The organism is Psychrobacter lutiphocae DSM 21542, assembly GCF_000382145.1.
Classification (GTDB): domain Bacteria; phylum Pseudomonadota; class Gammaproteobacteria; order Pseudomonadales; family Moraxellaceae; genus Psychrobacter; species Psychrobacter lutiphocae.
In genome coordinates, this window is sequence record NZ_KB907640.1 from 1 (window position 1) to 57,671 (window position 57,671).

Consider the following 57,671-nt stretch of genomic DNA (forward strand, 5'->3'; position numbering starts at 1 on the left):
TCATGCTGTGGTTGTTATGGATGGTGCTCTATGGCATCAACCAAGTTTAAACCTACATAATGTGACGATGCTTAAATTACCCCCTTATTCACCTGAGTTAAATCCATCTGAACAGGTGTGGTCGTATTTGAAACAACATTGGTTATCCAATAGGTGTTTTGATGGTTATGAGGCTATTGTTGATGCTGCTTGCAAGGCTTGGAATAGACTTTGTTCCAAGCCCGAGCTCATTCAGTCTATAACTTCTCGTGATTGGATTGGTTTATAGGTTTATTTATGGAATTGGTATTATTTCAGGACGGAAAAGAAGACACAAAAAAGCCGCCCCAATTTGGGAGCGGCTTTTAGTAGCTATCAGCCTTTACTCATACTAATTAGCGATTAGCGGGTTTAACACCCAAACTAATTAGTCTAAGAACGAGAAGCTTTCAATTGGCATATCCGTCATAGAAGAGCTTGGTGCGACCATGCTCTCAGCGTGACCTGATGTGCGTGGTAAGATCTTATCAAAGAAGAACTCAGCGGTGTGAATCTTCGCTTGATAGAACTCAGGCGCTTCAGTGCCACCATTTTCTAGCTTGTCATAAGCAACCGCTGCCATACGTGCCCAATGGTATGCCATCATCACATAGCCTGAGTACATTAGGTAATCAACAGAAGCGGCAGAGATGATTTCACGGTCTTTACGCGCGCTTAGCATTAAGCGGACAGTTAACGTGTTCCACTCGGCACATAGCTTAGTTAATGCCCATACGAATTTACGCATGTTTTTGTCTAGTGCGTATTCACCACACCACTTCATGATGCTGGCAGTGTAGTCACGGATGATCTTACCTTTTGACTGTAAAATTACTTTACGGCCTAGTAGGTCAAGTGCTTGTACGCCAGTGGTACCTTCGTATAAGGTTGAGATGCGTGCATCACGGGCGATAAGCTCCATACCCCATTCTTTGATATAGCCATGACCGCCATAGATTTGCTGACCTTCTTTGGCCGCTTCAATCGCAAGCTCAGTTAAGAAGCCTTTTAGGATTGGCGTGTAGAAGCCTAGCTTGTCATCCCACTTTTCAAACTCTTCGTTGTTATCTTCAGCAACGCCTTGAGACATCTTGTCTGCATAACGAGCAGCATGATAAATCATTGAGCGGCCGCCTTCAGCGAACGACTTCATGGTCAATAGCATACGGCGTACGTCAGCATGGTTGATAATCGCATCTGCTACTTTTTCTGGCTCTTTAGTACCAGATAGAGTACGCATTGAACGACGCTCTTTGGCATAAGGTAGCGCATTTTGGAACGCAAGCTCACAATGGGCTAAGCCTTGGATACCGGTACCGATACGCGCTGTGTTCATAAAGGTGAACATGGCTTTTAGACCACGGTTTGGCTCACCAATTAGGTAGCCGGTTGCACCATCGAAGTTTAGAACACAGGTTGCTGATGAGGCGATACCCATTTTGTGTTCAATCGAACCACAAGTTACGCCGTTGCGATCGCCAGCTTCGCCTTCGTTGTTTGGAATAAACTTAGGTACGATAAATAGAGAGATACCACGTGTGCCTTCTGGCGCATCTGGTAGACGAGCAAGTACAATGTGAATGATGTTGTCAGTTAGGTCATGCTCACCACTTGAGATGAAGATTTTGGTACCGTTAATTTTGTAAGTACCGTCTTCTTGTGGTTCCGCTTTGGTTTTTACTTGACCTAAGTCTGTACCAGCTTGTGGCTCAGTTAAGCACATGGTGCCAGACCAAGTACCTTCAACAAGTTTTGGTAAATAGGTGTCTTTTTGCTCTTCAGTACCGTACTGCATTAGGGTGTTGATACAGCCAGTGGTTAAGCCTGGGTACATAGCCCATGGCCAGTTTGCAGTACCAATCATTTCTGCTTTGATTAGGTTAAGTGACATAGGTAAGTTCATACCGCCGTATTCTTCTGGGTACGAAATACCTTGCCAGCCGCCTTCGACAAATTGATCATATGCTTCTTTAAAGCCTTTAGGGGTGGTTACCACGCCATTTTCAAAGTGGCAGCCTTCAGCATCTGCTGGCTGATACAGTGGGCTAATCACGTTTTCGGCAAAGTCAGCCATGCCTTGTAGGATCATATCAACCGTTTCAGGGTCTGCGTTTTCGCCGTTACTTAAATCTTTGTAATGCGTTTGATAATCAAAAACGTCATTTAACAAAAATTTCATATCACGAAGGGGAGCTTTATAACTTAACATAATGGAGTCTCTTTCATATTAGAAGTGTCGCAGTAAAACATTATCTGTCCATGATAATGTCAGTATCATCATTGATTTTAGTATAAGCGCAATTGATATAAAAACCTATGACTTATAACGATTATTCATAAGTGAATAAGTGTACCATAACCATAAGCTGTCTGTTATAGATAAACTGAAGTTTAATGAAAGCTTTAGGTTATAGGATTTATAGCAGGGCTGCTACATTTTGATGTTGTTAAAATGTCAGTTTAGGTTTTTAATTTGTACTGTTGCATTTTTTTAGTACATTGTTCACTTTCTTATTGCATTGTTGGGAGGTGTTGCTATGCACTCAACTTGGTTAAGACAGCCGCTGATGAGCTTTGAAACAAAGTTTTTTGAGCGCTATATTGCTTCCTCAAAGTAGCGCTTACAGTCTCTTGTTGGAGTACAATGTCCACTGTGGCTTTGATGCCTCAAGATATCCAAAGTGATCAAACATAAAGCTAACTATAACAGCAGGTGGGTATCAACAGCCACACCAGTCCAGCGCTGAAAGCTTAAAGCGGCTTGCCCAATCAACATCCCATAGCCTTCAGCTACTTGCGCCCCTTGCTGCTGAAAATGGGTTAAAAATGGCAAATCTCTGCCATACATCATGTCATAGGCATAGTCACAGCTTAGCGTCTCATCTAAGGGTAAGGTTTGTGTTGACAATCCGATGGAGGTGGCATTAATGATAATATCAAATCGACCTGTCAATGCCTCAAGCGCACAACTTTGAGGCTGACTTTTGGCAATAATATTGCTGGCTGAACACAGTTCATCTAGCATAGCCTCTGCCTTGCTTAGGGTGCGATTGGCAATGGTAATATGAGCCACGCCAGCTTCTATTAATGGCAATATCACGCCACGAGAAGCACCGCCAGCGCCCAAGATAGCAATTTTAGCCTCTTGGAGAGGCCAGTCTAACTGTAATAGATGATTGACCAAACCTTGTCCATCTGTATTGTCACCATAAAGCTTGCCATCTTTGAGCAGTAAGGTATTAACGGCACCAGCGACTTTGGCGTGTTCTGATAAGTCACCATCTTTGGCACAAAGGGTATAAGCTTCCTGTTTAAAAGGTACCGTCACGTTAGCCCCAGTTCCACCACCGTTAAAAAATGCCTCGACTACGGCATGGAAGCTTTCGGGATGATCTGGGCAGTATTGACGGTGGTATCGAATATCTAGTTTGGCTTGTTTGGCAAAGGCTTGGTGAATTTTAGGAGACTTGCTGTGTGCAATCGGATTACCAATGACGATAAAGTGTTGGGTTGTGGTCTGTGTCATAAGAATGCTCATGATTGTTAAATACTAATGCAGATATTAACATATTTGTCACTTAAACAGAGTGCATAACAAAGCTGCTAAGCAAGTGACAGAGATGGGCAATGTTTTTACCAAGCTTCATGCTTTTTCCACTATGCAATAACCAGGCTTTTGGATACACTAGGCTATTGTTTCCTCAGCAACAGGTTAAACACTCATAAAATAAGTAAAAGGTGGTAAGTGAATGGTTTTTAGCAAGGTAGTAACGGTCAGCCAACTGCGTTTTGTCGGGTCAGCGATTACCCGTTTGGGGGCAATTGGTCTGGCTGCTTGTCTATTAATGACAGGATGTGGTAAGACTGAGCAGGTGACAACTGCCGTTGATACAAGTGCTGAAGGTAAGTCATCAGAGCAGGTGATTGCAGAGACAGAGGTGGCCAACAATGAGTTGTTAGCCGAGCAAGGTGAAGGTGAAATTGAGGTTGCACCTGAACAAACAACGCCTGGGAGTCCTCGTACACCGGTCAGCTATGATGTCAGAAACTGGCAAGCAGATAACAAAGAAGATTTGTCTTTAGACGATTTAAATCAAATCAAAAACAAATTTGGCAAGGTTATTGTTACCGATGAGAACAGCCTAGATTATGCTAGTAACAGCGCAGTGAAATATCGCTTTGCTAGAGGTGATCAGCCTTATTTGGATATTATAGATTCAGATGCGTACCTAGAGATCGGCTGGTACTATGCCAATCCAGATGACTCAGACAGTGAAAAACAAATAAGTGTGGATCATGCTAAAAAAGCCTATCAGGTCGCAACTGCCTTAATGGGTGATGAAGGTGGGCGCTTAGTTGCCAATATGTTGGCCGGACAAGTGGTCAAACACAAAACCATTGAAGAAATGCAAGTTGAGTTGGCCAAATGTGAATTTTACAGCTGTATGTTGGTGTTTAACAAAAACAGTTAGTCGTACAAATAGGTGATGCGACAGATAAGTTAAGCGAATGCGACAAATAAGCGAATGGGGCAAATAACAGATGCAGGTGGACACAACACAGCGGACTGACGCATCATGATCTGGTATCAACTTAGTGCGACAGGCTTGCTGCCCTTCTCAGATAAGCAGCCAGATGGGAAATCAGCAGCGCCTATCAAAGCTTCTTTACTAGCGCAATCTAACACCTCGTTAACAGAGCACGCCAACCACCCATCAACCCTTATAGCGCCAATGTTACGGGGCTTGGCGTATGGGGATGGTTTTTTTACCACCATCGGCGTGGATCAGGGTCAGCTATTATGGCAGTCCTATCACCAGCAGCGGGTGCAGCAGCACTGTCAGGCGCTACAACTATGCTATCCTTCTGCCATCGAGCAACAGCTTTGGTATTATGCCAGTCAATTGGCGCAACAGGCAGTGCATGGCATTGTCAAAATCATCATCTCTCGGCAAACGCAAACTCTGCGAGGCTATGCCTATGATCCAGAGCTAAGCCACAATACGTGTTTGATTTGGTTGGGGGTGACGGCCACTGCGCCGTTGGCTGACGCTCATGCACCCTTTTTATCGCCTCAGTCAGGACAGGTAATCTTGCAACAGCCGCCCGTTATGGCCACTTGCTTGAGCGCTCGTCTTGCCAGTATGCCTGCGCCTTTAGCCGGGCTAAAAAGCTTAAATCGCCTTGATGGGGTGATGATCGCTGGTGAGTTACAACGTCACAAGTTGACCTATCCTGATCTGGCAGAGGGTTTGGTTGCAGACTTGGTGGGCAACTGGACAGAAGGGGTAATGAGTAATGTGTTCTACCAATTGCATTCAGATGAGACGGTTTGGTACACGCCACCGCTTGATGCAGCCGGAGTTAAAGGGGTGATGCGGCAGGTCATTATGGATCAGATGAAGGCACAAGGCCGGCCAGTGATTGAGCGTACATTGCAAAACGGGGATTTACTTGATGTCAGTACCATGTTTTTTTGTAATGCGGTGCGTGGAGTGATGCCGGTACATACTTTATTGCTGGGTGATCAGAGGTTGGCGTTGTCGGTGTCAGGGTTTGAAACTCGTTAATACTTATAACTTGCGATAGCGACCATTACCCAAAAATTCAATCAGACCTTTATCTCGTAATATCTGTAATTGCTGTCTTATTTTATCCTTAATGTGGTTGTTGTTTGGATAGCGCAATTGCAGATAGTCGGCAAAGCGATACGCATCTTGTAAGTTGAAATGAGTCGGTAGCTTATCAACACAACGCATCATATCTAGTGTCCAGCCACGACTGAGGCTTTTTTGGTTACGTAAAAATAACGTCTTTTGGAACTGTTCCGTAACTTGTTCATTGGGCATTGGTTGTTGATTTTTTACCAAAAACACTTTGCCAAGCTCAGGTACTTTTTTAAGATTAATATTACACCCAACCCATCCTGCTCGTCTGGCAGTCGCTGGTAATGGTGGACGTTCGATAATCATATCCGCTGTAAAAAAGTGTTTAGGAATGATTAAAAAGTTATTAACGATGAATTCAGGTGAATAGGTTAAAAAGAAAAAGTTAGGATTATTATCACTGTGAATACGTGCCATCATGGTTGCATAAGCACCATCATTGATAATATAACTCAATTTAGCTTTCTTACTTTTTAACTCATATTGTTCGGCACAGCTTTGGCAATAAAAATCGGCAACTGGCTGGTTGTTAGCAAACTCAGATAACGGTTGATTGCCACAGTTCGGGCAATAGCCTTCTCGACTGACCCAATCCTCACTTAACACTCTTATAATTTGACTGGCTGATTTGTAGCTTTTAGCCAAGCTTTGGTTAAACTGTAAGTTCATACCTACCTCCTTCAAACAGCGTTTTTTTGACAAATATCTTGTTTATACACAAAGTTTATCTGCCAAACCACCCACAAGATAACTCAGATGCCGAATCACCATTGAATAACTAGCGTATCAGTGCTAAATTCTAGCAAACATTTACCTCGTGAGTGGCTATGAGTGATTCTAATCCAAAAAAAATCGATGGGCAATTGACAACGAGTGCTACTGAAAACACAGTGCAACCTGATAGTCAGATGCAACAAGCTGATAAAGACCTAGCAGAGTCTGACACTGTACCCCCCAGTGTAGCAGCGCCAACAGAGCAGACGGATAGCACGCTGACCGATATGACTTCTGCTGATTTTGACCAGCAGCAAGACAGCGTATCTGCCAAACCTGAGACACAGTCTGAGTCTAATAGTCAGCTAGAACCTGAAAAGCAGACTGAAGCTGAAAAGCAGACTGAGCTAGACAGCAAGACAGTCGCCAAAACTGATGTATCTTTAGTCTGTGATGACCACCTTGTCCACAAAGAACCACCGCCAGCAGTGACATCTAGATTTGGATATCAGTTACGACTGGTGTTAGGGCTGATGCTGGCTTTTGTATTGGCGATGGGTTATCAAACTTTTTTTGGTCATTCCAAGCAGCCAGCAGGTGAGCTAACAGTGGCTGAAGGGCAAAGTTATTACGGCTTTTTACCACAATTTCAACGTGATGTACCTATGTTCTCTGCAAGCTTAGCCAAATTATATATTCGATTTGCAGTGACTGATCCGTTACATGCAGGCACTTATGACGTGCCAGAAAACGCCAGTTTGGTACAGTTAATTAAGTCATTTCAGCAAGGTCAAAAAATACAGATGCTCACTGTCCAGATTATCGAGGGTAAGCGGGCTGCTGACTTGTATCAAGTATTGGCAAATATCGAAGGTATTAGCTTACAAGTGCTTAGCCCTAAAGGCGTGCCACAAGAGAACTTAAAGCAGGCATTAGGTATTGATGCCTTCACACCCGAAGGTGAGTTTGTAGACAATCTGGAAGGTTGGTTTGCGCCGAACACCTATCATTATGCACCAGGAACGACGGACAAGCAGATTTTAACGGATCTTTATCGTAGGCAGCAAAAAACCCTAGACGAAGCTTGGGAAAATCGAGATCCTGACCTGCCTTATAAGACACCTTATGAAGCCTTGATTATGGCGTCTATTATCGAAAAAGAAACCAGCGTTCCCAGTGAGCGCAATTTGGTCTCTGCGGTGTTTGTGAATCGCATCAATCAAGGGATGCGCCTGCAAACAGATCCGACCATTATTTATGGTATGGGTGATCGCTATGATGGCAATATCCGCCGTAAAGATATCAATGAAAAAACTGCCTATAATACCTATCAAATAGACGGCCTACCGCCAACCCCAATTGCGTTGCCGTCACAGGCTTCTATTGAAGCGGCGATGCACCCAGCAGATAGTGATGCGTTATACTTTGTGGCCACAGGTACAGGTGGTCACAAATTTAGTAAAACGCTGGCTGAACATAATCGAGCGGTACAAGAGTATCTTAGGGTAATGCGTGAAAAAAAGCGCAATGAGCAAGTTACTCAACCTACGCAAGATGCCAGTTTACAAGAGATGAGTACGCACAACACGCAAAGTGAGCCAGCATCAAATACACCATAACAATACATCGTAGAAAAAGAGAGTTATTTATGTCAGAGGCAAAACAAGCCGCTAGGTTTATTAGCTTTGAGGGTACTGAAGGCGTGGGAAAAAGTACGGCTATTGCTAACTTGTGTGCTCAATTAGACTCGGTAGGCATTCGTTATATTAAAACCCGTGAGCCAGGTGGTAGTACCTTTGCAGAGCAGTTACGTGCGCTGCTACTGGATGTAAATACTCAAATTGATGATGATACTGAGCTGCTGTTGATGTTTGCCGCTCGTAGTGATCATGTACAGCGGGTTATCTTGCCAGCATTGACTGCTGGGCAGTGGGTGATTTGTGATCGTTTTGTTGATTCAAGTGTTGCTTACCAAGGCTATGGGCGTGGGCAGGGTGAGATACAGATGCTGGATAAGATTGACAGCTTGATTGCTAACTTTGTACCCAGATTGCCAGATTTGACCTTGTGGCTTGATATGCCAGTGCAAGAAGGCATACAGCGGGCGTATCAGCGCAGTGCCGCAGATCGCTTTGAGCAAGAGCAGTTAGATTTTTTTGAGCGGGTATATGAGGGCTTCTATCAGCAACAACAAGCCCATTCACAGCGAATTAAACGGGTAGATGCCAGTGGTGATGCCAAGCAGGTATCAAGGCGTGTGTGGGACTTGGTGCAACCGCTTTTATCATAAGCAGTAACAGCTGTCTTTGGCTGTGATTATCTTTGATTAACAAATGCAAAAAATAAGCCAGATTAATCTGGCTTATTTTTTTATAACTGATTTTTTCAAGTACTTATTTTGGTCTGTCTTTTTGCAGGTCACTACCTTTAAGTCATAGATTTTAGATACCTTGTTATTGATACCTACCATGAGCTATGACTCATCTGACTTATTGCTTTTAGCTTTTAACTGAGTGTCGGGTAGGCGCTCAGGATCTAGTGAGCCATCAGCCTGTCTGGGCGCTTGTGAGTTACCATTATCTTGTGACTGAATTAACTTTACGGAGCCTGCCCCCTGCTTTTGTATTGATTGCTCAAGCTTATTTGCTAGATCTGTTTCAAGTGCCGTTGTTGGTACAGTGGTCGATTTTTTCTCAGTAGCCTTAGCTTGGCTTGAGTCAGTCTCAGCTGTAATAGCCATTGTAGCAATTGTTGCTGTTGCTACGGCGCCAGAGGGCTTATTTTTAGATTGAGCATCAGCATTTGTTTCATCCGAGTCTTTTTCATAGCTAGGGTCACGTACATCCTCAGAAGAGGGCTCTTTACGTTTTTCAGGGGCTTTTGAAGTTGAGGAAAACTGAGTGTTTGCACGCTCACGAGCCTGTTTTTGCTTTTCTGTCACATCCACATCTTTTGGTTGTATTTCATCCTCTATTACTAACGCCACAAGTTTGTGATCTTTGGTAATTTGGTTTTCTGAGCTGTCAGTAATGACGTTCAGATGGCCTTCTTTATCAATGGTGAATAACGGTACATACTGTTTGTTGTCAGCCTGATATTGGGTGTAGCTATAACTGTCGGTGATATTGGTGATTTTTACACGAGCTTTTTTCGATAGCATGCTTGCCATCTTGGTGTAAGTAACATCTTTACCGAACAACCAGCGTGATTTGAAGTTTGTGCGGCGTGACTCCCGATCTGCTTTGGTTTTATCTTCGGTAAATTTAAGACGATAAATTTTTTGTTCTCCAAATTCATGACGGTAGTGCAATTCAGACAGAGTGTTCATTTCTTTGTCAGTACTCATTGCAAACAAATGACCGATACCAATTAAATCTAAATGACGATCTGCATGATCTGAGATAGGGTTACCAAAGTAGGTACGTAGTCCTGCCATACGTGCTTTGGCTATATTGGTATAATTATTATGTGCAACAAGGACATCCAAGCCTTGATCCTGTAAGGCCTCAGCGACTTTTAATGCCACAGGATTAGAGCCGACAATGAGCACTCCATTACTGGCAGGCTCGCGCACGCCAAGTAGGTTGCCGACCATTTTTGCGCCCAGACCCTGAATCAGTACGGTACCCATAATGACGATAAATACTAAGGGAACTAATAGCTCAACCCCTTGAATATCATATTCTTTTAGACGAATTGCAAATAATGAGGAGATGGCAGCCGCCACAATACCGCGGGGGCCAATCCAACTGATCATCATTTTTTCAGAAGACTTTAAGTTAGATCCCATCGAAGACGCCCACACTGATAATGGACGAGCGACAAACATCACAATTGCCAATAGTATCAAGCCTTGAAAGCCAACACTAAATAAGCTGTTTAGCTCAACACGGGCAGCCAATACGATAAATAGCACCGAGATTAATAAAACAGTCAGCGACTCGTTAAACTCAAGAATTTGCTCACGTGGGAAGCCTTTCCAGTTGGCTAAAGCAACCCCCATTACCGTCACTGTCAATAAGCCAGACTCATGCTCTAAATGGTTAGAGATAGAGAAAAGTAACAGTACAAATGCAAGTGTAAAGACATTGTGTAAAAACTCTGGCAGCATATGGCGTTTGATAAGATTGGCTAGCACAAAGGCACCAAACATACCAATGATAGAGGCGATAATGACAATCTGAGCGAAGAGGAAGATACTGTTAGCTTCACCGCCTGAGATGATATATTCATAGACCAAGACCACAGCAATAGCGCCGACTGGATCAATAATGATACCTTCCCATTTTAAGATGTTAGAGATGGTTTTATTGGGTCGCACACTACGTAGCAAAGGCATGATAACTGTTGGCCCGGTGACACAGACTAAGGAGCCAAAGAGCAAGGCAATTAACGGGTCAACATCAAACAATAGGTAGGTGGAGAGGGCGACAATGGCAATGGTAATAACGACACCGACTGAGACCAGCATTTGTACCACTTTGCCGTGTTGCTTAATCTCTTCAAACTCTAAGGTAAGTGAACCTTCAAATAAAATAATAGCCACGCCTAGCGAGATAAAGGGAAATAGCAAGTCTCCAAGCACAACATCTGGATCAAAGTAGTGCATGATGGGACCGACAAAGATGCCAATCAGTAATAAAAATAAAATAGATGGCTGTTTTAAATACCAAGCGAGCCATTGTGCTGCAATGCCAAGCCCAACCACGCCAGATAATAATAAGGCGGTATCCATGAAAAATTCCTTGTGTTTGCAAGACATCATTACGATGTCGTTTTGTATCAGCTATGGTGCAGGCTTGTTTTAGGGGGTATCTTCAGTTTGTATCACTATCTTTTCAAAATAAAGGCACGTCCCAAGCCTGTTGTTTAAAAACCAGCTGCAAAATAAACACTGTCAAAAAAAGCCTAGTGAGTGAGGATACGCCTAGGCTCTGCTGATAATCAGTTATGTATTCAACATCTTGTATTTATTTAACGTCTTAATTGTTCTAGGTTGTGCAAAAATGACCTACCACTGTTAATATTTATCATTAATTGCATCTTAAAGCTTAATTCACAGAGCGTATTAACCAGGCTAAAGTTATGGTAGTTGCTAAGTGGTTGTTGTTAAGTTTACAGGATAATTATGATAATTAACGAGGGGTTAGTAAAAAAAACGGTCAAAAATAAGAGAGTCTGCGTGTTATGATATCATGAAATACCAAGATAAAGTGACCCCTAAAAAGTGACTGTTAAATGAGTCTCACCTTATGCTTAGAGCAAGGTTTAAGTTGGTATTGAAAGTCAGCTATCAAGCAGTGTCGCTTACACAGTGTTTACTAAACTAAAAAGCAACCGTAATCAGGGTGTGTGAAAGCTGTGCTATAAAGGATAGTCAAATTAGAGAAATCGCTTAAAATTAGGTTAAATGAGAGATGCGGTTTCAACCAAAGAAATGATTTAAATAAAAAAGTTACTTTATAAAGCACCTGATATATTATTTTTATTCGGAGAATAACGACAATGCAACAGATAAAAAAAGGGATGTTACGCCAAATAGGTGATAAGCAGTCCTCAAAACAGTTGGCTTTTCAAAAAAAGCCACTTCAATCTTTACTAATGGGCTCAGCGTTGACGCTTAGTAGTCTTGGCTTGAGTATGGGAGGGTTAGCAACAGGCTTAACACTAGCTGCTACCAGCATCTTGCCAACCACAGCACAAGCAGCAGTAGTTGCATCAGACTTTTCAGATTTAGTAGAGCAGGTAACACCTGGTGTTGCTCGTGTTAATGTGGTCAAACAGGTCAGTGAAGAGGAGCTTGCCAAAGCTCAGACTGCTGAACTGCTACGCCAGTTTTTTGGAGATCGGGTACGTATTCCTGGAGCACAAAGAGCACCAGCTATTGAATACAGCTATGGTACAGCTTTCTTTGTTACTTCAGATGGTTATCTATTGACCAATCATCACGTCATAGCAGATGCAGATAAGATTACAATCACTTTAAAAGATCGTACTGAGCTTGATGCAACCTTGGTTGGGAGTGATGAACGTTCAGACGTGGCTGTGTTGAAGGTTGAGCCTGTAAGCGGAAAATCTTATCCAGCATTACCTATGGGTGACTCTAGCAAGATACGGGTAGGAGAGCCTGTGTTGGCTATTGGTTCACCGTTTGGCTTTGACTACTCTGCATCGGCAGGTATTGTCAGTGCCAACTCACGCAACTTCTCTCGCAATACTAGTGTGCCTTTCATTCAGACAGATGTTGCGTTAAATCCAGGTAACTCAGGAGGCCCTTTATTTAATAGAAATGGTGAGGTTATCGGCATTAACTCGCGAATCTTTAGCGGTACAGGCGGATATATGGGATTGTCTTTTTCAATCCCTATTAATGAGGCCGTTAATATTTACCAACAGTTAAAACAGACTGGTGTGGTCTCACGAGCATATCTTGGTGTATTTCCCCAAGATATAGATCGCAACTTAGCGGAAGCTTATGGGCTGAGTAAGCCACAAGGGGCGCTACTGATTAAAATATCTCCAGAGTCACCAGCCGAAAAATCAGGCTTGCAGACAGGGGATATCATTACCCATTATAACGGTAAGCTTATCTTAGAGGCAGCTGATCTGGTGAATGAGGTGGGGCGCACTAAGCCTGGTGATCGCTTTAGTGCGAAAGTGCTACGTAATGGTAAAACCATGACTATTACTGGTCAAGTAGCGTCATATCCAGGTGATGTCGTGTCAGATACCAATGCTAAGGCTAACGATACTAGGTTGCGCTTGGGCATTAGTATTCAAGCTATTCCACGTGCAAGTCAAGCTCAGCTTGGTGCAACAGGAGTATTAATTACTGAGGTAGATCCAACTGGTCTGGCAGCACGTGCAGGCTTACGTCCTGGTGATGTAATTACCAACTTGCATCAAAAGCCGATTGCTAGCATTGAAGACTTCCAAAGAGCCTTAGCACAGCTTCCTAGAGAAGGGGTGGTGACCATTGAGGTCATTCGTCAAGGTATTCCAGCGATTATAGGTCTGCGCTTGAGCTAACAGCTGATCCGCATTTAAGCGAGATTAAGGATACGCCTTAGCAGGTGATGTATTAGGTGTTCATTAAGCCAATACTATTAAAACGGTTAGGCTAACTCCCCTTCCTTTTGTAAAGCAAGGGTCGGGGATCGACTTTTGGTAAGAATACCCCTAAATCTCTGAGGAGGAATAAAGCAAAGCACTGCTTTGCCTCGGTGTAAGAGAAAATCTATGATTTCCTATACTGAAAAAGGGGGAGTTGCCATCTTTTTAAAAACTTTGCAATAGGTGAGCTAAAGATGCAGCCAATAAAGCGTGTTAGCTGCTCTTATTAGCAAGACAAAAACAAAGCAACGCAAAATAAACAGGCATAAAAAAACCCTCAATCACTTCGATTGAGGGTTTAGTTGCTTAACGCTTAATCTTGATTGACTAAGAGTCAGTCAATTAATTAAGGATAAGCTCGAATAGGTGGTATCCCGTAGGGGATTCGAACCCCTGTTACCGCCGTGAAAGGGCGGGGTCCTAGGCCTCTAGACGAACGGGACACAATATCATGTAAACATGAGATGGTTTTACAACGTAAGGTGCTATATTTATAAAAATAAACAAGCTTTGCCTAGGTGCTTACGTTGGTGCCGTTGACACTCACTTATTATAACGAAAATTAAGAGAATATCAACTTTTCTTAGAATTGGTGGAGCTAAACGGAGTCGAACCGTTGACCCCTTGCATGCCATGCAAGTGCTCTACCAACTGAGCTATAGCCCCTCTCTAAGAGTGGGCGTATTTTAGGAAACTTGAGGTAGACTGTCAACCCCTTTTTTTAAATAAATGTAAATAAGTATGAATGAATAGCTTTGTTTATTGTTATTTAGGGAGTATAAGTCTCAAATAGGCACTGTTGTGACCTTCTTAAGTGAAGTACTTACTAATTATTTACCCCACTCTCAACTTATTACAATCCATGGCTGGTGCTTTTAGCCTAGCGAAACGTATTTTTAACCAAGCATGCTGGGCTAAAGCCACAGCCTACGCAAAGAGTTGAGAGTGAGGAAGTTGATTATAAATTGGGCGTTATGCTCCCTCACCGAAGCGACCTTCTTGATAGTCAGTGACCGCTTGCAAGATTTCTGAGCGTGAGTTCATCACAAAAGGTCCGTACTGAACGATAGGCTCATTGAGTGGGCGACCAGTGATTAAGATCACTTTGGTTTCCTCATCGGCAGAGCCTTCAATCACGACACCGTCAGCATCGGCATCATTAGCTAAGATGGCCATGTTTTTTAACGGCGCATCTTCTCCTGCGATTTTTGCTGAGCCACGATAGACGAAGGCAAACGCGTTGTGTTCGGCAGGAATCTTGTGGCTAAAGCTGGCGCCTGCAGGTAAATGGATATCCAAGTAGGTTGGTTCAGTTACTTCACGAGTAACGGCACCCTCTATACCATGAGATTCACCAGCCAAGACGGTTACTTTAGTACCGTTATCGGTTTCAAATTTTGGCAAATCATCATTTTGGAAGTCTTTATACCAAGGCTTGTTCATTTTGTCTTTGGCTGCTAAGTTTAACCAAAGCTGGAAGCCTTCCATCTCGCCATCTTCTTGCTCAGGGATTTCTGAGTGAATCACGCCACTGGCTGCGGTCATCCACTGGACGCCACCATTTTCCAACAAGCCTTCGTTACCCGCACTGTCTTTGTGGCGCATACGACCAGTGATCATATAAGTGACGGTCTCAAAACCACGGTGTGGGTGATCTGGGAAACCTGCGATATAGTCATCTGGGTTGTCACTTTTGAAGTTGTCTAGCATTAAGTAAGGGTCTAGACGATGTTGGAATTGATGGGTTAAGACACGGGTGAGTTTGACACCAGCACCATCTTGGGTATCAACACCTTTCCAAAGAAGTTCAATGTTACGTGATTGGTTTACTACGACGCTATTTTTTATTGTATTAGTCATGATCGTCTCCTATGTTTGTTATGCTATCTAACTGGGTGCTAATGGTATGACTTTCAAGGATTTTGAGTGTTGTGACTGTGTTACAAACCTTGGTTTAACTGTTAAGTATGGGTTTATTTATAATAATTAGGTTTATCTATGCTAATTAATACTATTTTTTATTATTTCAGGTTATTGTTGTTTATGACAAGGGTTTCTGACTCTAGGCAAGCGCTTAATATGATGTTAAGCTAAAGAATATAGAAAGTTCTATTTAATACTATTTCTATTAAACCGTTTTTTGTGTAAAACAAAGCTATTTAACATCAACTAAAGCTATTTAACATCAACTAAAGGAGAGATATCATGGGAAGAGAAACCACCTTATTTAAAAGTAAAGAAAGAAGAAGCAAACAGGAAGTGGTTGCCTTTTTACGTCAATTGGCGGACAAGATTGAAGCTGGTAGCTTGGTGCTGAGTAAGGGTAAGGAAGAGCTGGAGGTTGGGTTTCCTGAAAACTTTACCTTAGAAGTTGAAGTCGAGGATGAAGTTAAGCGTAAAGGTGTGCAGCACAGCCTAGAAGTCGAGTTGAAGTGGTATGATGGTGACAATCAGAAGGCATCTGGTCTGGTACTTAAATAAACTTTATTAAGATATGAGCATTTGACAGTTTGTTTTCAGGTCAAAAGCTTTTTAGAACAAAAGCCGAGCAGTCGCTCGGCTTTTGTTATTTGTTGTCTAAGAGAAGTTAATTATTCAGAAGAAGTTAGCTCTCCAGAACTAGCTATCCAGAAGCTATTTACTGGCTGAAGGTATCACAATATCTTCATAGCGCTTATCTGTTAAGGTCATCATAAATGCGACTAGAGCGTCTATTTCTTGATCGGAGAGTGCCCGTCCCATGAGATCAACATTAGCAATGTTCTTATCTATCTCAGGCGCTGACCAAGGTTGCCCCGTCTCAGGATTAAGCTTGCGATTGGGGTTGTTAAAATGATCAAAAAATTCTACAACCGTTCTTAATTCTCGAAACACGCCATTGTGCATATAAGGAGGCGTAACAGCGATATTACGTAAAGTTGGTGTCTTAAATTTGCCTTGAAACGCTTCGGTGTTGCTTCTGGTATTGTCCATCATGCCATTGTCTCTAAAGTCAGGTGATTTACCAGGCAAAGCGAGTAGTAATGGGTTGCGTGGTACGCCGACATTACGAAAGCGGTAGTTGCTAAACGGCTCTTTGGTAGCGCTTGCCGATTTCATCATGTGACAATTACGACAGGAGACATCTGGGTCCTCAAAAAATAGCCTTCGCCCTTGATCCTCGATAGCGCTTAGAGTGTACTCACCTGCTAGGTAACGATCATACTTGCTGTCATAAGGGGAGAAGAAATCTGTCTTTTCAAAAGCTGATATAAAATTCCCCATTGCCGTAAAGGCTTGTGGCTGCTCACGTGGATCACCAAGCTTGCGATACTTAGAGTATTGAGTCTGAATAAAGAAGATATCTTTGCCATAGACAGATTTAAAGGCATCAGCGTATATGGGGTTGTTTTGTAGGCGCTTGACCAACTCAACAGCAGACGGCATTGCCATTTCATTTTTATCCAGAGGTGGGCCAAGTGCTTGCTGGGCATGAGTGGCACTGCGCCCGTCCCAAAACTGGCCACCGACAAACTCTTGTAGCTGTTGATCAAAGTGGAAGGTTGGGCTGGCATTGGTATAGCTGATGGTTGGTGTATTGCGAACACCAAAAGACTTACCATCTGCTCCTCGTGATACGATGCCATTAGCGATGGTTTTGCGCTGATCAGTAAAGGCATTGGTGGGATCATGGCAAGTGGCACAAGACATGGTACGGTTAAACGATAAATCAGTATCAAAAAACAGTAACCTACCGACTTCGGCATCTGTTAATTCAGTTGCAAATACTGCTTGTGATCCAAGAAGTAGCATAGAGGCTGACATAGCACTGGAGAGTGCAAATTTCCAGAGCCTGCTGGCATGTTTCATAGTATCCTACCTTTTTTGATTATCCTACCTTTTTGATATAAGTAGTCTGTGACGCATGATTTTTTTGATATAGCAGTAGGCCAATAACTACTGACCAGTATAGTGCTAATATGACGATATCAAAGCCAATTGGTCGTGAGCGATAAGCAAATAATGAGGCGAGCAAGTTACCGAAGAGTCCGCTATCGTCAAGGATTGCGCCAGTATCCCAGACGGATGAGTAAAGCCAGCTTGGTAGATCAAGCGTCGCCATAGGCCCACCCATTAGCTTCTCGGCAGCGGTCAAAATTAGTGATGCACCTAAGAACAATAATAGTATTTCGGTCACACTAAAAAAGATTCGCCATGAAATAAAGCGTTCGCCAACTTGTAGCAGATAAAATAAAATAAAAGCCAGAATCAGACCAATGCTGACAGAGGCACCAAAAGACAGGTAGTCAGTCACACTTTGTAGGCTTAAAAAACTACCATAGAGGAACATCACTGTTTCGGATCCTTCACGGCCGACAGCAATCATAGCGAGAAAGAATACACCCCACCAGTTTGCTTTTTTAGCATTTTGAGCCAGTTCATTTTCTAAGTCAGACTTCAGGCTTTTGCCATGCTGACGCATCCAGTACACCATTTGGACGATTAATACACTGGCAAAGGTAAGCATAATAATTTCAAACCACTGCTGTGCCATTGCGCCCAAAAAGGTAGTGATACCGACCAAAGCAAGCGCTAATAGCACAGCCAAGCCAATACCAGCAACAATTCCACCAAGTAGCCACTTTTTCCCTTGTTGTGTGTGTTTATCTTGGCTCATCCATGCCCATAAGATACCAATAACCAGTAATGCCTCGACACATTCTCTAGCAACGACAAAGATAACTTGACCCATTGTAATACCCCTTATTTTGCAATAATTTTGCCCTGTGCACCTGGAGTAAATTCATCAAAATAATCATATTCGCCTTTATCCAGAGGCATGATGACCACCACTGACTCCGTACCCATATATAGCACTTTTTCTTGTCGTAGCTTATTGCTCTCAAATTCTGCTGGTCGAGTGCCTATATTGCGTACAACGATACGAAACTTGGTCTTTGCGGGCACAACCAGCTTGGGGGGAAGTAACTTGCCATTATTGATTTCGACTAAGTAGGCGGGTAGGTCATCATAGCGAGGGTGATGGACTTGCTTGCTATACCCATTTTTATCAAGAGTGGTACTTTTGCCGATATTCGGCATCTTTGCCGCCATAGCACTGGTTGAGAGTAGGGCTGTGGTTGAGAGTAGGGCCACCATGATGACTGTCAGTAGGCGTAGGCTCCAGTGTTTTTGGGTGGTAGTGTGTTGATTTTTGCGCATGGTTCTTATCCTTAAGTACTGTACGTAGTAAGACATACTAGATACAGGGTAAGTGGTATAGCCTAAGAACTTTTATCTTCGAGATAGTCGTGTTGTTGTTATTATGCCGTCCTATATTATTTTTATTGTTATGGCTGGCTTGCGGTTATTATTATTTTTGATGATCTGCCGATAATAAGTAGCGCTCGGACAACAATGGCTCATAGGCTATATTTTTAATATGTTAGCGATAAGCCATTAATAGCTGCCTTTTTCACCTGGGCCTGCCCAAGGGAACTCCCATTCAACTTGGAACGGCTGAAACCACTCAGGCGCAAAAGTCTCTTTATCAATATGACGCCCAAAATCAATTTTTTTATTCATATTTGGTGGGAAAACTTGATATTTAATACGATACAACCCTTCACCCTGTAACTTGGCATTTACACCGTAGTGAGGCCCATCACTGGCGACCATTGGCATAAGCTCGCCACTTTGCACAGACTGCACTTCTTTGGTTCGTCTATCCAGTTTTTCTACTTGATATTTTACTGTTAGATAAGGAATCCACCATCCCTCGGCAAAGGTGTTTTGGTTGTCTTTGGTAGCGTGGATATCAAGCTCAAGGTGGACATCTGACTCTTCAGCTGGCAGACCCATTTGAATGTCCATTGTAATTGGTTGCAAATAGACAGAAGCTATCTCCATACCAAATACTTCTTGCGCTGGACCCATAGGCACTTCAGCGGTAAATCCAAGGGTTGAAACAGATGCAACCATCGTACCCAATAAGCATTTCTTAAGTAGTGTCATAGAACTTTCCTCAATAGGTTAAGTAAAAAATTAAATCCCGTAACAGCAGGTTTACTGTGTCAATGTCAAAGTTACTATTGACATTACTATTATCTCACAATAAGAATGATTATCAATAACTTTATTAAAATAATTTATAATAACTATTGAAAAAACTTGATGTTTTATTTAAAACCAAAAAACGTGAACCTTGTTTAATCAAGGTTCACGTTTTTTCTTGCTGCCATATTAGCAGTAGTTTTAGCCATGCTATTGGCCACCGATTATGCTAACTATGCTAACTATGCTAACTATGCTAACTGCGCTAACTGCGCTAACTGCGCTAACTGCGCTAACTGCGCTAACTGCCGATGATACCGCCATCATTTTTACTAATCATAATAACCGATGAGCGGGGTGTCTGACCTAGATGTGGGAATGTTGAGTCGTTTTTCTCACCTGGATGTTGCACATTGACAAACATGGTGCGCTCATTATTTGCCCAAGTTAGCCCTGTGATTTCACATGAGTTAGGTCCTGTTAAGAAGCGGCGAATCTCACCAGTGATAGGGTCACCACATAGCATCGAGTTATGCCCTTGACCAGCATAGTCACCTTCATTGCTGTACTTACCGTCTGTTTGAATCCAGATACGACCACTTGAGTCAAATCCGATACCATCAGGGCTGTTAAAGGTGTTTTCTGCGGTGACATTATTGCTACCAGAGCGGAGGTCATCTTTGGGATAGACATTTGGATTACCTGCCATGACATACATATCCCATTCAAAGGTTTGTGCAGTATGATCATCATTTGTTTCACGCCAGCGGATAATTTGGCCATAAATGTTATTACTGCGTGGGTTAGCTGCATTGGGTGCAAAAGTATCGCCACGCTTACTGTTATTAGTCAGCGTACAAAATACCATGCCGTTTAAGGGGTTGACTGCAATCCACTCTGGTCTATCCATCTGAGTACCACCAACCAGATCAGCCGCTTGACGTGTATGAATCGCAATATCCGCTTGCGACTCAAACCCATTAGCCTTGGTTAAGCCATTTTTGCCATGCTCAAGCGCAACCCAGCGTCCGACCCCTTTTAGTGGCTCATCACTTCCCTCAAAGATGGCTACATACAAAGTACCTTCATCTAGTAAATCTTTGTTATGCGCAATATCTCCTTCTTTGTAGGCATGCTTACTGACAAATTTATAGATACGCTCACCGCGTTCATCATCACCCATATAAGCGACCACTTTGCCGTTTTTGGCGACTTGCAATGCGACATTTTCATGCTTAAAGCGTCCTAGTGCTGTGCGCTTAATCGGAGTGCTCATTGGATTTAAAGGATCTATTTCAACTACCCAGCCAAAACGGTTAATTTCATTAGGGTTTTTGCTTAAATCAAAGCGATCATCAAACTTTTCCCAGCCATAACTAGATTCAGCTTTTACCCCATAGCGTTTCATGTTTTTATTGATAATCGTGGCATTTGATGCACCAAACATATCATCAAAGTTCTCTTCACAAGTCACATAAGTCTGCCAAGGCGTTTTGCCACTAGAGCAGTTACCAAATGTACCAAGTACATGTTTACCTTGAGGGTCTGCTTGTGTTTTTAGCAGGTCGTGTCCCGCTGCAGGGCCTGATACGAGCATAGGTGTATGAGCTGTGACACGCCGATTAAAAGGTGAATGAATGTCAATGTACATTTTGTTTCGCCCATCAGCTTTTAAGCCCAACAGACTAAGACCCACCACGTTTTGGCTCTTTAATACTTCGTCAGCACTTCTTGGCATGTCTTGCTTATGTGGAAATAAGGTATTGTGGTTTGGATATTCATTATTAACCGCTAATACACCACCAGCTTGGTTTATCTCAAAAAACTGCATACCATCATTATTCTCACCAAACATCTTGGCGTAATCTTGCCCTGTGTTGGTTCTATCATCTTTAAAACTAGGAGAGTCGGGAAAAATTTTGTCACCAAACGAAATCAGTATATCAGCTTTATAACCCTCAGCAATGCGTACGCTATCTGTGGTAGCTGCTGTTAATGGCTCAAAGTTTAATAGGCGTGATGATTTTGTGATATTGGCAAAGGCAGAAGCGCTATAACCCCCTAAAAATGTAGCACCTGAGATAAGACTACCTGTTTTTAAAAAACCACGGCGAGATAAGCTAATAGTCATTTTAAAACCTATAAGTAAATTGATATTTATGGTTGGTGTAAGTAAATCGAGTTGGTTGTCAAAGAGGTACTATAACCATTGAATATTGCAATAATATGTCATTTTTAATTCGGCAAGCTTGGCAGGTAGTCTTTCAACTTTCAACTTTCAACTTCAGGGAATAGCCAATATCAAAGGAATAGCCAATATTGTGATAATGCCTAATAGCGGTAAGCATTAAAAATTCCAAATAAAAAAACGCAAGCTTTGCATCTGCAAAATTTGCGTTTTTTCTTGGCAAACTGGACTAAAGTAAAAAGAAAATGTTGAGCTAGAGCCTACTTAACTTCCGTCAAAAAGTCAGGCATATCAGCAGCAGTTTTTTCAAGTTTTTTCAGTTTTTTCTTGCCCAGACCGCCTAATACATCAATGGCGTGACGTAAACGGTTTAAGGTCATATCTGCACCGATAATAGACATAGAGTTCATCACAGGTGTTGATGAGGTGCTACCAGCAATGGCAATAAAGAAAGGTGCCATCATGTCACGCAGCTTGATATCTAGCGCACCACTTAAACCCTTCAAGGTGGCAAAGATGTTTTCTTCTGTCCACTCAGGCAAGCTTTCTAGTTTCCAAGTTGCTATTTGTAAAATCTCAATGATTTGCTCAGTGCTCAATGACTTATGCTCAAAGTCTTCGGCCTTAATCTCAGGCAAGTTCTGGAAGTAGAAGCCACCCCAATTTACTGCATCTGACAATAGATGAATGCGAGGCTGAATAGCGGCAGCAATGGCTGTGAGCTTATCTGAGTCATTGGCCCACGCCAAGATTTTGTCTCTTAATTGCTCAGGAGATAAGGCTCGTAGCCACTCACCATTGAGCCAGTATAGCTTTTCGATATCAAAGATAGGGCCACCTAATGAGACACGAGTGATGTCAAAGCTGGCAATCATTTCATCTAAGGTGAATTTTTCTTGCTCATCTGGCATCGAGTAGCCCATGCGACCTAAGTAGTTTAGTAGGGCTTCGGGTAACACACCAGCATCACGATAGTAAGTGATAGAGGTTGGGTTTTTACGTTTTGACAGTTTTGACTTGTCAGGGTTACGCAGTAAAGGCATGTGGCACAGTACTGGCATCTCCCAACCAAAGTAGTCGTATAACAGCTTGTGCTTAGGTGCTGAGCTGATCCACTCTTCACCGCGGATGACGTGGGTAATTTGCATCAAATGATCATCAACCACGTTGGCTAAGTGATAAGTGGGCAGACCGTCGGTTTTGAGTAGTACCTGCATATCGACTTGCTCCCAAGGGATCTCAATCTCACCACGCAGCATATCTTCAATCTTACAGGTGCCTTCGGTTGGAATCTTCATGCGAATTACAAAAGGCTTGCCTTCAGCGGCCAGTTTGTCAGACTCTTCACGGGGCAGATCAGCATAGCGACCATCATAATGCGGATTTTCACCACGAGCGATTTGCTCTTTACGCATTTGATCCAGCTCTTCAGCAGTGGCAAAGCAGCGAAAGGCATGGCCTTTATCTAGCAGTTCTTCAGCGTATTTTTTATAAATATCACTACGTTCGCTTTGGCGATAAGGGGCATGAGGGCCGCCAACATCAGGGCCTTCGCTCCAATCAAGACCGACCCAATGTAGGGCATCAAGTATCATTTGTTCTGATTGCTCGGTTGAACGAGTTTGATCTGTATCTTCAATGCGCAAGATAAACTCGCCACCATTGGCCTTAGCAAAAGCTAAATTAAATAGGGCAATGTAGGCAGTGCCGACATGTGGGAAGCCCGTTGGTGAAGGTGCAATACGAGTGCGTACAGGACGGTTGGTTGTGGTTTGAGTCATAATACTTCTCTTTTATTAGACAGTGAATAAGCGGTATATGGGGGGTATTATAGCAGGTTTGATTTAAGGCTTATAAATCTAGGGTGTGTTGGGTAAGTAAAAAGACTATTTGATGAGTTAGGTGATTTATTGGTCATTAAAATGAGTTAATTAAATACAAAAAATAGTATTATCTTGACAAGTGGCTGTGGCTTGCGATAATGAGGGCTAACACTGGTCTATTGTGCCCGCTGCCAGATGATTTTTTATCGTTTTTTGCGTTAATTTTTGTTGTAACAGCTGTTGTTCTTGCCAGTCGTATTTTTGCTATTTTTAAAAGAGAGTCTATAGATTGTGACTGATGTCCAAACCTCCGAACAAAAAAACCTTTCAAAATCAGAGTTTAGCCATGACACCGTTTTATTATATGAAACGGTGGCTGCTGTGCTGGGTGAAAAGTCTTTAGATGCAGATACTGAAAAAAAAGGCGGTATCTTTGTTGACGCTACTTTTGGTCGAGGTGGGCACAGCAAGCTATTGCTTGAGTATTTAAGTGATGAAGCGACTTTGTTTGTATTCGACAAAGACCCAGAGGCGATCGCTGTGGCAAATGCACTGACAGCTAGCGATAAGCGAGTGCAGGTAATACATGACAGCTTTGCTAATATTACCGCTTGTTTGAATGCTAAGGGCGTTAGTCAAGTCGATGGCATTATGGCGGATTTGGGCGTGTCATCACCGCAGCTGGATGATGGTAGCCGTGGCTTTAGCTTTATGCGAGACGGTGCGATAGATATGCGGATGGATACCAGTCGTGGTCAGTCAGTCGGTGAGTGGCTAGAGACAGTGGATGAAGAAACCTTGGCCAATGTTTTGTATGACTTTGGTGAAGAGCGTCACAGTCGCCGCATTGCCCGTGCGATCAAGCAGATGGAGCGCTATACTTCTACTTTAGAGTTGGCAGAGGTAATCAAGCAGGCACACCCTAAATGGCAAAAAGGCAAGCACCCCGCCACACAGAGTTTCCAAGCCATGCGTATTTTTATTAATAATGAGTTGGGAGATATTGACAGCTTTTTACAGCAAAGCCTGCCATTATTAGCACCTAAAGCAAACTTAGCTGTGATTAGCTTTCACTCGCTAGAAGATAGGCGCATTAAGCAATTTTTACAGCGTCACAGCCGAGGTCAATATCCAGAAGATGAGCACCTGCCGATGCCACCTGTTAGGCCTCGCTATTTTAGTAAGCCAAAACGTATAGCACCCTCTAAAGCTGAAGTAGCGGTGAATAATCGCTCAAGAAGTGCTTGGTTAAGAGTAGCAACCCGTACAGATACACCCTATAATACTGACACTATTTAACCGTGTCATCATTTTAATCACACCGTTAATCAATACAGCAACCTTTTAGTTGTTCGCAGACTATATTTAGGCATAGCAACAGTCACCTTATGGCAAATAAAAAACCTCAAGTCTCAAACCCAATGGACAGCCTCACGCATGAAGTCAGTGAGATGCTGAGTAAGCGTTATAATGTTGATCGTTTGTATGCGGCAGTAATGTTGTTGCTAGCCGCTGGCATTATCTGGTCAGCAGTACTGACAGCAGAGCAGGTACAGCAGTATCATGAAGATTATATGGCGCTACAAAAATTAAAAGTTGAGCATAGAAACCTGCAAATAGAAAATCAACGCTTAGTGATCGAGCAACAGACCTTTAGTGCTACGCCGCAAATAGCCAGTCGTGCAGTGACTCAGTTGGGCATGTACTCGCCATCAACACAGGATAAGTTGATATTACAACCAATGGCGGCACATGCTGGCGATCACCTTAATGTTGATATGAATCCGTCAGAGCAGGCCAGCACACAGACTGAAAACTCCTTAGAGCACATCACTCAAACTAGTCAAGCCAATCAAGGAGGCGAGCATGAGTAAACAGCCTTCTGATGCGAGCAATAAAAAACGCAATAGCAAACCATCAGCCAGTAACAAACCACTTCATGGCAAAGTTACTGAACCTTTGGTGCCATCAAAGAAACGAACGTCTAAAGCCTCTACGTCAAAAGAAAGTGCGAAAACCAATACAAAAAGTACGACCAAATCAAACCAGAATAAAAAGCAAAACTCTAGTAAAAATAAGAGTCAAGGTTTAGCTAAGCTTATGTTCTGGAAAAAACCGAATAACAATCAAGTCTATACTAGTGTTAAACACCGTACTGGCAAACGCTTTAAGCTACTAAAGCCTACCAGTGTGGGTGCTTATAGTCGTGGTAGCGCTGAAAGTGATCTGGCTCGATTTAAGATGCTTTGGTTTGCCGCCGGCGTGTTGTTTGTATGTTTAATTGGTCGTGCCTTTCATTTGCAGGTGATTAAGGCGGATGAGCTAATCGCTAAAGGTAACGAGATTATTACCAGTGAGCGGGTACAACGCTCATATCGCGGTATGATTACAGATCGTAATCATCAACCTTTAGCGATAAGTGCACCGCTGGCAAGCGTTAGCTTCAGCCCTTATGATTATGCATTGGCGTATTATGAGCTACAAAAGAAGCTTAGAAAAAATAATGGTGATTTGGAAGCAACTCAGCGCTTGCAAGACAGTCTGGATGAGATAGATTTGGCAATATTATCTAGTGTCTCTGGTGTGTCGCTTGAGCGATTGCAGCAAGCGGTTGCTATTGATCATAGCGTTGATGTGACGGATGAAGAGGCGGTAAAAGCGGTATTGCCAAAAGGCTCTGGCTCGCATTATTTACCATTATTAAATAAGGTAACCCCTGAGATTGCGGATGCAGTCATGGCGCTAAATTTCCCTGGTGTACACGAAAAACAAGAGTTTCGCCGCTATTATCCACAGCCACAACCGAGTGCTCAGCTCCTTGGGTTTATGGGCTATAACGCCAACGATCCCAATAGTGGTTATGAAGGGCGTGCTGGTATTGAGCGTCAGTTTGAAGCTCGGCTTGCTGGAGAAGATGGTAAGGTGCGCGTGCTCAAAGATCGTAACCAACATAGTATTGAGGAACTAGAGCAGATCAAAGAGGTAGTGCCTGGTGAGGATGTGGTGCTATCTATTGACTCTCGCTTACAATACCTTCTGTATAAAGAGCTTGAGCGAGTTGGTCGGGTGCAAGAAGCACGTTGGTCAACAGGTATGGTCGTTGATGTGCATACGGGTGAGGTGTTGGCACTGTCAACTTGGCCAGCTTTTAATAATAATAACCTAAATGAAATGACTGGTAATAACCAGCGTAACCGTGCTGTATTGGACGTGTTTGAGCCTGGGTCAGTGATGAAGCCGTTTACGGTAGCAGCAGCGCTCGAATCAGGTAAATATACCGAAAACTCTTTAATTGATACCAGCCCAGGCTCAATTCGTGTTAAAGGCTATACCATTCGTGATCATGGTAATCTAGGCGCTATTAATATGAGCAAGCTGATTCAAAAATCAAGTAACGTAGCCTCGACCAAAATTGCCTTGTCACTGCCACCAGATGCCATTACCAATATGCAAAAAGAGTTTGGTTTTGGCTCAAAAACAGCATTGCAGTTCCCTGGGGAGCAAGCCGGTATTGTACCGACACCAAAAGAAAACGAGACCTCGCGCCGTGCCACAGTCAGCTATGGCTATGGTTTACAAGTGACGCTTGCTCAAGTAGCACAGGCCTATGCGGCGCTTGGATCAGGCGGTGTGTTGCACCCATTGACCTTGATCAAACAAGACAAAAAAGTAGATGGCAGACGTGTTATTGATGAAAAAAATGCAATGTCAGTGGTTAAGATGATGGAAACGGTGACCCAGCCGGGTGGTACAGGAACAGCAGCTGCGATAGATGGCTATCGCATTGCGGGTAAAACAGGTACCTCACGTCGTGTTAATCCAAATGGTGGTTACTATACCGATCAGTATCGCACCGTCTTTGCGGGTATTGCGCCAGCCTCCAACCCTCGTTTGGCAGCAGTAATCTTAGTAGAAGATCCACGTAAAGCACACTATGCTGGTATCGTTGCAGCACCAGTCTTTAAAAGCGTGATGCAAGAAGCCTTGCGTCTGTATAATGTGCCGCTAGATAAGCCGTTATCGAGTAGTGGTAATTAGGCTTGCACCAAATGATTCATATAAAAAAGACCAGCTGTCCCTATCTGAAGCTGGTCTGAATACCTCTAAAGTCAGCTAATAATAAGGTCAGTGACATGACAACGTCCACGTCTCACACAGATTCAACTCAGTCACCACTTATGTTAAAGCAGCTGCTCACAGTTGCCGAAAAAGTACTGCCAAACCAGCAACATACCCTACAAAAGATAAGACAAGATGCCAGTGCCGCCACTGCTGATGCGAACAATCTATTAGATAAGCCCTTGGCTCAGTTTGTGCTAGACAGCCGTCAACTCACGCCAGACACAGTGGCTAAAGACGTCTTTGTATTGCTAAAAAGCCACACCCAGCCAGTTGAAAAAAGTCAACAATATGCACAAGCAGCAGCCAAGCAAGCAGCCTGTATTATCAGTGAAATCGATCCAGAATCCTTGTCCTATTCAGCAGTAGAGCAGGGCTGTCCCATGCTATATGTTCCCAATATCCGTGATGTGTTGGGTACACTTATCCAGCTTAGCCTACTGCCTACTTCTGTATTAAATCAGATTGAAAACACTCAAGATTTATTACTGCAATTACCACAAGTGATTGCGGTGACGGGCACCAATGGTAAAACCACTATTAGCCAACTTATTGCGCAACTCTGCCAGTTCTCTGCGTTGCCAAATTTGCAGCACAGTGCGGTGATGGGTACAGCGGGTAATGGGCGTTTGGGCAGTCTGGTGCAAGCCAGTCACACCACGGGTGATGCGCTTGCGGTGCAACGTTTTTTACGACAGATGCAGCAAGAGGGTATTGATGTATTGGCGTTAGAGGCCAGCTCGCATGGTTTAGACCAGCAGCGTTTGCAAGGCGTGCCAGTAACGGTGGCTGTTTATAGCAATCTGAGCCGAGATCACCTGGATTATCATCCAGATATGGAAGATTATGCGCGTGCTAAGGCTCGTTTGTTTGATAAGACTTATTTTCCACAATTGACCCATGCCATTATTAATATCGACGATGACTTTGCGCCAATGATGGCGAAGACAGCCATGGATTCAGGCGTCAAAGTTTGGCTTTATAGCCTGAATCCAGAAGTATCAGTCAATATTGATGGTATTGATGCACTGTTTGTGGCATCACAGGTCATACCAAGTCTTGCTGGGGTTGAGATTGAGCTAAGCGTCGATTCAAACTCCATTGCCGCTGACAGCATCAAACTACACAGCCCCTTATTAGGACGCTTTAATGTGGCCAATGTGTTGGCGGCTGTGGCTGGCGCAGTGGCGTTAGGCATACCTTTGGACGCAATGCCAGGTCTGGTTAAGCAGTTGCAAGGCGCAAGTGGGCGCATGCAGCGTGCTGAGTCTGCAAATGATGATCAAGGGGTATTTATTGTCGATTATGCTCACACTCCAGATGCACTGACTCAAGTATTGACCAGCTTAAAGTCACATTGTGACGGCAAGCTGTGGGCGGTATTTGGCTGTGGTGGTGATCGTGATAAGGGCAAGCGTCCGTTGATGGCACAAGCTGGATTGAGCGTCGCTGATCAAGTGGTATTAACTTCTGACAATCCACGTAGCGAAGATCCTGAAGCCATATTAGAAGATATGCAGCAAGGCATGAGCGAGGCGCAATATGCCAAAACTAAAGTGATTGCTGATCGCAAACAGGCGATTCATTATGTGGTGCAGCACGCAGGCAGTGAAGACATTGTCGTGATTGCGGGTAAAGGCCATGAGACCTATCAGGAAATTAAAGGCGTACGTTATGACTTCGATGATCGCTTAATACTGCAACAGGCGTTGATTGAAGCGCATCAGAAATAACAAAAGCATCAGAGATAACAAAAGAGAGCAGAAGAAAAGATGGCAATAGCGGACACCCAAAGTGGCTTATACACATGGCAAGCAGATAACTTGGTCGCAGCAACGCAGGCAGTTAAAGGTCAATGGCATCATCTCGCTGATGACAGTCATCACAATCATGATAACCAGATTCAAGCAACTCGTATCATTACCGACACCCGTAAAATTGAAGCGGGCGATATTTTCTTAGCCATTGTTGGTGAAAAGTTTGATGGTCATCACTTTGTAGAAGCCGCGGTACAGAAGGGCGCAGTTGCGGCTATTGTCAGCAGCGTTAACGACAAGGTTACTGTGCCGCAATTACAAGTTGCTGATACCCGCTTAGCGTTCGGTCAAATTGCCGCCTATCGCCGTCAGCAGCACAGTGATTTAAAAGTGATAGCCATTACCGGATCTAGTGGTAAAACCACAGTGAAAGAGATGCTGCGCAGTATTTTTATCGCTGTCGAGTCCGAAGCCAGTCAAGACAACACAAACCAAGCGGAAGGTCATTCAACCCTAGTCACCCGTGGTAACTTAAACAACGACTTTGGCGTGCCCATGATGCTGCTGGAATTAGAAAATCAGCATCAATATGCGGTACTTGAGCTGGGCGCCAATCATGTCGGTGAGATTGAATATACCGCAGATATGGTGAAGCCAGATGTCGCCTGTATTTTAAACATAGGTACTGCGCATTTGGGTGAGTTTGGCGGTCGAGACAATATCGCTAAGACTAAGGCCGAGATTTATCAGTCATTAAGCGCATCAGGTACAGCAGTGGTGCCTGCCGATGATGATTATAGCGAGCAATTAACTCAGGTGGCCAAGCAATATACTCAGCATATTTTGCACTTTGGTTGGCAACAGCTAGAGCCAGAGACACAGGCTGAAGCGGGCAGCTTACCGGAAGTGTACGCAACTGAAGTAACAACGGGGGCACTGCAAAGTGAGTTTGTTTTAAACTTTGCCGCCACAGCGACAACCGAAGCAGTGGCTTTACCCGTTAAGTTACCGATGGCAGGACAGCATAATGTCAGCAATGCTTTGGCTGCGGCAGCTTGTGCGTATGCGGTCGGGATTGTGCCAGAGCAGATAATCAAAGGCTTGGCGCAAGTCACTTCTAGTAAAGGGCGACTGGGTAGGCAACAGTTCGGTCAACATCAGATTATTGATGATACTTATAATGCCAACCCGAACTCGATGCGAGCCGCCGCCGATGTATTGGCAGCGCAAACGGGCGTTAAGATGTTAGTGCTGGGCGATATTGGTGAGCTTGGTGATGCTGCTGCTAATGAGCATCGCGAATTAGGCGCAACCATCGCTGGTAAGCATATTGATGTCTTATTGTGTGTGGGCGAGTTTGCACCCCATACCATTGCAGGCGCTCAAAGTGCTGGCATGACTCAAGATCAGGCACAGGCCTTTGCCACCAAAGCCGAATTATTAGCCACGCTAAAGGCTTTGATAGAAGCGTATGAACAGCAGCAACAGGCGTGCACCCTATTATTTAAAGGATCTCGCAGTACTACAATGGAGACCTTGATTGATGATTTGCTAGGAGCCAGTTAGCCGTTGGTTATCATCAGTTAGCAAATAATAGGGCAGGTAAGTAAATAATAGGGCAGACATAAGCCATTAAGTGTGCATTTTTAGTGAAAATACGTTGTAAACCTGATTTTTTGTTCATTTTTTGCGATAATTTGCCCGATTTTAAGTTTTAACCGATTCAACCTAAGTTGATAAAAGATTTATAGACAATAAATAAATGAGGAGTAAGCGGTGTTATATTGGTTATTTGACAGCGTCTTAAGTCAATTCTATTCACCGTTTTCGGCGGTATCATCACTAACCTTGAGGGTGCTACTGACGGTTATTACCTCGCTTACCTTTAGCCTGTTACTAGGGCCACGTACGATTGCCTACTTACGTAGTATCAAATACGGTCAAGCTGTTCGTGACGATGGCCCAAAAACCCATTTAGCAAAAACTGGCACCCCAACCATGGGTGGCGTGCTCATCTTAACTTCCATAGGATTTGCAACCTTGTGCTGGGCCAATCTAACCAATCCTTATGTTTGGATTTTAATGGTAGTGATGGTGATTTTTGGTGGTGTGGGTTGGGCAGATGACTGGCTAAAGATTAAATACAAAAATCCCAAAGGCCTTATCGCCCGCAAAAAGTACTTTTGGCTATCGCTTGGCGCCTTATTTGTCGGTGTTTCTTTGTACTATATTGCCAGCCAACACCCCAATCCAGCCACCTCACAATCTATGATTGACTTGTTAATTCCAGTGTTTAAAAACCTATCTATCCCATTATCAATAGTACCTTTTGGCTTGGCGTTTATTATTTTTACCTATTTTGTCATCAATGGTGCATCCAATGCGGTGAACCTAACCGATGGGCTTGACGGCCTAGCCATTTTGCCCGTGGTATTTGTGGCAGCAGGGCTTGGCGTGTTTTCTTACGTGTCTGGCGATGTCATTTTTTCAAACTATTTGCACGTACCCTATATCACTTATAACTCAGAAGTAACTATTGTCTGTGCTGCTATCATAGGCGCAGGATTGGGGTTTTTATGGTTCAATGCTCATCCAGCGCAAGTCTTTATGGGCGATGTGGGCGCGTTGGCCTTGGGCGCTATGCTCGGTACAATCGCAGTGATGACCCGCCAAGAAATTGCCTTTGCGATTATGGGGGGTCTGTTTGTGGCAGAAGCGGTGTCGGTTATTTTGCAAGTGGGTTCTTATAAGTTACGCAAAAAGCGGATATTTTTAATGGCGCCTTTGCATCACCATTTTGAAGAAAAAGGGTGGAAAGAGACTCAGGTGGTGGTTCGTTTTTGGATTGTCGCTATCTTGCTGGTAGTCTTAGGTTTGATGACCTTAAAGTTAAGATAATACCGTATTCTGAAAAATAACCTATCTTTGTCAAACTCGCTAAACCTACTACTTGTAGTGTTTGCATTCGTTTTCCTCGATATCTTAATTCTCAGATTTGGTATAATATATGCTAACCTTTGTCTGCCCCCACTGCTCATCATCACTCACACCCCACGCCAAAACTTGGCAGTGTGATGCCAGCTTAAATGCCAAAGGCACGCATCATCCATTTGATGTGGCACGTCAAGGCTACGTCAACCTATTGCCAGTACAAAATAAAAAATCAAAAGATCCCGGTGACAGTCAAGAGTCGATTGAAGCACGCCACCGTTTTTTAAGCCAAGATTTTTATCAGCCATTACAGCAGTTGATTGCTCATTTGGCTAACGGTGAGCCAGAAGCATCCGCTCAATTAAATCAGCAGACTTGGCTTGATGTCGGCTGTGGTGAAGGGTATTACACCGAGGCGATTGCACAAGCATTAATGTCGCCGTCGCCCTTATCAGTTAATAATTTGATAGCCTTAGATATTAGTAAGCCTGCTGTCACGCAGCTTGCGAAAGTGTTCAAGCTGCATAGAGCACTCTGGTATCAAATCGAGGAAGTCAAATTAAATATCAAGCAGATGCAAGCCCAAGGGGCGATGATAGATTTCTTACCCTCAATGCCAGCGATTTATCCAATGGTGGCCAGTGCCTCGAAGCTACCATTAGCAGATAATAGTTTGGATGCTATCAGTAGTATTTTTAGTCCTATATTGCCTGACGAGTTTGCACGAGTGTTGAGGGTAGGCGGGCGATTGATTATTGCTAAGCCAGATGCAGGTCATTTGCAAAGTATGCGTGAGGCGTTGTTTGATGAGGTGCGTCCGCATGATTCGGATAAGTTTTTGGGTGAGCTAGCCCCATTATTTAAGCTGATCAATACCCATCAAATACAAGCACCGCTGTCATTAGATAAGCAGGCATTATCTGATTTATTGACTATGACTCCGTATTCGTATCGTGCCAAAGCAGAGAAGCGTGAGGCCTTGTTGGCGTCAACCGAGCGTCAATACTTTGAGACCACAGCGAGGTTTGTGGTGTATGAGTTGGTGAGGTTGTAGTCAAATTTGGTTTGCTTGCCATTGGTAGGTCGTGTTTTATTGTCTAGATATAGTTAGGAAAGGAAAAGTCGTTAGGGGGTTGACCTGGTTAAGCCTGCTGTTGTCGTGCTTGTACTGGGTTGGTTTGTAATTGCTTTGGTTCTTTTTGACTGGAGTTAACTATTTTTGGTTATAGCTTTGGTCTTGACCTTGGTACTGCTTAAAAAACCCTTTTTTTTGGTTGCTTGAATAAAGTTAATAAAATCAATGTGTTATATTCTAGCAAAAAATAAAGGGTAAAAGTGGGTTTATCAGCCTTGAAGCACTGTTGTTACTGGCTTTTTTAAGCTATAATTCTAGTTAACCACCGCATAGGTGGCTTAGAAATTGGTGATCAAATAATCCGATTGAACCTTGGTGTTAACCACCGCATAGGTGGCTTAGAAAAACCCCTCAGCGTGGAAGGACAAGCTTATTGGGTTAACCACCGCATAGGTGGCTTAGAAAAATGGACTAAAACAACATGAACAAACAGCTATGTTAACCACCGCATAGGTGGCTTAGAAAATTTGCCAGAAGTAATTAGGGTTATGCTCTGCGTTAACCACCGCATAGGTGGCTTAGAAAAAGAAAAGACCAGCACAAATAAATATGATGGTGTTAACCACCGCATAGGTGGCTTAGAAAAATTAATGTAGAACTGGTCATCGACACGCTTAGTTAACCACCGCATAGGTGGCTTAGAAACTTTGTGCTAGCTGTCTGTACTTTGTCATCTAGTTAACCACCGCATAGGTGGCTTAGAAAAATGATAACTAACTGGAGTAACAGACATGAGTGTTAACCACCGCATAGGTGGCTTAGAAATTTGACTTAAATGATGAATTAAATTGCTAATGGTTAACCACCGCATAGGTGGCTTAGAAAATCATTGGTTTATTAACTCGAATAGTTGTATGGTTAACCACCGCATAGGTGGCTTAGAAATAGTGATATGGATGAAATGTTATTGTTATTCAGTTAACCACCGCATAGGTGGCTTAGAAATTTTAATTAATGGTCTCTGTTGACTATGAGTTGTTAACCACCGCATAGGTGGCTTAGAAAGTAATCAGATGTTACTATATTCATTGCTATTGGTTAACCACCGCATAGGTGGCTTAGAAATTGGGTCATTAATGCGTTTGAGTCTGTAAATAGTTAACCACCGCATAGGTGGCTTAGAAACGTTACTGTTTTATTAAACTCAAACCCTTTTTGTTAACCACCGCATAGGTGGCTTAGAAAAAAGACAAAGCGCAGACAGACTTTAATAACTTGTTAACCACCGCATAGGTGGCTTAGAAAACAGATGCAATAAGTGTAGGTTTGGGTAAGGGGTTAACCACCGCATAGGTGGCTTAGAAAATCGAATTACTACTCACTGAACGTAGTGAATTGTTAACCACCGCATAGGTGGCTTAGAAAATCCATAATCAGACGCTCCATGCTGTCACCACGTTAACCACCGCATAGGTGGCTTAGCTTAATAGGGTGCGATCCATGCACCGACATCAAATAAGTATTGCGTTAATGGTGCGCACTGTAAAATCTTATCAGCGTGTAGTCTTAGCTTTTTTGATGTGAGTGTGGTCTTGGGGTGCGGTTTAGCCTCGATTGAAGCGGATATACTGGCGTAGCTCATGGCGATGCGGACTGTGGCGAGAGGCGGTGTCGTGGTAGCAGTAACGACTCTGGTCACGGTAGTCCGCACGCCATGAGCAAGACAGATAGTAGCGAAAAGCGAGATTGGCTCCGTTAGTTTATAACGGTTTATTGCTAGTTGTTTATTTGCAGTTGCTCACTATCTGGGTCTGTCGTTATCCCCTAGGATGATGCGCTTCATGCAGCTGCTGCAAGCGAGCAGTGGCGACATGGGTGTAAATCTGTGTAGTGGATAAGTCGCTGTGGCCAAGTAACAGCTGTACGCTACGTAAGTCGGCACCATGATTAAGTAAGTGAGTGGCGAAAGCATGGCGTAAGCTGTGTGGCGATAGGCTGTCTTCGATGCCAGCTTGTTTGGCGTATTTTTTGATCATATACCAGAAGTTTTGCCGCGTCATATATCCGCCTTGTGTGGTTAAAAAGACGGCTTGGCAGTTGCCAGTTTTTAAATGTGCGACCAGTTCACCTCGGGCATGGGTTAAGTAGTCTTCCAAAGCCTCACTGGCGTATTCACCCAAGGGTACCAAGCGGGTTTTGTTACCTTTCCCCGTGATTTGTAGCCAGCCAGCATTTAGGTTGACTTGCTCCAGCGATAAGTCCATCAGCTCGCTAACGCGTAGACCACAAGCATATAGCACCTCCAACATCGCCTTGTCACGCAGACCCAGTGCGGTACTGGTATCTGGCGCCGATAGTAGATTTTCGACATCTGCTTCGGATAAGTCTTTGGGTAGAGAGCGGCCAATCTTAGGGGTCTTGATGCGCTCACAGGGGCTGTCTTCTCGGCGCTCATTGCCCACCATCCATAGGTAAAACTGACGCAAACTTGAGAGCATGCGTGCTTGGGTGCGTGGGGTTTTGCCTTGCTGGTTTAGGGTGACCAAGCACTGCATCACGTCCATTTCTGTCCATAAAGTAAGGGCTTTGGTATTGGTGGTTTCGCACAGCTTTAAGTCACGTACATAGGCGTTACGGGTGCGGGTAGAGAGGCCGCGAGCGAGCATGGCTTGTCGAAACTCGGTGATGTAAGCTGGCTCGTCATCGACAGCTAAGGCTTTGGGTTGTCTGGGTTGTATCGCTCTGTCTCGGCTCATGTGTCGCTCTCAAAAATGCTCATCTCGTTCAATGTAATGTGGAATATATCATAAAAGTGGTATTGAGTTATTTTAACTCATCAAAAAGAGGCCAACGATAGTGGCCTCAGTGATAGATTAGGAATAAGTCGTTAAGTTGGATTGATGATGCAAAGTGGATTATAGCCCGTAATCACGAGGCTCGCTTTGGAAAGAGATCCAATGGGTCTTGGTGAACTCTTCTAGGATATATTCGCTGTTAAAGCGACCAATGCCAGAGTTTTTGATCCCACCAAAAGCGACCATGCTTTCATCATTAACGGGCATATCATTAATATGAGTCATGCCAGCTTGTATCCCTTTGGCAAAGCGCATGCCACGTTGCATATCACGGGTAAACACCGCACTAGATAGCCCAAACTGGGTATCATTCGCAAGCTTTAACGCCTCTTCTTCGTCTTTGGCCTTAACGATAGCTACTAAAGGGCCAAAGATTTCATTGCGGAATAAGTCCATGTCAGGGGTAACGTCTGTAAAGATATAAGGGTGTACCAGTTGACCTTCGATGTTACCTTCAAGCGTCAAAGTAGCGCCTTCTTGTTTTGCTGTTTTGATTTTTTGTTTGAGCGAATCAAGTTGGTTTTTATTGATAATAGGACCAATAAATGTATCTTCATCGTTTGGATTACCAACTTTTAGGCTTGCAACTTTTGCTTTAAACTTCTCGACAAAGGTATCATAAACCGCTTCTTCTACGATAATACGGTTGATGGCCATACAAATTTGACCTTGGTGTAAAAATTTGCCAAATACCGCTGCTTTGACTGCTTGATCTAGATCGGCATCTTCGAGCACCACAAAGGGGTTGTTACCGCCTAGCTCCAGTGCAACATCTTTGATATAGTCGCCACTAAAGGCAATCTCACCGATGTGCTTGCCGACAGGCGTAGAGCCAGTAAATGATACTAAGCTGGGGATATCGTTGGTCACTATTGCATCACCAATCTCACTACCTGCACCGATGACAACGTTTAATACGCCTTTGGGTAAGCCAGCTTCTTCAAATAACTTGGCAAGTAATAAGGCACCAGTTACTGGGGTATCACTGGCAGGTTTTAATACCACCGCATTCCCTAGAGCAATAGCAGGCGCAAGTGAGCGCTGAGTTAAATGCAGTGGGAAGTTCCAAGGACTGATTAAGGCAATCACTCCTACGGGGTCACGGAAGATGTAGTTTTCTTTACCAGGAGTGTTGGATGGACGGATTTCTCCGTGCATACGGTTAGGATAGGTGGCGGCCTCCACAGTCACAGCACGAGCGATGGTCAATTCAACTTCTGCTTTGATACGCGTACTTCCAGACTCTTTGATCAGCCAATCGATAATCTCTTCATGACGATCATCCATCAGTTGGATGACTTTGTTGAGGAGGGCGGTGCGTTCAGCTGGGAGGGTCTTTGCCCATTGTTTTTGAGCTTGTTGAGCTGCTTGAAACGCTTGATCTAGTTGTGCCCTTGTTGCTTGTTGAATCTCAACTAAGGTATCCCCGTTGTAGGGGTTGCTGTCTGTATTGATGGTGTCATCTTCGCCTTTTACCCATTCACCAGCGATATACTGTAAATGAAAGTCACTATATGCTGTGTTTGTATTGTCATTATGCGTATTCATAGTAAATCCTTTGATGTTGTTAGGGTGATGCCTATTATTATTTTGCAGCTATTTAGAGGTTGTATAGCTGTATGGCAAAGTTTTGACTTAGTTGGCTTGCTATTGAACCAATAAATTCGACCTATTGAATAAGCACTCTATTAGTGCAATAAGCTCAATAGGCATTCAATAAGTGCTTGGTTTACAAGCTTAATTTGTAAACCAGCACTTAATTTGGCAAGTCAGCTAATCAATAATCCTAATCTAGCATAAGAGATAATGGTAATTTGTACGCAGAGGCTAAACTCTTGTTTGCCAATCGTAACCACCTTGTTTGGGCGTAATGTTTTGTAAGGATATTTTTATAAGTGAGTAACTGGTTAAGATTCTCTTAATGAATTATGGGTGTGATTCGTCAACATTATACGCAGTACTATTTGTTGAGTTGGTTTAACTCAGCAATGCGGTATCTATTTTTACCCTCACTAGATTTACCAGCAAGCTTTTTGATCGTTGTGCCTTGGATAATGATAGAAAACACAACCACAGCGTAAGTCATAATAAGTATGTAGTCTCGGAAGATGCTTTCAGGTAGTGACAGTGCCATGGCGACAGATAGTCCGCCACGCAGTCCACCCCAAGTCAGTATGCGAATGGAGCGAGGGGAGAAGAAATACCATTTTTTTAAAATACTGACAGGAATGGCGACACTTAGCCAGCGTCCAAATAATACAATCGCAATAGCCAACAGACCTAAGAACATATGATTGATGTCTGTTGGCAATAATAAGAGCACTACGCCTAACATGACGAATAGGACAGTGTTTAGTATTTCATCGATCACTTCCCAGAAGGTGTATAAAGACTCTCTACTTTTTACGCCCATATTATTAGAGACCAGATGCCCAAACACCAAACCTGTAATAACCACTGTGATTGCTGCTGAAACGCCAATCCATTCAGCAAACTGAAAGCTACCAAATACCAAGGCTAAACTCAGTAGTATTTCGATATGATAATCTGTGGTACTACGCATTAGTAAGTAAACGATATAACTACTCATGGCACCTAATAAGATTGCGCCACCAACATTTTGCACAAAAAATAAGCCAACCTCTGCGGCACTCATGGTATCTGCATTGATAGCTAACGCAAAGAAAAAGGTAAAGATAACCAGACCGATACCATCATTGAATAAGGACTCACCGCACACATCCATCTCTAGCCCTTTAGAAACCCCAATAGAGCGTAATATTGCCAATACAGCGATAGGGTCAGTTGGAGAAATAAGGGCCGCAAAGGTCAGGCAGTAAAGCAGAGGAATATCCACACCATCAATGATGCTTATGGTGAGATACATCAGATAGCCCACGACCAAAGTAGAAATCAATACGCCACAAATTGCTAATACGGTAATAGGTATCAGTCTAGGCTTTAAGTCTTCAGACTTAATATTAATAGCGCCTGCAAATAGTAGTGCTCCTAACATACCTTGAATGAGAGTCTCACCAAAATGCACTTTGCTAATCATTTCGGTCATGATGTCATTATGAATAATGCCGACCCATTTTGCGAATAAAATAAGTAAAGACATCACAAGGGCAATAAGCATGACCCCAATGGTACGATGTAGTTTGATGTATCGGTCGTTGATAACAGCAAAAATAGCGGTAACGACCAATACTAAGGCAATAATATTAAAGGTACTCATGATCCAGATTCCGATGGTTAGAGTATATTGCTAGTATAGATTTGAACTATCGTCAGTACACTTTAACCCTGCTTTTTTTGTACCACATAGCGATATAGGATATCGGTGTGGTTGTCACTGTCACCTTCTGGATTGTCTTGCTCTGATTTTTCGACCAAGGTGTGCCCCAAATGACGACAAAAGTTTGGGATGTCACGGGTGGTAGCAGGGTCAGTGGCTAGAATTTCGATATGGTCACCCCCATCGGCTTTGCGTATGGCACGGTGCAATAGCATCACCGGCTCAGGGCAAATCAGGCCTTGGGTATCGAGCTGATGTTGAATAGGATGGTCTGTACTGTTACTGCTACTGTTACTGTTACTGTTACTGGCACTGCTATTGGTATGAGCACTGTTATTGGTGTCAGCATGGTCATTAATGTCAGTATTGGTGTTGGTCATAATAATGTCCCCGATAGCTGTATTTTTGTGGTTTCTCTTATCTGTTTTTCTGTGCCTTCTGTGCCTTCTGTGTTTGCTGTGCCTTGTGTATCTTGTCCTAAGTCTAACGGGATGTTGCTTATTCTGTGTCTTGTTGCTGGTCATTAATAAACTTAAAAAAGCGCTTAAATGTTGCCTGAAACCAGTAAGCGACCCCAATCCAAGCTGCCATCGCAAGCCACAGCCAGTCAGACAGCGAAAATAGCAAGCAAATAATTAATAGCAAGCTGGCGCCACCGACACTGGTCACAAGCATAGACGGCTGGCTTAAGCGATAGCGATAGACCAAAAATGCCTGATATAAAGTTACTGGAATAGTGAGGGCGATCAACACATAAGGCAAATAGTGGAATAATAAATATAGTTGATGACTGTCATGGAACATTTCAAGGCTAGCCAGCGTGCCAAATACCACAAAGGCAAAGATAGCCAATACAATGCATAGGATAGACATCCGGTTTAGCTTTTGCGCCTGCCGTAAGATATTGATAGCAACCACAGGAAAGCCAGCAATGCTGTTGGTTGTGGCATTAATCTGAGCCCCAGTGTTGGCATGATTTGCTGCTGTGGAGGTTGGCTGTGACTGTGTTTGCGATTGCGGATTAGTGGGCTGTGTGCTCATGGCTTAAGGCTTGTATGATGTGTGGGTTTGGTGACTGAATAGTTTGAGCGTTAATTTACTAACTGCCCCAAGCTTAATCTTTGATAGTGGCAATGTCTTGAGCGTGCTCAGGATGCCGCAAATAGCTTTGTAATAATAAGCAAGCAGCAATGTCATCAATCGGATCACGCTCGTTATTGATTAAGCCAAGCTCCCACGCCATCTCGCGCGCTTCTCTTGAGGTCAGACGCTCATCATATAGCATTACGGGTACTGGAATGCGCTGCTCCATTAAGCGATGGGCAAGGCGACGGGCAAATTTGTGCGCCCGTTTTGCGAGCATAGAGCGGCTGCCATCCATATTTAGCGGTAGTCCGACAATGACGCTACCGATTTTCCAAGTTTGGATAATGCCCAATAGGTTGTCCCAGTCTGCGGGCTGTCCATTATTCATGGCAAGAATATCAAAGGGGCGGGCGTCATGGGTGAGGGTATTGCCCAATGCCATTCCCATCTTTTTTACCCCATAGTCAAGTCCTAACAGGGTTTGAGGCTGGTTAGAGCTTTCTGCTTTGGATCGAAAAGCTAGGATGTCATTAGGCTGTGTCTGGATCTTTGAATCGCTGTCTATTTGGAGGCTTTGAGGCATAGGGTTGTCGTTGTGCAAGTTGTTGTTATGCATGACCGATATCATCGCTTAAAAAGTTAAAGTCAATACCAAGTTTATTGCCAGCAAGATGCCAGCGCTGCTCAAAAGGCACTTTGAATAATAAGGATAAATCTGCTGGGCAGACCAACCAATCGCCTTGAGCAATCTCTTGTTCTAATTGGCCTTTAAACCAACTGGCATGACCTAAGCATAAGTAGTAATGCTCGACACCTTGCCCAGCGGCAATGCGCTCAAGGATGTCTTTACTGGTTGTGATGCACACATTTTCAGAGATGGCAAAAGAAGAGGCCCAGGTAGGCTGTCCAGTATGCAAGACAAAGCCGACTTCTGGAAAGACAGGCCCACCCTCTAGAGGCATATCTTGCATGATGGTCTCGTTCTCGACTTCGATATCCAAGCCTTCTAGCAAGACACCAACCTTGGTATTTGCTATGGGTTTATTCACCATCAAACCGAGTACCCCTTGTTTGTCGTGGCGACAGATATAAATCAAGCTTTGCGCAAAGCGATCGTCTGGCATACTAGGGGCAGCAATTAAGAAGTGATGGGTTAAGTTATCAAGGCTCATAGACACAGTCAGTTTTTAGATATAAAAGTTAAGTATAGGGATAAGGTATGATTATAGTATGGGGATAAATGCCAGATAAGCAAGCGCTGTCAAATTATGGTACTGCTGTCAGTTTATGGCGCTATGTGGCTTGTTGTGCTATTTAGTCAGTTTATGGCTAGGGGGTTTAGTCTTTAACCATAACTAGTGGCTCTAACCTATGGCTAATGGCATTATTTTGACACATCCGCTAATAAGCTACGTGCATGTTCACGGGTAATCTCTGTGATGTTCACCCCACCAGACATACGTGCCAGCTCATCTACTTGTTCATCGCCGTTGATGATGTCGATTTGGCTACGGGTTTGACCTTCTTCAGTGTCATGGTGTTTTTGTACCAAGATGTGCTGATGCGCTTGGGCAGCAACTTGCGCTTGGTGGGTGATGGCAAGTAGCTGACGGTGACTGCCCAACTGACGCAGCAACTCACCGACCACTTGAGCGGTACCGCCACTGATACCCACATCGACTTCATCAAAGACCAACATTGGCTCAGATGCCTCTGGCTGATCTTGTTGTTCGTTATCTCTGCTGCCGTGAGTGGCAAGCAGCACTTGCATCACTAAAGCCATGCGTGACAGCTCACCGCCAGAGGCAATTTTATATAAGGGCTGCATCGGAACACCGACGTTGGCACTAAACATCAGCTCAATATCGTGTAAGCCTTGGGCGTTATAACTGGCCGACTCTTTTTTATTGAATACAAACTCACAGCGAGCGTTTGGTAGCGCAAGCGGCTGTAACTGTGCCACCAGTTGTTTGCTGATGTCAGGTGCAACCTGCTGACGTGCCTGATCTAACTCTGTGGCAAGGGTAATAAAGTTGCCCCAAGCTTCTTTAATCTGACCTTCGAGCACCTCAGAAGTTGGTTGATTAAGTAGCTCATCGAGCTCTTGTTGCCAAAGATTGGCTTCTTCCACCAAGTGTGAAGCAGGTAACCCGTGTTTTCGCGATAAGCGGTGACCCAGACTGATTAGGGTGTTTAGCTCCTCTAAGCGCTCAGGGTCGGGCAGCTGCTGCTCAGCATAATCGGTCAATAGCCCGGTGGCTTCGCTGACATATTGCTGGGCCAGATGCAGGGCTTCACTGGCTTGACTAAAGGTGGCACTAACCGACGATTGATTGTCACACATGCGAATGGCACGACCTAATAAGTCCATTGCATCTGGCTCATCACTGTCATTGTCCAATAACTGAACCGCATGGCTAGCTTCTAGCATTAAGGCTTCTAAATTAGACAGTTCATCATGCTCGGCTTCTATTTGCTCATAATCAACTGATAATAACGGTGCGATATCAGCCAACTGACTGTTTAATAGCTCAATGCGATCATTGCGGTGCGCTTCTTTGGCGGCAATATCATCCGCTTGACGTTTTAGCTTCTGGTAGGCTTTATACGCCTGCTCTGTTTGTTGTGCCAATGGCTTGAGACCAGCGATACTGTCTAGCCACTGCACCACAAAAGAGGGCTTTAATAAGGCTTGTTGTGCATGCTGACTGTGAATATTGACCAGCAGTGCGCCCAACTCTTTGAGCTCGGTTAAGCTGACCGGCGTACCATTTAGCCAAGCCTTTGAGCGGCCATTGCTGCTGAGCTGTCGGCGAATGAGTATCTCATCTTCTAACTCACGTTCATGACGAGCAAACCAGTCTTGAATCGAGGTCAGACGTTTATTGTTTTTATCGCTATTTTCTGGATAAGCTGGCATGTCAAATTGAGCATAAATATCAGCATGCTCTGTGCCATGACGCACCATACTGGTATCTGCGCGTCCACCGATACATAAGGAGAGGGCATCGAGTAAAAGGGATTTACCGGCACCCGTTTCTCCAGTTATCACATTAAAACCATCGTAAAATGTCAGCTCATGATGAGTAATCAAGGCAAAGTTTTGCAGTGTTAATGAAGTTAGCATCAGCTCTCTCGATGTGATATGTTTGATGGTAAAAAATACAAAAAAAAGGATAAAATATAAGGGTAATAAACGATAAAATAAGTCATTGTATCGTATCGCCATGATAGGTTAAAAGCAAACATTACGTCTCTTTTATAAAAAAAGATGCGTAATCACAATTATTTTAGCAATAATATGGTAGGATTGAATAACAAAAAATTGCATCAAAACGTAGGGCTGTAAGTTTAGCGTTATCTGATTTTCGCCCATGGACATTATAAAAATAGACTAAATTGAGGAAGTCATCATGTCGACGACTTATGATCAGGTTTCTGTTATCAAACTAGCGACTGTTACTTACGATGGTCGTTGTAGTAGCCACACTGTACTCTTTGAAGATGGCAGTAAAAAAATGTTGGGTGTTATTTTGCCCTGTGATGAGACGGTACGGGCCTATGAGTTTGAGACACATACCTCTGAACGAATGGAAATCATCAGCGGTGAGTGTGAGGTAAAAATAAGCGGAGAAGAGGAGTACTCTTATTATCGTGAAGGCCAAGCGTTTTTGGTGGCAGGCGATAGTCGTTTTTCATTACGCACAGATCAAATTGTACAGTATATTTGTCATCTTGAAGGTTAGTGTGCACAATGATTGCTTATGTGCCCATTAGGCGCTCATTAATTTGAAAGCCTCAGTAAAGACGGTGTCAATTATTGAGCGTGGTAAGTTTAATTAAAAGGTTGTTTTATGGCAAAGCCAGTTTATTTTTATGGCACTCATGCTGTTCATGCACTGCTATCGCATCGTCCTATGGATGCGATGGCACTATTTGTGCAACAAGGTCGTCAGACCAAAGCCAACAGTGCTTCTATTATGCAAGATGAGACAGACACCAGCTTTGAAGAGATTTTGCAGCTTGCAGAGCAGATGGGTGTTAGTGTGCAACAAGCCAGCCGTGATAGATTAACGGCCTTGTGTGGCAGTCCTCAGCATCAAGGGGTGGTGTTACATGCACGTCCATTGGCAATGGCGGATGAAGGCGAGCTAAGCGCTTTGGTTCAGGCAGATCAGGCATTATTTTTGATTTTAGATCAGGTAACAGATGCACATAATTTAGGCGCTTGTTTGCGAACCGCAGCAGCCATGGGTGTCGATGCTGTTATTTGCCCAAAACACCATTCGGCAAGCTTAACGCCGACTGTGGCTAAAGTTTCGGTGGGAGCGATGGAGATTATGCCAGTAGTCGCTGTGACCAATTTAGCACGCTGTATTGAGCAGCTAAAACAGGCTGGGGTGTTTGTATATGGTACGGCACTAGAAGTCGATGCCAAGCCCATTAACGAGATTGATTTAACTGGCAAAGTAGCGCTAATTATGGGCTCAGAAGGTGAGGGTATGCGCCGCTTGACGGCAGAGCGTTGCGATGAGTTGGTGTATATCCCAATGACAGGTAACAAGCATGGATCATTGCAAAGTTTAAATGTCAGTGTGGCAACAGGCATGGTGTTGTATGAGGTTAGCCGTCAGCGCCATGGCGATCACTACAAGGCTACTCAGGACTAAAAGCGCCAAATAGCCTCTAGTACTTTTTTAACACCAACTAGTACTTTTTTAACACCAACTAGTACTTTTTTAGCACCAAATAGTTGTTATGCAGCGGCTGTAACTGCGCATACAAGTCTTGTAAATCACCATTATTAGTTACCACATCATCAGCTTGTTCAATACGTGCTTCACGTGATAACTGATTGGCCATAATGGCTTTAATTCTCTCAACACTCTGGTTATCACGGCGGCTAGCACGTTCAATCTGAGTTGCCTCATCAGCATCGACTACCAACACCCGATCACACAAAGATACCAGTCCTGCTTCACTGGCCTCTAATAATAGCGGTGCAGACAAGACGACATAAGGAGACTTAGCTTGTTTTAACCGCTGTTTAATTTCTTGACGGATGGCAGGATGGGTGATGGATTCAAGAACCAGCAAATCTTTATTATTGGCAAATACATGCTCACGCACTGCGTTGCGATCCATTTCTCCTGACTCATCCATAACCCAATCACCCAATGCGTCCGCTAGCTTTTGTAAAGTAGGGCTACCTTTTTGCATGATTTGATGACTCACAATATCGGCATCGATAATATCAATTCCTTGCTCTGCAAACCAATCAGAAACAGCAGTTTTTCCACTACCGATACCGCCAGTCAAACCGATAATGGGTTTGTCAATGTAAAAGCGTTGGAACTTTTGTGGTGGGCTAATGTTATCTAAATGACCAGGATCAGAGCTGTATGCTGAGTGTGAGTGTGTCATATTAATACCTTTTTAAACAAAAATAACCGATACTGCCTAGTTAGTGTAGATAGTAGCTGGTTAAGCGCAAGTTAAGTGCTGTAATTACTCTTATATTATGAATAACAATCTATGAGGAGCAATAACTATCTATGAACTGGGGCGTAGTACCAAGCTATAATACCTTTTCTAAAAAACAACCTATCTTTGCCAAACTTGCTAAACCTACTATTTGTAGAATTTGTACTCGTTTTCCTCGATATCTTAATTTTCAGATTTGGTATAACAAAGGATTACCATACAATAAAGTTAAAATAGCAGCGATGGCAAGATAAGGGCCAAAAGCAAAAGGCCGACTCTCCCCTTGTCGTTGCAGTAATATGATACCAATAATAGAGCCGAGCAGTGAGGATAGCAAGATTATATAGGGTAATACCCAAGGGCCTAGCCATGCACCCAAGGCAGCCAACAATTTAAAGTCCCCTTGTCCCATTCCTTGCTTTTTGGTTAGTAGATAAAATAGCTGCACTACGCTCCATAGGCTCAAATACCCTAACAGCAGCCCCCAGATTGACTCTGAAGGCGTGACGAACCAGCCTTGAGCGTTAACTGCCAGCCCGAGTCCAGCAAGAGTAAAGGTTAGCTTATCGGGTAACAACTGGCTGTTGATATCTATTAGGGTTAATGCCAGCAACAACCATACAAAAGCCAATGCAGCCATACTCTGCAAACTGACACCAAGCTGATAAATAACCAAAGCTGACAGCAGGGCACAGCCAGCCTCTACTAAGGGATAACGCCAGCCAATAAGGGTCTGGCAGGTCGCACATCTACCCTTTAATATAATCCAACTGATGATAGGTATATTATGATACCAGCTAAGCGTGGATGAACAAGATGGACAGTGCGATGCAGGCTGTGCCAAAGATAGAGGCGCATCTTGGTTGATAATGTCTGCAATTGGGTCGATTAAATTGTGTGGGATGTCTGATTGTGACTGCAACAACTGTGCTGAGCCTGAACGCCACTGTTGCAGCATGATACGTGGGATGCGATAAGCCACTAGATTTAAAAAACTGCCCACGCACAATCCAATCAAACCAAACACAAGTAACGCCAAATAAGAGTGTTGTTGTAGTAGTTGCCAAAAGTGCATGAGTTAGCCTATTTGATTTAATTTAATTTTTTAGTAAAAACAGCATCTAACCAATCACCGAGCCCATTTGAAAAATAGGTAGATACATGGCAATTACCAAACCACCTACGAGTATGCCTAGGATGACCATAATAACTGGCTCCATTAAACCAGTTAGCCCATCTATGCTTTGCTCTACTTGAGCTTCATAGTACTCAGCCACTTTGACCAGCATCTCATCTAAGCTGCCAGACTCCTCTCCTATGTTGACCATCTGTACAGCCAAAGCAGGAAAACGCTGGGTTTGATGCATGGCAGTATGTAGCTGATGACCATTGGCAACTTGTGCTTTAATCTGCTGAGTCGCTTGATAATAGACATGATTATTGGTGGCGGCGGCAGTTGAGTGTAGCGCATCAATCAAAGGTACGCCAGCGGTATAGGTGGTCGCCAATGTACGAGCAAAGCGAGCGATAATAGCTTGGTAACTTAGCCTACCTAATATTGGTAGCCTTAATAACAGTTTGTCTAAATGATTAGCAAATGCTTGATGCTTTTTTTTGCTTATATAAAGTCCCACACCAATTAGGAGAATAACCAAAAATAGTATTAACCACCAGTGTTGCATCCAGTTTGACAGACTAACCACAGCTTGAGTGAATGCTGGCAGTTGTGAGTTAAAGGAGGCAAATAATTCTTCAAAGACTGGCACCACCTTTAACAATAAAATCAAGCTGACCACTAACGCCACACAGATAACGGCTATGGGGTAGATAAGTGCTTTTTTGATCTTTGCTTTTAACATGGCGCTTTTTTCTTTATAGGTTGCAATGCGATCTAGCATGACTTCAAGTGTGCCAGATTGTTCTCCTGATTCGATTAATGCACAGAATAACGCATCAAAATGCTTGGGGTGTTTGGCCAGTGCGCTAGCAAAAGGGGTACCAGACTCTACCTGTGCTTTGATGTGACGTACTAAGGCTTTAGTTTTTGGCTTTTCAACAGTATCGGCAATTAGTGAAAATGATTGTACTAGAGGAACTCCAGCTTTAACTAAAGTCGCTAATTGACGTACAAATAAAGTGATGTCTAGTGTAGTAGTTTTTTTGTGAATGACAAACAGGGGGTTGGTTTTACGGTAAATTTTTTGAGGAGTGATGCCTTGTTTACGCAATAAGGCTTTAGCAACCTGCATGTTTTGACCGCTAAGCTCACCACTGACGGTTGCTCCTGTGTGGTCAATACCAGTATAAAAAAAGCGCTGCCTTTGCTCTGTTACTGTTTTTTTGGTCATGCTGATATCTCTTATCAAGTTATGATCTATAATGACTGATAACTTCTGGCTTAGAGGCTAGTTAGTCGTTACTCGATACATCTCGGCGATACTGATCAGGCCTTGTAGTACCTTTAATATTGCTGCTTGGCGTAAGTCAAAAAAGCCTTGCTCTATCGCTGCTGTCTTGATGTCAATGGCGTTGCCACCTTGCATGATGATTTGTGCCAAGCCCTCATCTATCTTGATGATCTCAAAGATACCAATACGACCTTTATAGCCATTGTGGCAGTGCTCGCAACCTACGGCTTCGTAGATAACTTGTGTTGATTCGGGGTGCGAATTTGCTGTATGTACAGCAGCAACCAACCCCATCTCAATCAGGCTGGTAGCTGGAATAAGGGTAGGTTTTTTGCATAAAGAACATAGCCGTCTGGCTAAGCGCTGAGCAACGACTAAGCTAATGGCAGTGGCAATATTAAAATAAGGTACGCCCATATTATGTAGCCGAGTCAAAGTAGTGGCAGCTGAGTTGGTATGTAATGTTGATAGTACGAGGTGACCGGTTTGAGAGGCTTTAATTACGGTATCGGCGGTTTCTAAATCTCGAATTTCCCCTACCATCACTATGTCTGGATCTTGGCGCAAAAAAGACTTCAAGGCCGTAGCAAATGTTAGCCCTATCTTGTGATTGACATTGACTTGATTGATGCCATGCAAATTAAACTCAACAGGGTCTTCGACACTCGAGATATTAACTTGCTGAGTATTCAGGATATCTAAACCAGTATATAAAGAGACAGTTTTGCCAGAGCCTGTCGGGCCTGTGATTAAGATGACACCTTGTGGCTGCTGCAATGTTTCTATGAGTAATAGCTTTTGTTGAGGTTCAAGGCCTAAGTTATCGATACCAACCATTGAAGATAATGGGTCTATGACACGTAATACAATTTTTTCACCAAATAAAGTGGGCAGTGAGTTGACTCGAAAGTCTATCTGCCTATCTTCTGTCAATGCCAACTTGATACGACCATCTTGTGGTAGTCGCCGTTCAGCAATATCCATTTGTGCCATGACTTTTAAGCGGGCAGCAATGTTTGAATGCAGCGCAATATCAGGAGCTGCAACTTGTTGCATTAGCCCATCAATCCGAAAGCGCACTCGGTATGTGCGTTCGTAAGGCTCAAAGTGTAGGTCTGATGCTTTAAGTTCGACAGCTTTTATTAATAAGTCATCGACTAGTTTGACGATGGGATCTGTGGCGGTCGCTGTTTTGGTGGGAGAGCTAGGTTGCATTGTACTGGTAGATTGTATTGTGTTGGTTGTACTAAAAGCGCTAGTAGTAGCGGTAACAGGTTTTCTTGGTATTGGCTGATGAGGTATTGGCTGATGAGCTTTAGGTTGGTCAATCGCTGATTTGGGCGTTGTTGGGTGGTTGGTTTGCCAAACTCTTTGAGCGGTTAGTTGTGATGACTCAGGATACAGCGGTGAGTTTGGCATAAGGCATCCTTGTCTATGCAGTCAATATGGGTGAAGAGTGGGCAGATATAGTATTAGTAAAGCGTAAATTTAAGTTTTACACAACCTGTATTTTAGGTTAACAAAAAATAAAGGCTGAATGTGTAGGTAAAGACTATGATATAATTTGGAGTCATTGTTTTTATTTTAAAATGATTAAAGTTAAAGCTGTCATTGTTTAAGCTATTGGTTATTGATATTTTTATTTGATTTATTTAAGCATGTGTTCTGAATGAGGGTGTGTTATGAAGTCTTGGGTTATTGGAAACTGGAAATTAAATCCTGCCACTGTCTCAGCGGTGGAGACCTTAGTGGATGACTTATTAGCGCAGACCACAAGCTCTCAAACTGATGTGGCAGCGCAGTGTCAGATGATGGTTGCGCCAAGCTTGCTGCATTTAAGCCCAGTACAGCAAAAAATAAAAGACACTCAAATTCAACTGGCAACTCAAGATGTGACCGCTTTGACCGCAGTGTCAGGTGCTTATACAGGCGATGTGTCAGCGGCACAGCTAAAAGACTTGGGCGTACAATGGAGTATCATCGGGCATTCTGAGCGTCGCCAGTATTATCAGGAAGATAATGAGCTACTACTACAAAAGCTATTGCATTGTGCTAGCCAAGGTTTAGGCGTTATTTTATGTGTCGGTGAGTCAGAGGCTGAGTTTGATGCAGGTGATACCGAGCAGGTACTGGTAGAGCAGCTGGCGGTTGTGAAGACTTTTTTACAACAGCTACTGTCACAGCTAAATACAGAAGAAGTTGACAACTATATTAGTAATCAGTTGATCATTGCCTATGAGCCAGTATGGGCAATTGGTACTGGCAAAGTGCCAAGTGTCGATGAGGTGACAGCAGTGCATGGGTTTATCCGCCAACAGCTACAAGTATTTAATGCTAAATTAGTACAAACACCAATAATCTACGGTGGTAGTGTCAAGCCAGATAATGCAGCCAACTTTGCTGCTTCTGAGCAAATTAATGGGGTGCTAGTTGGTGGTGCAGCTTTACAAGCCCAAAGCTTTATGGAAATAGCACAAGCTTTTGCTGTTAAGTAAGTCAGTAGATTAATTTGGTCATCTGTGTGCTACTTGTCACAGTATATATACCTGCCACAGTATAGAACCAACAAACTTTTATTTTTTTAATTCTCAAAATTTTTTAACTTTCTAGATTATAAGTAAGGCAAAGCATGTTTAACGTTATCCTAGCCATTCATATTATTGTTGCTATTGCCATGATTGGATTAATATTAATCCAGCACGGCAAAGGTGCGGATGCTGGTGCATCTTTTGGTGCAGGTGCATCAGCCACTGTTTTTGGTGCGGCAGGTAGTGCCAATTTTTTAACCCGTGCTACTGCCATTTTAGCGATTATATTTTTTAGTACCAGTTTGACCTTGGCGGTGCATGCACGCAAACAAGCAGAAGGGCAGTATCAGTTAGATATCCCGACAACGCCACCGATCTCAGCGCCAGCACCAACCACTACACCTGAATAAAACCACGTTAAAAATCACTGCATTTGATAATAAGCTGTGTTTGATTACTATTGCTAACACTATATTTTAATACACAAAACCATCGGTAGGCTGTCGTTCCACGCACTAATAAATGTGACTTCAAAGGTAATACAGAGTGTGTGTTTTAATTTGAGTTTAGCTCTATGTTTAATGACAAGGTGGTTGAAAATGGCTTTGAAAATTAAAAATAGTCAAGTTATGCGCAGATAGGTTGCACCCTTGGCAAAAGACGAGTAGAATGTGCTACCTAATTTAGATAGGCTGCTTTGAAAGTCTGTGATGGTTAGGACAAGAGATATGATTTAACTTGTCGCTAACGGTTTAACTTGAATTTCTACAATGTACCTCAATATATAACCGTAGAAAAACAATATCTTGGTGGGTATTGAAAAGCAAAGTGCTAAATTAGATGTAACAATGTAAGCGATTGTGGTGGAATTGGTAGACACGCCATCTTGAGGGGGTGGTAGCGCAAGCTGTGAGGGTTCAAGTCCCTCCAATCGCACCAATTATCCTGTAGTCTATTAATTATCCTGTAGTCTATTAATACAGCATGGATCAGCAGTTGAGTCACTTACTTTATAGGTGTTTTGATGGTTAGTTTGATTTAGTGCTATTTGATGATTAGATTATAGGTAATGAGCAAGTAGTTGGCCGACTTATCATATATGTTGAAAAAGTTTGCGATTACTGTTGAATAGAATGGGTTTAATACAAACCAGCCGCTTTAAAATGGGCAATTCTAATAAGTTTTTAATTTAATTGATTTAAAGGCTTGACAACAGTAAATATTATACATATAATAGTCAGCCTAGATTGATGCGGGGTGGAGCAGTCTGGTAGCTCGTCGGGCTCATAACCCGAAGGTCGTTGGTTCAAATCCAGCCCCCGCTACCACTTTTTTATTGCAATCTTATATTTTTTATTTAGCCCACCAATTTGTTTGTGGGTTTTTTTGTATCTGTTATTTTTAAAATAGCTTACAAACGGTGATTATGAGGGTAATTTTAAGACGGTTACCCGAATTGTTTATCAGGTATTTATTACTTGATAACCCTCACTGGTTGGGATAACAGATACTTCTTTTTATGGACTAAAAACAAGTCATGAAGTTATCGAATAAAGTCGCTCAGTTAACTGATATTGTTGCACCCGCTGTGGCTGCTTGTGATGTGGCTCTGTGGGGTGTTGAGTTTTTGCCACAGGGAAGACGCTCATTATTACGTATTTATATCGAGTCATTACCAGTAGATAAAGCAGCGAACAAGCGTGTCACTATTGAAGACTGTGCGGCAGTGACTCATCAAGTCAGTGGTGTTATAGAAGTGCATGATCCTATTGCGGGAGAGTATGTGTTAGAAGTGTCTTCTCCTGGTTTGGATCGCCCTTTTTTTGCTCCTGAGCAAATGGCAGAGTATATCGGTCAGACGATCAACCTACGCTTAATTCAGGCCGTGGGTGAAGGTGGTTCAAAGCGCCGCAAGGTGACAGGCAAGCTTGAGCAATTAACAGATAAACAGCTGTCTGTCGTAACCCCAGATGGTGAGCAGTACGATATTGCGCTAGATAATATTGATAAAGCTAATTTGGTGTATCAAAATATTTAGTTGAAACAAATAAGCTTAAATTAGCTTAAGCTAAATACAATTAAGCTAAATACAATAAGTTTGAGTTAATAAGCATTAGCGTCAAGGTATACAAACGGAAGCATCATCGCTTTTAGGCCTAAGATAACAATAAATTTTAATATTTTTTTTGCTACTTTAATGAATAAGTAGGCGAGGATAGGTGTGTAATGAGTCGAGAAATTTTAACGGTAGTCGAAACCGTCAGTAATGAAAAAGGCCTAAATCCAGAAGATATCTTTGAAGCTATCGAAGAGGCTTTGGTCGTTTCTACCAAGAAAAAAGTTTATACTGATCAACCAGAAGTTGCTGTACGTGTAGAGATTGACCGTAATACAGGCGACTATGATACATATCGCTATTGGACGGTCGTTGCTGATGAAGATCACGAAATGCCAGCTTGTCAGCTAGCAATCAGTGATTTAGATCCTAACGAGTGGTCGATTGGTGATATCAAAGAAGAACAGATTGAATCGATTGATTTTGGTCGTATTGCAGCAACCCAAGCTAAGCAAGTTATTATCCAAAAAATTCGTGAAGCAGAACGTGCATTAACTGCCGACGCCTTTGAGCCACGAGTTGGTGAGATGATGTATGGCGAAGTTAAAAAACAAACCCGTGATGGTTATATTATTGATTTAGGTGATAACGCAGAAGGCTATTTGTCACGTGATCAAATGTTGCCTCGGGAACAATTGCGTGTAAAATCAAGAGTGAATGCTATTTTATATCATGTAAATCGTGATAATCGTGGTGCTCAACTGTTATTGTCACGTACCAGCCCTGATATGCTGGTTGCGCTGATGAATAAAGAAGTGCCAGAAATTAATGAGCAAATTATTGAAATTCGTGATGTTGCCCGCCAACCTGGCGTTCGTGCTAAAATATCAGTGAAAACCAATGATCATCGAATAGATCCTGTTGGTGCCTGTATTGGTATGCGTGGTACGCGTATTCAAGCAGTGCAATCTGAGCTTGATGGTGAGCGAATAGATGTGATTGTCTGGTCAGATGATCCTGCTCAGTACATCATTAGTGCCTTGGAACCTGCCGATGTTAATAGTATCATTCTAGATGAAGATGCCAAAACAGCGGACATCATCTTTACCGCAAATGATCAGTTGGCACGTGCTATTGGTGCGCAAGGACAAAATGTGCGTTTGGCTTCTGAGCTAACCGGTTACAAATTAAATATGATGCTAGAGGCTGAATACCTTGAGCGTCAACAAAATGAAACAAAAGCCTATCTTGAGCTGTTCTACAATCGCTTAGAAGTGGATGAAGATTTAGCACAAGCCCTTGTTGATGTAGGCTTTACCAGTATTGAAGAAGTGGCTTATGTGCCAGTCGATACCTTCTACGACATTGAAGGTCTTGATGACGAAGCGATTGAAATGATTCAAGAGCGAGCAAAAGAAGTAGTCATTGCTGATGAACTGGTGAAACAGCAAAACATGAAAGAGCCAAGCGAAGCGTTGCTGACAATGGACGGCATGACGACCGATTTGGCGTACAAGCTGGCTCAACGTGACATTATCACGTTAGATGATTTAGCCGAGCAAGCAGTGTTTGATTTAGAAGACATTGATGGTCTTGATGAAAAAACTGCTGGCGAACTCATCATGAAAGCACGTGAATCTTGGTTTAATGAAGAATAATAAATAGGTGACTATAAATGGCAGATAAGACCGTCAAAGAATTAGCAGACATGGTAAGCAAGACAGTCAGTGCAGTACAAAAGCAGCTGACTGATGCTGGGCTGCCTGCTCGTGGCGAGGATGACCTGGTCACCGAGCTTGAGCAAGAACAGTTAGTAGCATACTTAAAGCAAGCGCATGGACAAAAAGAGAAGCGTCGTATTAGCTTAAAATCTAAAACGACCAGTACCGCTCGTGTGACTGGCTCATCGGGCAAGTCAAAGAGTGTCAATGTCGAAGTGCGTAAGAAAAAAGTATTTGAAAAGCCAGACCCAACCAAACTGGCTGAAGAAATTGCCGCTCGCGAAAAAGCAGCTTTAGAAGCGAAAAAACGCGCAGAAGAAGAAGCTAAAAAACGCGAGCAAGCAAAAAAAGAAGCAGAAGAACGTCAAGCAGCAACTTTGGCGGCGATGCGTGCTAACTTAGGAGGTGGCTCATCCTCAGGTGATAATAAAGAGGAAGTATCCACGGTTGTTGTCAAAAAAGGCAACAAAGCCGCAGCAGTAGTAAAAGAAGCGCCGAAGAAAAAAGCAGCGCCAACCAAACCAAAAGTAGAAACAGAAGCGGAGCGTAAAGCTCGTGAAGCCCGTGAAGCTGAAGAAGAACGCTTGCGTCAAATTGAAGCGGAAACCCGCCGTAAACAAGCGGAAGAAGCTCAGAAGAAAACGCTTGAGCAAATGCGCAAAATGGCTGGCAAATATGTTGATAAAGAGCCAGTCGCTGAAGTGCGCAAAGATGAGCCATTAGCCGAAGGTTTGGTGGGTGAGGCACTAGAAGAGTCTTTTGAAAAAGAGCGCCGTGAAATTAAACGTGGATCTTCAAGCACGGCCACACGTGGTCGTCGTCGCAAAGGCCAAGAAGAGCGTGAAATTCGTAACCGCAAGCATGGTCTAAAGTCAACACAGGCCTCTCAGCATAAGTTTGAAAAGCCAGTTGAGAAAATTGTGCATGATGTTGAAATCCCTGAGCACATCGTTGTTTCAGATTTAGCACAGCGTATGGCAGTAAAAGCCCGTGAAGTGACTAAACTGCTGATGAAGATGGGTGAAATTGTTGGTGCCGACCAAGAGATTGATCAAACAACAGCCAGCTTGATTGTAGAAGAGATGGGTCATAACCCAATCCCTATCAGTGATACTAAAGTTGAAGATGATCTACATGAAGCGGTAGAAGAACGTAGTAGCAATGTGCAAGCACGTCCGCCAGTAGTGACTATTATGGGACACGTTGATCATGGTAAAACTTCATTACTTGATAAGATTCGTGAGACCAAAGTAGCAACTGGTGAGGCTGGTGGTATTACGCAGCATATTGGTGCTTATCACGTCAAAACTGACCGTGGTGTCATTACCTTCTTAGACACCCCAGGTCACGCGGCATTTACGGCAATGCGTTCACGTGGTGCTCAAGCTACGGATATTGTAATTCTAGTTGTGGCTGCTGATGATGGCATGATGCCACAAACGGAAGAAGCGATCGATCACGCTCGTGCTTCAGGCACACCTATCATTGTTGCTATCAACAAGATGGATAAGAGCACAGCAGATCCTGAACGTGTGTTAAATGAGCTTACTACCAAAGAAGTCGTCACAGAAGCTTGGGGCGGTGATGTGCCAATGGCGAAGATTTCTGCGAAGACGGGTGAAGGTATTGATGAGCTATTAGAATTAATTAACCTACAAGCTGAGCTGATGGAGCTTGATGCACCAACTGAGGGAGCAGCACAAGGTGTCGTTATCGAATCACGATTAGAAAAAGGTCGGGGTGCAGTAACGAGTCTTCTGGTTAAAAAAGGCACCTTAAACCAAGGTGACTTAGTTCTAGCTGGTGAATATTACGGCAAAGTTCGTGCCATGACCGATGAGACTGGTCAGCGTGTCAAGTCAGCAGGTCCTTCAATACCAGTAGAAATTTTAGGATTGCCAGATACTCCAGCAGCAGGTAGCGAGTTCTTAGTGGTTTCGGATGAGAAAAAAGCCCGTGAAGTTGCTGAGTTCCGCGCCAACCGTGAGCGTGAGCAACAGCTTGAGCGTCAGAACAAGATGCGGTTAGAGTCTATGTTTGAACAGATGGGTCAAGATGATATGTCCTACTTAAACATCATCTTAAAAACCGATGTTCGTGGTACGCTAGAAGCCTTACTTGCTGCACTTAATGAGCTATCAACTGATGAAGTGAAAGTGAAAGTCATCAGCTCAGGGGTTGGTCCGATTGCAGAATCTGATGTGACCCTTGCTGAATCAAGCGAAGCGGTACTATTAGGCTTTAACGTCCGTGCTGACAATGCCGCCAAGCGTAAAGCTGATGAAGCTGGTATCGACATCCGTTATTACAGCGTTATCTATGGTTTAATCGATGATGTGAAAGCGGCAATGAGTGGTATGTTGTCACCTGAGCATCGTGAGAAAATCTTAGGTGTCGCTGAGGTACGTGACGTCTTCCGCTCAAGTAAGTTCGGTGCTGCTGCTGGTTGTATGGTGATTGAAGGCACAATTTATCGTAACAAATCAATTCGAGTATTGCGTGATGATAAAGTGATCTTTACTGGACAATTACAATCATTGCGTCGTTACAAAGATGACGTGAACGAAGTACGTTCTGGCATGGAGTGTGGTTTGGCCGTTCGTGGCTACGACGTTGAAGTGGGCGATAAGATTGAAGTCTTTGAAATTCAAGAAATTCAACGCACCATCTAAGCGCTAGATATTACGTTGTAAAAGACCTATCAGGTCATCCTGTTAGGTCTTTTTTAATTTAACAACTTTGTAACCCTAGCCTATTTATTTTATAGTTGTAGTCAGATAAATGAGTTACAAGGCAAC

General features: G+C 43.3%; 44 protein-coding genes, 4 tRNA genes and 1 CRISPR repeat array. Of the genes, 23 read left to right on the top strand and 25 right to left on the bottom strand.

What is annotated here, in order from left to right:
• Window positions 1-268, top strand: a 268-nt coding sequence (locus H140_RS0108140) for a transposase (protein ID WP_019673166.1), incomplete at its 5' end; no start/stop codon positions are given.
• A 138-nt stretch (window positions 269-406) separates the two neighbouring features.
• Here H140_RS0108140 and H140_RS0108145 read toward each other — a convergent pair.
• A complete protein-coding gene (locus H140_RS0108145) occupies window positions 407-2,227 on the bottom strand; it encodes an acyl-CoA dehydrogenase C-terminal domain-containing protein (RefSeq protein ID WP_019673167.1) in 1,821 nt (606 codons plus the stop codon).
• A 492-nt stretch (window positions 2,228-2,719) separates the two neighbouring features.
• Window positions 2,720-3,544, bottom strand: coding sequence for a shikimate dehydrogenase (aroE, locus tag H140_RS0108150; RefSeq protein WP_019673168.1), 825 nt, complete (start codon window positions 3,542-3,544; stop codon window positions 2,720-2,722).
• A 223-nt stretch (window positions 3,545-3,767) separates the two neighbouring features.
• Between aroE and H140_RS0108155 the strand changes: the two genes are divergently transcribed.
• Together H140_RS0108155 and H140_RS0108160 are read left to right on the top strand one after the other, a co-directional pair.
• Window positions 3,768-4,490: a hypothetical protein gene (locus H140_RS0108155; RefSeq protein WP_019673169.1), complete on the top strand. Its 723-nt coding sequence runs from the start codon at window positions 3,768-3,770 to the stop codon at window positions 4,488-4,490.
• Between the two features lie 105 nt (window positions 4,491-4,595).
• On the top strand, window positions 4,596-5,588 hold the full coding sequence (locus H140_RS0108160; RefSeq protein ID WP_019673170.1) for an aminotransferase class IV: 993 nt from the start codon (window positions 4,596-4,598) through the stop codon (window positions 5,586-5,588).
• 3 nt (window positions 5,589-5,591) lie between these two features.
• Here the strand turns inward: H140_RS0108160 and H140_RS0108165 are convergent, their stop codons facing one another.
• Complete coding sequence (locus H140_RS0108165) at window positions 5,592-6,353, bottom strand: DpnI domain-containing protein (protein ID WP_019673171.1); 762 nt, start codon at window positions 6,351-6,353, stop codon at window positions 5,592-5,594.
• A gap of 158 nt (window positions 6,354-6,511) precedes the next feature.
• On the opposite strand from H140_RS0108165, the gene mltG reads away from it, so the two are divergent.
• Both mltG and tmk read left to right on the top strand, forming a co-directional pair.
• Window positions 6,512-8,017 (top strand): endolytic transglycosylase MltG, encoded by a 1,506-nt coding sequence (mltG, locus tag H140_RS14265; protein WP_019673172.1) that lies wholly within the window; start codon window positions 6,512-6,514, stop codon window positions 8,015-8,017.
• A gap of 29 nt (window positions 8,018-8,046) precedes the next feature.
• Window positions 8,047-8,688: a dTMP kinase gene (tmk, locus tag H140_RS0108175; protein ID WP_019673173.1), complete on the top strand. Its 642-nt coding sequence runs from the start codon at window positions 8,047-8,049 to the stop codon at window positions 8,686-8,688.
• Between the two features lie 183 nt (window positions 8,689-8,871).
• On the opposite strand, the gene H140_RS0108180 is transcribed toward tmk, so the two are convergent.
• Complete coding sequence (locus tag H140_RS0108180; protein WP_019673174.1) at window positions 8,872-11,133, bottom strand: cation:proton antiporter domain-containing protein; 2,262 nt, start codon at window positions 11,131-11,133, stop codon at window positions 8,872-8,874.
• A gap of 866 nt (window positions 11,134-11,999) precedes the next feature.
• On the opposite strand from H140_RS0108180, the gene H140_RS0108185 reads away from it, so the two are divergent.
• Window positions 12,000-13,427 carry a Do family serine endopeptidase gene (locus H140_RS0108185; protein ID WP_156819131.1) on the top strand — a complete coding sequence of 476 codons (1,428 nt, stop codon included), beginning with the start codon at window positions 12,000-12,002 and terminating at the stop codon, window positions 13,425-13,427.
• 451 nt (window positions 13,428-13,878) lie between these two features.
• Here H140_RS0108185 and H140_RS0108190 read toward each other — a convergent pair.
• From H140_RS0108190 to H140_RS0108200, 3 genes are all read right to left on the bottom strand, one after another.
• Window positions 13,879-13,954: transfer RNA gene (locus tag H140_RS0108190), tRNA-Glu, on the bottom strand.
• A gap of 147 nt (window positions 13,955-14,101) precedes the next feature.
• Window positions 14,102-14,177: transfer RNA gene (locus H140_RS0108195), tRNA-Ala, on the bottom strand.
• 306 nt (window positions 14,178-14,483) lie between these two features.
• Window positions 14,484-15,371 (bottom strand): pirin family protein, encoded by an 888-nt coding sequence (locus H140_RS0108200; RefSeq protein WP_019673176.1) that lies wholly within the window; start codon window positions 15,369-15,371, stop codon window positions 14,484-14,486.
• 345 nt (window positions 15,372-15,716) lie between these two features.
• Between H140_RS0108200 and H140_RS0108205 the strand changes: the two genes are divergently transcribed.
• On the top strand, window positions 15,717-15,992 hold the full coding sequence (locus H140_RS0108205) for an amphi-Trp domain-containing protein (protein WP_019673177.1): 276 nt from the start codon (window positions 15,717-15,719) through the stop codon (window positions 15,990-15,992).
• A gap of 153 nt (window positions 15,993-16,145) precedes the next feature.
• Here H140_RS0108205 and H140_RS0108210 read toward each other — a convergent pair whose 3' ends face one another.
• The 6 genes from H140_RS0108210 to gltX form a co-directional block, all read right to left on the bottom strand.
• Window positions 16,146-17,360 (bottom strand): cytochrome-c peroxidase, encoded by a 1,215-nt coding sequence (locus tag H140_RS0108210; RefSeq protein ID WP_019673178.1) that lies wholly within the window; start codon window positions 17,358-17,360, stop codon window positions 16,146-16,148.
• Window positions 17,361-17,379: 19 nt separating this feature from the next.
• Window positions 17,380-18,243, bottom strand: a complete 864-nt coding sequence (locus H140_RS14270; RefSeq protein ID WP_019673179.1) for an FTR1 family iron permease — start codon at window positions 18,241-18,243, stop codon at window positions 17,380-17,382.
• An 11-nt stretch (window positions 18,244-18,254) separates the two neighbouring features.
• On the bottom strand, window positions 18,255-18,713 hold the full coding sequence (locus H140_RS14275; protein WP_019673180.1) for a cupredoxin domain-containing protein: 459 nt from the start codon (window positions 18,711-18,713) through the stop codon (window positions 18,255-18,257).
• 237 nt (window positions 18,714-18,950) lie between these two features.
• A complete protein-coding gene (locus H140_RS0108225; RefSeq protein WP_019673181.1) occupies window positions 18,951-19,505 on the bottom strand; it encodes an iron transporter in 555 nt (184 codons plus the stop codon).
• 340 nt (window positions 19,506-19,845) lie between these two features.
• Window positions 19,846-21,675, bottom strand: coding sequence for a PhoX family protein (locus tag H140_RS0108230; protein WP_019673182.1), 1,830 nt, complete (start codon window positions 21,673-21,675; stop codon window positions 19,846-19,848).
• A gap of 317 nt (window positions 21,676-21,992) precedes the next feature.
• The gene (gltX, locus tag H140_RS0108235; protein ID WP_019673183.1) at window positions 21,993-23,513 is read right to left on the bottom strand and encodes a glutamate--tRNA ligase; all 1,521 of its coding nucleotides are present in this window, start codon (window positions 23,511-23,513) and stop codon (window positions 21,993-21,995) included.
• Window positions 23,514-23,846: 333 nt separating this feature from the next.
• Here gltX and rsmH point away from each other — a divergent pair, with 333 nt between their 5' ends.
• The 7 genes from rsmH to H140_RS0108270 all read left to right on the top strand — a co-directional run bounded on the left by rsmH (window position 23,847) and on the right by H140_RS0108270 (window position 33,416).
• Window positions 23,847-24,854, top strand: a complete 1,008-nt coding sequence (rsmH, locus tag H140_RS0108240; protein WP_019673184.1) for a 16S rRNA (cytosine(1402)-N(4))-methyltransferase RsmH — start codon at window positions 23,847-23,849, stop codon at window positions 24,852-24,854.
• A gap of 89 nt (window positions 24,855-24,943) precedes the next feature.
• A complete protein-coding gene (gene ftsL / locus H140_RS14280) occupies window positions 24,944-25,429 on the top strand; it encodes a cell division protein FtsL (protein WP_019673185.1) in 486 nt (161 codons plus the stop codon).
• Window positions 25,422-27,593 carry a peptidoglycan D,D-transpeptidase FtsI family protein gene (locus H140_RS0108250; RefSeq protein ID WP_019673186.1) on the top strand — a complete coding sequence of 724 codons (2,172 nt, stop codon included), beginning with the start codon at window positions 25,422-25,424 and terminating at the stop codon, window positions 27,591-27,593. The genes ftsL and H140_RS0108250 overlap by 8 nt, the downstream gene beginning before the upstream one ends.
• 95 nt (window positions 27,594-27,688) lie before the next feature.
• Complete coding sequence (locus H140_RS0108255; protein WP_019673187.1) at window positions 27,689-29,407, top strand: UDP-N-acetylmuramoyl-L-alanyl-D-glutamate--2,6-diaminopimelate ligase; 1,719 nt, start codon at window positions 27,689-27,691, stop codon at window positions 29,405-29,407.
• A 39-nt stretch (window positions 29,408-29,446) separates the two neighbouring features.
• Window positions 29,447-30,997: a UDP-N-acetylmuramoyl-tripeptide--D-alanyl-D-alanine ligase gene (locus H140_RS0108260; RefSeq protein WP_019673188.1), complete on the top strand. Its 1,551-nt coding sequence runs from the start codon at window positions 29,447-29,449 to the stop codon at window positions 30,995-30,997.
• Between the two features lie 210 nt (window positions 30,998-31,207).
• On the top strand, window positions 31,208-32,329 hold the full coding sequence (gene mraY, locus H140_RS0108265) for a phospho-N-acetylmuramoyl-pentapeptide-transferase (RefSeq protein ID WP_019673189.1): 1,122 nt from the start codon (window positions 31,208-31,210) through the stop codon (window positions 32,327-32,329).
• Between the two features lie 109 nt (window positions 32,330-32,438).
• Window positions 32,439-33,416: a putative RNA methyltransferase gene (locus tag H140_RS0108270; protein ID WP_019673190.1), complete on the top strand. Its 978-nt coding sequence runs from the start codon at window positions 32,439-32,441 to the stop codon at window positions 33,414-33,416.
• A 338-nt stretch (window positions 33,417-33,754) separates the two neighbouring features.
• A CRISPR array of direct repeats spans window positions 33,755-34,922; the repeat unit is 28 nt; unit sequence GTTAACCACCGCATAGGTGGCTTAGAAA.
• 332 nt (window positions 34,923-35,254) lie between these two features.
• Here H140_RS0108270 and xerD read toward each other — a convergent pair.
• The 8 genes from xerD to recN all read right to left on the bottom strand — a co-directional run bounded on the left by xerD (window position 35,255) and on the right by recN (window position 43,803).
• Window positions 35,255-36,193 (bottom strand): site-specific tyrosine recombinase XerD, encoded by a 939-nt coding sequence (xerD, locus tag H140_RS0108275; RefSeq protein ID WP_019673191.1) that lies wholly within the window; start codon window positions 36,191-36,193, stop codon window positions 35,255-35,257.
• Between the two features lie 159 nt (window positions 36,194-36,352).
• A complete protein-coding gene (locus tag H140_RS0108280; RefSeq protein ID WP_019673192.1) occupies window positions 36,353-37,840 on the bottom strand; it encodes an aldehyde dehydrogenase family protein in 1,488 nt (495 codons plus the stop codon).
• A gap of 412 nt (window positions 37,841-38,252) precedes the next feature.
• Complete coding sequence (locus tag H140_RS0108285) at window positions 38,253-39,530, bottom strand: cation:proton antiporter (protein ID WP_019673193.1); 1,278 nt, start codon at window positions 39,528-39,530, stop codon at window positions 38,253-38,255.
• A 62-nt stretch (window positions 39,531-39,592) separates the two neighbouring features.
• Window positions 39,593-39,805 (bottom strand): sulfurtransferase TusA family protein, encoded by a 213-nt coding sequence (locus H140_RS0108290; RefSeq protein ID WP_406947562.1) that lies wholly within the window; start codon window positions 39,803-39,805, stop codon window positions 39,593-39,595.
• A gap of 283 nt (window positions 39,806-40,088) precedes the next feature.
• Entirely contained in the window at window positions 40,089-40,631 is a 543-nt protein-coding gene (locus H140_RS0108295) for a hypothetical protein (RefSeq protein ID WP_019673195.1), read from the bottom strand.
• Between the two features lie 73 nt (window positions 40,632-40,704).
• A complete protein-coding gene (gene ruvX, locus H140_RS0108300; RefSeq protein ID WP_019673196.1) occupies window positions 40,705-41,292 on the bottom strand; it encodes a Holliday junction resolvase RuvX in 588 nt (195 codons plus the stop codon).
• Complete coding sequence (locus tag H140_RS0108305; protein ID WP_019673197.1) at window positions 41,285-41,848, bottom strand: YqgE/AlgH family protein; 564 nt, start codon at window positions 41,846-41,848, stop codon at window positions 41,285-41,287. The genes ruvX and H140_RS0108305 overlap by 8 nt, the downstream gene beginning before the upstream one ends.
• Before the next feature lie 212 nt (window positions 41,849-42,060).
• Complete coding sequence (gene recN, locus H140_RS0108310) at window positions 42,061-43,803, bottom strand: DNA repair protein RecN (protein WP_026348954.1); 1,743 nt, start codon at window positions 43,801-43,803, stop codon at window positions 42,061-42,063.
• Window positions 43,804-44,089: 286 nt separating this feature from the next.
• On the opposite strand from recN, the gene H140_RS0108315 reads away from it, so the two are divergent.
• Window positions 44,090-44,422, top strand: a complete 333-nt coding sequence (locus H140_RS0108315; RefSeq protein ID WP_019673199.1) for a pyrimidine/purine nucleoside phosphorylase — start codon at window positions 44,090-44,092, stop codon at window positions 44,420-44,422.
• 108 nt (window positions 44,423-44,530) lie between these two features.
• Window positions 44,531-45,346 (top strand): 23S rRNA (guanosine(2251)-2'-O)-methyltransferase RlmB, encoded by an 816-nt coding sequence (rlmB, locus tag H140_RS0108320; protein ID WP_019673200.1) that lies wholly within the window; start codon window positions 44,531-44,533, stop codon window positions 45,344-45,346.
• Window positions 45,347-45,404: 58 nt separating this feature from the next.
• On the opposite strand, the gene coaE is transcribed toward rlmB, so the two are convergent.
• From coaE to H140_RS14285, 4 genes are all read right to left on the bottom strand, one after another.
• Window positions 45,405-46,100, bottom strand: coding sequence for a dephospho-CoA kinase (gene coaE / locus H140_RS0108325; RefSeq protein WP_019673201.1), 696 nt, complete (start codon window positions 46,098-46,100; stop codon window positions 45,405-45,407).
• Between the two features lie 250 nt (window positions 46,101-46,350).
• Window positions 46,351-47,235, bottom strand: coding sequence for a prepilin peptidase (locus H140_RS0108330; RefSeq protein ID WP_019673202.1), 885 nt, complete (start codon window positions 47,233-47,235; stop codon window positions 46,351-46,353).
• A gap of 46 nt (window positions 47,236-47,281) precedes the next feature.
• The gene (locus H140_RS0108335; RefSeq protein WP_019673203.1) at window positions 47,282-48,508 is read right to left on the bottom strand and encodes a type II secretion system F family protein; all 1,227 of its coding nucleotides are present in this window, start codon (window positions 48,506-48,508) and stop codon (window positions 47,282-47,284) included.
• Between the two features lie 57 nt (window positions 48,509-48,565).
• On the bottom strand, window positions 48,566-49,987 hold the full coding sequence (locus H140_RS14285) for an ATPase, T2SS/T4P/T4SS family (protein WP_019673204.1): 1,422 nt from the start codon (window positions 49,985-49,987) through the stop codon (window positions 48,566-48,568).
• Window positions 49,988-50,250: 263 nt separating this feature from the next.
• Here H140_RS14285 and tpiA point away from each other — a divergent pair, with 263 nt between their 5' ends.
• From tpiA to infB, 7 genes are all read left to right on the top strand, one after another.
• A complete protein-coding gene (tpiA, locus tag H140_RS0108345) occupies window positions 50,251-51,063 on the top strand; it encodes a triose-phosphate isomerase (protein WP_019673205.1) in 813 nt (270 codons plus the stop codon).
• Window positions 51,064-51,197: 134 nt separating this feature from the next.
• Entirely contained in the window at window positions 51,198-51,506 is a 309-nt protein-coding gene (secG, locus tag H140_RS0108350) for a preprotein translocase subunit SecG (protein ID WP_019673206.1), read from the top strand.
• Window positions 51,507-51,950: 444 nt separating this feature from the next.
• A tRNA-Leu gene (locus tag H140_RS0108355) sits at window positions 51,951-52,035 on the top strand.
• Window positions 52,036-52,347: 312 nt separating this feature from the next.
• Window positions 52,348-52,424, top strand: a tRNA-Met gene (locus H140_RS0108360).
• A gap of 209 nt (window positions 52,425-52,633) precedes the next feature.
• Window positions 52,634-53,134: a ribosome maturation factor RimP gene (rimP, locus tag H140_RS0108365; protein WP_019673207.1), complete on the top strand. Its 501-nt coding sequence runs from the start codon at window positions 52,634-52,636 to the stop codon at window positions 53,132-53,134.
• Window positions 53,135-53,322: 188 nt separating this feature from the next.
• Entirely contained in the window at window positions 53,323-54,810 is a 1,488-nt protein-coding gene (gene nusA / locus H140_RS0108370; protein WP_019673208.1) for a transcription termination factor NusA, read from the top strand.
• 17 nt (window positions 54,811-54,827) lie between these two features.
• Window positions 54,828-57,545: a translation initiation factor IF-2 gene (gene infB / locus H140_RS0108375; RefSeq protein ID WP_019673209.1), complete on the top strand. Its 2,718-nt coding sequence runs from the start codon at window positions 54,828-54,830 to the stop codon at window positions 57,543-57,545.
• Window positions 57,546-57,671: the final 126 nt, after the last annotated feature.

Coding starts and splice junctions, on each gene's coding strand:
- H140_RS14275 (WP_019673180.1), bottom strand. CDS start 18,713: ATGCGCAAAAATCAACACACTACCACCCAAAAACACTGGAGCCTACGC.
- H140_RS0108155 (WP_019673169.1), top strand. CDS start 3,768: ATGGTTTTTAGCAAGGTAGTAACGGTCAGCCAACTGCGTTTTGTCGGG.
- rimP (WP_019673207.1), top strand. CDS start 52,634: ATGAAGTTATCGAATAAAGTCGCTCAGTTAACTGATATTGTTGCACCC.
- nusA (WP_019673208.1), top strand. CDS start 53,323: ATGAGTCGAGAAATTTTAACGGTAGTCGAAACCGTCAGTAATGAAAAA.
- rlmB (WP_019673200.1), top strand. CDS start 44,531: ATGGCAAAGCCAGTTTATTTTTATGGCACTCATGCTGTTCATGCACTG.
- H140_RS0108210 (WP_019673178.1), bottom strand. CDS start 17,360: ATGAAACATGCCAGCAGGCTCTGGAAATTTGCACTCTCCAGTGCTATG.
- H140_RS0108280 (WP_019673192.1), bottom strand. CDS start 37,840: ATGAATACGCATAATGACAATACAAACACAGCATATAGTGACTTTCAT.
- tpiA (WP_019673205.1), top strand. CDS start 50,251: ATGAAGTCTTGGGTTATTGGAAACTGGAAATTAAATCCTGCCACTGTC.
- aroE (WP_019673168.1), bottom strand. CDS start 3,544: ATGACACAGACCACAACCCAACACTTTATCGTCATTGGTAATCCGATT.
- H140_RS0108335 (WP_019673203.1), bottom strand. CDS start 48,508: ATGACCAAAAAAACAGTAACAGAGCAAAGGCAGCGCTTTTTTTATACT.
- H140_RS0108180 (WP_019673174.1), bottom strand. CDS start 11,133: ATGGATACCGCCTTATTATTATCTGGCGTGGTTGGGCTTGGCATTGCA.
- H140_RS14285 (WP_019673204.1), bottom strand. CDS start 49,987: ATGCCAAACTCACCGCTGTATCCTGAGTCATCACAACTAACCGCTCAA.
- gltX (WP_019673183.1), bottom strand. CDS start 23,513: ATGACTCAAACCACAACCAACCGTCCTGTACGCACTCGTATTGCACCT.
- H140_RS0108260 (WP_019673188.1), top strand. CDS start 29,447: ATGGCAATAGCGGACACCCAAAGTGGCTTATACACATGGCAAGCAGAT.
- H140_RS0108225 (WP_019673181.1), bottom strand. CDS start 19,505: ATGACACTACTTAAGAAATGCTTATTGGGTACGATGGTTGCATCTGTT.
- recN (WP_026348954.1), bottom strand. CDS start 43,803: ATGCTAACTTCATTAACACTGCAAAACTTTGCCTTGATTACTCATCAT.
- H140_RS0108200 (WP_019673176.1), bottom strand. CDS start 15,371: ATGACTAATACAATAAAAAATAGCGTCGTAGTAAACCAATCACGTAAC.
- mltG (WP_019673172.1), top strand. CDS start 6,512: ATGAGTGATTCTAATCCAAAAAAAATCGATGGGCAATTGACAACGAGT.
- H140_RS0108315 (WP_019673199.1), top strand. CDS start 44,090: ATGTCGACGACTTATGATCAGGTTTCTGTTATCAAACTAGCGACTGTT.
- secG (WP_019673206.1), top strand. CDS start 51,198: ATGTTTAACGTTATCCTAGCCATTCATATTATTGTTGCTATTGCCATG.
- H140_RS0108295 (WP_019673195.1), bottom strand. CDS start 40,631: ATGAGCACACAGCCCACTAATCCGCAATCGCAAACACAGTCACAGCCA.
- H140_RS0108305 (WP_019673197.1), bottom strand. CDS start 41,848: ATGAGCCTTGATAACTTAACCCATCACTTCTTAATTGCTGCCCCTAGT.
- H140_RS0108255 (WP_019673187.1), top strand. CDS start 27,689: ATGACAACGTCCACGTCTCACACAGATTCAACTCAGTCACCACTTATG.
- coaE (WP_019673201.1), bottom strand. CDS start 46,100: ATGACACACTCACACTCAGCATACAGCTCTGATCCTGGTCATTTAGAT.
- H140_RS14270 (WP_019673179.1), bottom strand. CDS start 18,243: ATGGGTCAAGTTATCTTTGTCGTTGCTAGAGAATGTGTCGAGGCATTA.
- H140_RS0108330 (WP_019673202.1), bottom strand. CDS start 47,235: ATGCACTTTTGGCAACTACTACAACAACACTCTTATTTGGCGTTACTT.
- H140_RS0108160 (WP_019673170.1), top strand. CDS start 4,596: ATGATCTGGTATCAACTTAGTGCGACAGGCTTGCTGCCCTTCTCAGAT.
- xerD (WP_019673191.1), bottom strand. CDS start 36,193: ATGAGCCGAGACAGAGCGATACAACCCAGACAACCCAAAGCCTTAGCT.
- ruvX (WP_019673196.1), bottom strand. CDS start 41,292: ATGCATAACAACAACTTGCACAACGACAACCCTATGCCTCAAAGCCTC.
- H140_RS0108285 (WP_019673193.1), bottom strand. CDS start 39,530: ATGAGTACCTTTAATATTATTGCCTTAGTATTGGTCGTTACCGCTATT.
- H140_RS0108185 (WP_156819131.1), top strand. CDS start 12,000: ATGGGCTCAGCGTTGACGCTTAGTAGTCTTGGCTTGAGTATGGGAGGG.
- H140_RS0108205 (WP_019673177.1), top strand. CDS start 15,717: ATGGGAAGAGAAACCACCTTATTTAAAAGTAAAGAAAGAAGAAGCAAA.
- ftsL (WP_019673185.1), top strand. CDS start 24,944: ATGGCAAATAAAAAACCTCAAGTCTCAAACCCAATGGACAGCCTCACG.
- H140_RS0108250 (WP_019673186.1), top strand. CDS start 25,422: ATGAGTAAACAGCCTTCTGATGCGAGCAATAAAAAACGCAATAGCAAA.
- H140_RS0108145 (WP_019673167.1), bottom strand. CDS start 2,227: ATGTTAAGTTATAAAGCTCCCCTTCGTGATATGAAATTTTTGTTAAAT.
- tmk (WP_019673173.1), top strand. CDS start 8,047: ATGTCAGAGGCAAAACAAGCCGCTAGGTTTATTAGCTTTGAGGGTACT.
- H140_RS0108165 (WP_019673171.1), bottom strand. CDS start 6,353: ATGAACTTACAGTTTAACCAAAGCTTGGCTAAAAGCTACAAATCAGCC.
- infB (WP_019673209.1), top strand. CDS start 54,828: ATGGCAGATAAGACCGTCAAAGAATTAGCAGACATGGTAAGCAAGACA.
- H140_RS0108230 (WP_019673182.1), bottom strand. CDS start 21,675: ATGACTATTAGCTTATCTCGCCGTGGTTTTTTAAAAACAGGTAGTCTT.
- H140_RS0108290 (WP_406947562.1), bottom strand. CDS start 39,805: ATGCTATTGCACCGTGCCATACGCAAAGCCGATGGGGGTGACCATATC.
- H140_RS0108270 (WP_019673190.1), top strand. CDS start 32,439: ATGCTAACCTTTGTCTGCCCCCACTGCTCATCATCACTCACACCCCAC.